Annotated in this window: 47 protein-coding genes and 1 pseudogene (1 of these 48 cut by a window edge); 34 read left to right on the top strand and 14 right to left on the bottom strand. The window is 71.6% G+C overall.

Annotation, left to right across the window (positions count from 1 at the left end):
* Positions 1–1248 precede the first annotated feature (1248 nt).
* On the top strand, positions 1249–2406 hold the full coding sequence (locus AB0383_RS39410; protein WP_366190003.1) for a M50 family metallopeptidase: 1158 nt from the start codon (positions 1249–1251) through the stop codon (positions 2404–2406).
* Positions 2407–2487: 81 nt separating this feature from the next.
* Positions 2488–3318: a tRNA (adenine-N1)-methyltransferase gene (locus AB0383_RS39405; RefSeq protein WP_366190013.1), complete on the top strand. Its 831-nt coding sequence runs from the start codon at positions 2488–2490 to the stop codon at positions 3316–3318.
* Between the two features lie 3 nt (positions 3319–3321).
* Here AB0383_RS39405 and AB0383_RS39400 read toward each other — a convergent pair whose 3' ends face one another.
* Positions 3322–3774, bottom strand: coding sequence for a hypothetical protein (locus AB0383_RS39400; RefSeq protein WP_366190002.1), 453 nt, complete (start codon positions 3772–3774; stop codon positions 3322–3324).
* 10 nt (positions 3775–3784) lie between these two features.
* Positions 3785–4810, bottom strand: a complete 1026-nt coding sequence (locus tag AB0383_RS39395) for a hypothetical protein (RefSeq protein ID WP_366190001.1) — start codon at positions 4808–4810, stop codon at positions 3785–3787.
* A 351-nt stretch (positions 4811–5161) separates the two neighbouring features.
* Here AB0383_RS39395 and arc point away from each other — a divergent pair, with 351 nt between their 5' ends.
* Positions 5162–6964 (top strand): proteasome ATPase, encoded by a 1803-nt coding sequence (gene arc / locus AB0383_RS39390; protein WP_364180039.1) that lies wholly within the window; start codon positions 5162–5164, stop codon positions 6962–6964.
* A gap of 21 nt (positions 6965–6985) precedes the next feature.
* On the opposite strand, the gene AB0383_RS39385 is transcribed toward arc, so the two are convergent.
* Entirely contained in the window at positions 6986–7930 is a 945-nt protein-coding gene (locus tag AB0383_RS39385) for a DMT family transporter (protein ID WP_364180041.1), read from the bottom strand.
* Positions 7931–8046: 116 nt separating this feature from the next.
* Here AB0383_RS39385 and AB0383_RS39380 point away from each other — a divergent pair, with 116 nt between their 5' ends.
* From AB0383_RS39380 to AB0383_RS39370, 3 genes are all read left to right on the top strand, one after another.
* A complete protein-coding gene (locus tag AB0383_RS39380; protein ID WP_364180043.1) occupies positions 8047–8388 on the top strand; it encodes a hypothetical protein in 342 nt (113 codons plus the stop codon).
* 90 nt (positions 8389–8478) lie between these two features.
* Positions 8479–9402 (top strand): aldo/keto reductase, encoded by a 924-nt coding sequence (locus tag AB0383_RS39375; protein WP_366190000.1) that lies wholly within the window; start codon positions 8479–8481, stop codon positions 9400–9402.
* Between the two features lie 76 nt (positions 9403–9478).
* Positions 9479–10105, top strand: coding sequence for a hypothetical protein (locus AB0383_RS39370; protein WP_366189999.1), 627 nt, complete (start codon positions 9479–9481; stop codon positions 10103–10105).
* Here the strand turns inward: AB0383_RS39370 and AB0383_RS39365 are convergent.
* A complete protein-coding gene (locus tag AB0383_RS39365) occupies positions 10096–10608 on the bottom strand; it encodes an NUDIX domain-containing protein (protein ID WP_366189998.1) in 513 nt (170 codons plus the stop codon). The genes AB0383_RS39370 and AB0383_RS39365 overlap by 10 nt on opposite strands.
* 41 nt (positions 10609–10649) lie before the next feature.
* Here AB0383_RS39365 and dop point away from each other — a divergent pair, with 41 nt between their 5' ends.
* The 4 genes from dop to prcA all read left to right on the top strand — a co-directional run bounded on the left by dop (position 10650) and on the right by prcA (position 14369).
* Positions 10650–12152, top strand: a complete 1503-nt coding sequence (gene dop / locus AB0383_RS39360; protein WP_364180051.1) for a depupylase/deamidase Dop — start codon at positions 10650–10652, stop codon at positions 12150–12152.
* A gap of 99 nt (positions 12153–12251) precedes the next feature.
* Positions 12252–12446: a ubiquitin-like protein Pup gene (locus AB0383_RS39355; RefSeq protein WP_220240779.1), complete on the top strand. Its 195-nt coding sequence runs from the start codon at positions 12252–12254 to the stop codon at positions 12444–12446.
* A gap of 208 nt (positions 12447–12654) precedes the next feature.
* Positions 12655–13521: a proteasome subunit beta gene (prcB, locus tag AB0383_RS39350; RefSeq protein WP_364048730.1), complete on the top strand. Its 867-nt coding sequence runs from the start codon at positions 12655–12657 to the stop codon at positions 13519–13521.
* Between the two features lie 68 nt (positions 13522–13589).
* On the top strand, positions 13590–14369 hold the full coding sequence (gene prcA, locus AB0383_RS39345) for a proteasome subunit alpha (protein ID WP_364180053.1): 780 nt from the start codon (positions 13590–13592) through the stop codon (positions 14367–14369).
* Between the two features lie 76 nt (positions 14370–14445).
* On the opposite strand, the gene AB0383_RS39340 is transcribed toward prcA, so the two are convergent.
* The gene (locus tag AB0383_RS39340; protein ID WP_366189997.1) at positions 14446–15621 is read right to left on the bottom strand and encodes an alpha/beta hydrolase-fold protein; all 1176 of its coding nucleotides are present in this window, start codon (positions 15619–15621) and stop codon (positions 14446–14448) included.
* A 154-nt stretch (positions 15622–15775) separates the two neighbouring features.
* Positions 15776–17275, bottom strand: coding sequence for a phosphatase PAP2 family protein (locus AB0383_RS39335; protein ID WP_366189996.1), 1500 nt, complete (start codon positions 17273–17275; stop codon positions 15776–15778).
* 146 nt (positions 17276–17421) lie between these two features.
* Between AB0383_RS39335 and pafA the strand changes: the two genes are divergently transcribed.
* Both pafA and AB0383_RS39325 read left to right on the top strand, forming a co-directional pair.
* Entirely contained in the window at positions 17422–18780 is a 1359-nt protein-coding gene (pafA, locus tag AB0383_RS39330) for a Pup--protein ligase (protein WP_220240774.1), read from the top strand.
* A 161-nt stretch (positions 18781–18941) separates the two neighbouring features.
* Positions 18942–19976, top strand: coding sequence for an oxidoreductase (locus AB0383_RS39325; RefSeq protein WP_366190012.1), 1035 nt, complete (start codon positions 18942–18944; stop codon positions 19974–19976).
* Here AB0383_RS39325 and AB0383_RS39320 read toward each other — a convergent pair.
* Positions 19973–20671: an SDR family oxidoreductase gene (locus AB0383_RS39320; protein ID WP_366189995.1), complete on the bottom strand. Its 699-nt coding sequence runs from the start codon at positions 20669–20671 to the stop codon at positions 19973–19975. The genes AB0383_RS39325 and AB0383_RS39320 overlap by 4 nt on opposite strands.
* Before the next feature lie 75 nt (positions 20672–20746).
* Here AB0383_RS39320 and AB0383_RS39315 point away from each other — a divergent pair, with 75 nt between their 5' ends.
* The 11 genes from AB0383_RS39315 (at position 20747) to AB0383_RS39265 (ending at position 32138) form a co-directional block, all read left to right on the top strand.
* Positions 20747–21739, top strand: a complete 993-nt coding sequence (locus tag AB0383_RS39315; protein WP_366189994.1) for a WYL domain-containing protein — start codon at positions 20747–20749, stop codon at positions 21737–21739.
* The gene (locus tag AB0383_RS39310; protein ID WP_220240771.1) at positions 21736–22716 is read left to right on the top strand and encodes a WYL domain-containing protein; all 981 of its coding nucleotides are present in this window, start codon (positions 21736–21738) and stop codon (positions 22714–22716) included. The genes AB0383_RS39315 and AB0383_RS39310 overlap by 4 nt, the downstream gene beginning before the upstream one ends.
* A gap of 10 nt (positions 22717–22726) precedes the next feature.
* On the top strand, positions 22727–22954 hold the full coding sequence (locus AB0383_RS39305) for a bacteriophage holin (protein WP_285966923.1): 228 nt from the start codon (positions 22727–22729) through the stop codon (positions 22952–22954).
* A 21-nt stretch (positions 22955–22975) separates the two neighbouring features.
* Positions 22976–23272, top strand: a complete 297-nt coding sequence (gene tatA, locus AB0383_RS39300; RefSeq protein ID WP_364180066.1) for a Sec-independent protein translocase subunit TatA — start codon at positions 22976–22978, stop codon at positions 23270–23272.
* Positions 23273–23361: 89 nt separating this feature from the next.
* Positions 23362–24327, top strand: a complete 966-nt coding sequence (tatC, locus tag AB0383_RS39295; RefSeq protein WP_364180068.1) for a twin-arginine translocase subunit TatC — start codon at positions 23362–23364, stop codon at positions 24325–24327.
* Between the two features lie 10 nt (positions 24328–24337).
* Complete coding sequence (locus AB0383_RS39290; protein WP_366189993.1) at positions 24338–25273, top strand: YegS/Rv2252/BmrU family lipid kinase; 936 nt, start codon at positions 24338–24340, stop codon at positions 25271–25273.
* A gap of 67 nt (positions 25274–25340) precedes the next feature.
* Entirely contained in the window at positions 25341–28106 is a 2766-nt protein-coding gene (locus AB0383_RS39285) for a DEAD/DEAH box helicase (protein WP_364180072.1), read from the top strand.
* 187 nt (positions 28107–28293) lie between these two features.
* Positions 28294–29145 (top strand): DUF4333 domain-containing protein, encoded by an 852-nt coding sequence (locus AB0383_RS39280; protein WP_366189992.1) that lies wholly within the window; start codon positions 28294–28296, stop codon positions 29143–29145.
* 80 nt (positions 29146–29225) lie between these two features.
* Positions 29226–30428, top strand: a complete 1203-nt coding sequence (locus AB0383_RS39275; RefSeq protein ID WP_366189991.1) for a GNAT family N-acetyltransferase — start codon at positions 29226–29228, stop codon at positions 30426–30428.
* Positions 30429–30473: 45 nt separating this feature from the next.
* On the top strand, positions 30474–30866 hold the full coding sequence (locus AB0383_RS39270; protein ID WP_366189990.1) for a DUF4333 domain-containing protein: 393 nt from the start codon (positions 30474–30476) through the stop codon (positions 30864–30866).
* 54 nt (positions 30867–30920) lie between these two features.
* Positions 30921–32138 (top strand): GNAT family N-acetyltransferase, encoded by a 1218-nt coding sequence (locus AB0383_RS39265; protein ID WP_366189989.1) that lies wholly within the window; start codon positions 30921–30923, stop codon positions 32136–32138.
* Between the two features lie 7 nt (positions 32139–32145).
* Here the strand turns inward: AB0383_RS39265 and AB0383_RS39260 are convergent, their stop codons facing one another.
* On the bottom strand, positions 32146–33096 hold the full coding sequence (locus AB0383_RS39260; RefSeq protein WP_364180082.1) for a 5'-3' exonuclease: 951 nt from the start codon (positions 33094–33096) through the stop codon (positions 32146–32148).
* A 111-nt stretch (positions 33097–33207) separates the two neighbouring features.
* On the opposite strand from AB0383_RS39260, the gene AB0383_RS39255 reads away from it, so the two are divergent.
* The 4 genes from AB0383_RS39255 to AB0383_RS39240 are packed head-to-tail and all read left to right on the top strand — an operon-like array spanning position 33208 to position 36334.
* Complete coding sequence (locus AB0383_RS39255; protein ID WP_364180084.1) at positions 33208–34095, top strand: NAD(P)H-binding protein; 888 nt, start codon at positions 33208–33210, stop codon at positions 34093–34095.
* Positions 34095–34706: a CPBP family intramembrane glutamic endopeptidase gene (locus tag AB0383_RS39250; RefSeq protein WP_366189988.1), complete on the top strand. Its 612-nt coding sequence runs from the start codon at positions 34095–34097 to the stop codon at positions 34704–34706. Before AB0383_RS39255 ends, AB0383_RS39250 begins: the two co-directional genes overlap by 1 nt.
* Before the next feature lie 36 nt (positions 34707–34742).
* Positions 34743–35885, top strand: coding sequence for a Xaa-Pro peptidase family protein (locus AB0383_RS39245; protein ID WP_366189987.1), 1143 nt, complete (start codon positions 34743–34745; stop codon positions 35883–35885).
* Positions 35882–36334 carry an Lrp/AsnC family transcriptional regulator gene (locus AB0383_RS39240; protein ID WP_009078207.1) on the top strand — a complete coding sequence of 151 codons (453 nt, stop codon included), beginning with the start codon at positions 35882–35884 and terminating at the stop codon, positions 36332–36334. Before AB0383_RS39245 ends, AB0383_RS39240 begins: the two co-directional genes overlap by 4 nt.
* 45 nt (positions 36335–36379) lie before the next feature.
* Here AB0383_RS39240 and AB0383_RS39235 read toward each other — a convergent pair whose 3' ends face one another.
* Together AB0383_RS39235 and AB0383_RS39230 are read right to left on the bottom strand one after the other, a co-directional pair.
* Entirely contained in the window at positions 36380–37117 is a 738-nt protein-coding gene (locus AB0383_RS39235) for a hypothetical protein (protein ID WP_366189986.1), read from the bottom strand.
* Between the two features lie 30 nt (positions 37118–37147).
* Complete coding sequence (locus AB0383_RS39230) at positions 37148–37660, bottom strand: hypothetical protein (protein WP_366189985.1); 513 nt, start codon at positions 37658–37660, stop codon at positions 37148–37150.
* Positions 37661–38150: 490 nt separating this feature from the next.
* Here AB0383_RS39230 and AB0383_RS39225 point away from each other — a divergent pair, with 490 nt between their 5' ends.
* From AB0383_RS39225 to AB0383_RS39215, 3 genes are read left to right on the top strand one after another with little or no spacing between them, the layout of a single operon-like run.
* Positions 38151–39221, top strand: a complete 1071-nt coding sequence (locus AB0383_RS39225; RefSeq protein WP_366189984.1) for a class I SAM-dependent methyltransferase — start codon at positions 38151–38153, stop codon at positions 39219–39221.
* A 5-nt stretch (positions 39222–39226) separates the two neighbouring features.
* Positions 39227–39454 (top strand): hypothetical protein, encoded by a 228-nt coding sequence (locus AB0383_RS39220; RefSeq protein WP_360601484.1) that lies wholly within the window; start codon positions 39227–39229, stop codon positions 39452–39454.
* Entirely contained in the window at positions 39441–39740 is a 300-nt protein-coding gene (locus AB0383_RS39215) for a hypothetical protein (protein ID WP_360601482.1), read from the top strand. Before AB0383_RS39220 ends, AB0383_RS39215 begins: the two co-directional genes overlap by 14 nt.
* Positions 39741–39749: 9 nt before the next feature.
* Here the strand turns inward: AB0383_RS39215 and AB0383_RS39210 are convergent, their stop codons facing one another.
* From AB0383_RS39210 to AB0383_RS39195, 4 genes and pseudogenes are all read right to left on the bottom strand, one after another.
* On the bottom strand, positions 39750–40829 hold the full coding sequence (locus tag AB0383_RS39210; RefSeq protein ID WP_366189983.1) for a GDSL-type esterase/lipase family protein: 1080 nt from the start codon (positions 40827–40829) through the stop codon (positions 39750–39752).
* An 852-nt stretch (positions 40830–41681) separates the two neighbouring features.
* A complete protein-coding gene (locus AB0383_RS39205) occupies positions 41682–42899 on the bottom strand; it encodes a sigma-70 family RNA polymerase sigma factor (protein ID WP_366189982.1) in 1218 nt (405 codons plus the stop codon).
* Positions 42900–42901: 2 nt separating this feature from the next.
* Positions 42902–43249 carry a YciI family protein gene (locus AB0383_RS39200; protein ID WP_366189981.1) on the bottom strand — a complete coding sequence of 116 codons (348 nt, stop codon included), beginning with the start codon at positions 43247–43249 and terminating at the stop codon, positions 42902–42904.
* Positions 43250–43389: 140 nt separating this feature from the next.
* Positions 43390–45475: pseudogene (locus AB0383_RS39195) on the bottom strand (hypothetical protein).
* A gap of 243 nt (positions 45476–45718) precedes the next feature.
* Between AB0383_RS39195 and AB0383_RS39190 the strand changes: the two are divergent.
* From AB0383_RS39190 to AB0383_RS39175, 4 genes are all read left to right on the top strand, one after another.
* Positions 45719–46948, top strand: a complete 1230-nt coding sequence (locus AB0383_RS39190) for a S8 family serine peptidase (protein ID WP_364180103.1) — start codon at positions 45719–45721, stop codon at positions 46946–46948.
* A 107-nt stretch (positions 46949–47055) separates the two neighbouring features.
* Positions 47056–47676: a hypothetical protein gene (locus tag AB0383_RS39185; RefSeq protein ID WP_366189980.1), complete on the top strand. Its 621-nt coding sequence runs from the start codon at positions 47056–47058 to the stop codon at positions 47674–47676.
* A gap of 181 nt (positions 47677–47857) precedes the next feature.
* A complete protein-coding gene (locus tag AB0383_RS39180) occupies positions 47858–49015 on the top strand; it encodes a serine hydrolase domain-containing protein (protein ID WP_366189979.1) in 1158 nt (385 codons plus the stop codon).
* Positions 49016–49100: 85 nt separating this feature from the next.
* A protein-coding gene (locus AB0383_RS39175) for a DUF4041 domain-containing protein (RefSeq protein ID WP_366189978.1) crosses the window boundary here: on the top strand, positions 49101–49526 show its beginning. It continues 474 nt past the right edge of the window; the window shows 426 of its 900 coding nt (coding positions 1–426); its start codon is at positions 49101–49103; the stop codon falls past the right edge of the window.

Here is a 49526-nt window from a genome sequence, read left to right as displayed (position 1 = left end):
GACCTCGCAGCCGTGTCCCCTCTGTTGGGGTGACCGTGGGAGGGCGGGTGCGGTGGGTGGTGGGTCGGGCGTGTCGGGGTGGCGGCCGATCGCACCGTTCCCGTCGAAACACCGACGCGACCTCGCAGCCGTGTCCCCTCTGTTGGGGTGACCGTGGGAGGGCGGGTGCGGTGGGTGGTGGGTCGGGCGTGTCGGGGTGGTGGCTGATCGCACCGTTCCCGTCGAAACACCGACGCGACCTCGCAGCCGTGTCCCCTCTGTTGGGGTGACCGTGGGAGGGCGGGTGCGGTGGGTGGTGGGTCGGGCGTGTCGGGGTGGTGGCTGATCGCACTGCCCCGTCGAAACACCGACGCTATCTCGCGGCCGGGTTGCCTTTGCGGGGTGACCGTGGGAGGGCGGGTGCGGTCGCGAGGTGGTCATCGCGGTGGGAGTGGGGTCGGTGGTCGGGTCGGCTGTGCGCAGTGGCCCAAGGCAGCTCGGCCTTCGTGGCGCATGGCGCCTTCACCTCTTCGACGAACCCCGACACGCCCGAGCCCGACATGCTCGGTTTCGCACCCAAGCCCGCGCCAGACACCTGCCCTCGCGACGAAGCCCGACCTGCCCGGTCTCACAGCCAACCTTGACTCGCCTGGCCTCGCGCCCGGGTCCGAGTGCGAGTCCGCCCGGCCTCGCACCCAAGCTCGCCTCGCCGCCTCTCGCGACCAAGCCCCAGCCCGATGGCTGGTCTCGCGCCCGAGCCTCGCGCTCTCGGCTTCGCGACCATGCCCGACTGACCTGGGCTCGCGATCAAGCCCTTGCCCGACACGTTCGGGGTCCCGACCAAGCCCTCGCCCGGCTCACCTGCTCTCGCGACGAAGCCCGGCGTGCGCGGCCTGCGGCCAACATTGACTCGCCTGCCCTCGCGCCCGAGCCCGACACACCAGGTTCGAGATCAAGCCCAGCTCGCCTGCGCTCGCGGCCAACCCCCGACACGCCCGACCCCACAGCCAATCTCACATTCCCACCCAATTCACTCTCCCGGGGGTGACCCACCCGCGAGATCGCGCCGGCTTCCGGATTGGGGCGGTGCGATCGGCCCCCGGCCGATCCGACCGCCCCAATCCGGAAGCCGGCTCAAAGGCGATCTCGCACGCCCCTGCGAAGCCGGGGCAGAAAACACAGCGATCTCGCCCGGCCCGGCGGAGCCAGGGCCAAGGACACGGACACAGGTCACTCCCTTCCCACACCTTGACCCCTACTCTTGCCCGCATGGCCGCGACCCGACAGCACGGTGCCGGGCCGTCCCGGCGCGCCACGCCCGGCGACGGCGGGCTGCTGCTGTTCCGGGTGGCCGGGGTGCCGGTGCTGCTGGCGCCGTCGTGGTGGATCGGGTCGCTGATCATCGTGGTGCTGTACGCGCCGCTGGTGGGGCGGCTGCTGCCCGACGCGTCGACGCCCACGTCGTGGCTGCTGGCGGCCGCGTTCGCGGTGCTGCTGGGGCTGTCGGTGCTCGCGCACGAGCTGGGGCACTGCCTCGTGGCGCTGCGGTTGGGGATTCCTGTGCGGCGGCTGCGGCTGTTTCTGCTCGGCGGGCTGTCCGAGGTGGCGCGAACGCCGCGCCGGCCCGGGCAGGAAGGGCTGGTGGCCGCGGCCGGGCCGGCGGTCTCGCTGGTGCTGGGCGGGTTCTGTGCCCTGCTGATGCTCGCCGTGCCGCCTGACGGTGCGGTGTGGCTGCTGGTCGCGGAGTGCGCCGTGGCGAACTTCGCGGTGGGCGTGTTCAACCTGCTTCCCGGGCTGCCGCTCGACGGCGGCCGCCTCGTGCGGGCCGGCGTCTGGGCCGCGACGGGGCTGCGCGCCAAGGGCACGCGCGCCGCCGTGGCCGGGGGCGCGGTGGTCGCGACTGGCTTGATCGTGTGGGCGCTGTGGGGCCTGGCCACCCAGAGCGAGGATCGCTGGCTGCGGCTCGGCGTCTGCGTGGTCACGGCGTGGTTCGTGATCCTCGGCGCCCGTGCGGAGCTCGCGGCCGAAGCCCGGCGCAGCTGGCCCGACGGCCTCGAGCTGACCGAGCTGGTCCGCCCCGTTCTGCAGCTGCCCGCGGAAAGCCCGGTGTCCGACGCGCTGGCCGCCTCGGCCGGCCGCGGGGTCGTCCTGGTGCGCGCCGACGGGGTCGCCGCGGGGCTGCTCGACGAGCAGGCCGCCGAACAGCTGGCCGGGACCCACCCGCACGCCCCGGCGGAACTCGCGGCCGAGCCGATCCGTGCCGAGACGGTGCTGCTGGCCTCCGACCCGGGGGAGGAGATCGCCGAACGCGTGCGCGAAACCCCCGCGTGGCAGTTCCTCGTGGTCGACGACGAGGGCCGCCCCGCCGGCGTGCTGCGCCGCGAAGACCTCCGGGCCGCGTTCGTGCGCGGCCGCCACGCTCACTGAGAGTGCACCCGACCAGCGACCCGCGCAGACGACCTGCGAGGATCTGACGCCAGCGTTTCGCGTGTGAGGTGGAGGAAGAAGTTGTCGGTCAGCGGACCGTTTCGCGCAGGAGACCGGGTTCAGTTGACGGACTCGAAGGGCCGGCACTACACCCTCACGCTCGCCGAGGGCGGGGAGTACCACACCCACCGCGGTGCGCTCGCGCACGACGAGCTGATCGGGCTCCCCGAGGGCTCCGTGGTGACCTCGGCCGGCGGCAGCAACTACCTCGCGCTGCGGCCCCTGCTGCCGGACTACGTGCTCTCCATGCCGCGCGGCGCCCAGGTGATCTACCCCAAGGACGCGTCGCAGATCGTGATGTGGGGCGACATCTTCCCGGGCGCGCGCGTCCTCGAAGCCGGTGCCGGCTCGGGCGCGCTGACGCTCTCGCTGTTGCGCGCCGTCGGCCCGGCCGGGCACGTGTCCTCCTACGAGATCCGCGACGACCACGCGGAGCACGCCGAGCGCAACGTCGTGAAGTTCTTCGGCGAGAAGCCGGATAACTGGTCGCTCACCGTCGCCGACCTGGCCACGCACACCGGCGAGGTCGACCGGGTCGTGCTCGACATGCTCGCGCCGTGGGACCAGCTGCCGAACGTCGCCGCGCACCTCGTGCCGGGCGGCGTCCTCACGGTGTATGTGGCGACCGTCACACAGCTTTCCCGTGTGACGGAGTCGTTGCGGGAACAGCAGTGCTGGACCGAACCGGAGTCGTGGGAGACGCTGATGCGCCCGTGGCACGTCGTCGGCCTCGCGGTGCGGCCGGACCACCGGATGGTGGCGCACACGGCGTTCCTGCTCACCGCGCGCCGGCTGGCAGACGGCACGGTGTCCCCGCGCGTGTCGCGCCGGCCCGCGAAGGGCAAGGGCTGAGGCCTAGCCCGGCACACACCACCGGCCGCGTTCCCGGTGCATCGGGAACGGCGTGTCCTTGCGCCCGCCCGGGCCTGCCACGTGCACGGTGACGCCGGCCGAGTCCCCGGCCACGTTCGGCGGCCCCGCCAGGGTCACGGTGAGCGGTCCCGCCGCGTCCCAGTTCGACTGCAGTTCGGCCAGTGCCTGGGAAGTCTGCGGTTCGCACGTGAGCCGGCCGAACTCCGTGGCGTCGCCGCGCTTGATGGCGTCGACGATGGCGTTGGCGAGCACGTTCGTCGCGGCGACGTCCGCGTCGCTCGCGGGTGAGGAAGACAAGGGGACGCTCGCCGGCTGGGAAGTCGCGGCAGGCGGTGGCGGTGAGGGCCCGGCCGGTGCGACCAGCACCAGGCCGAGCACCGCGCCGGCCACGAGAGCGCCGAGCACGACGAGCCCGGCGGTGAGTCTGCCACTCACCGCCGGGGTCTCACTGCTTGTCCGCCTGGGCGTCGACCAGGCACCAGACGCCGGCCTCGCGCTTCGAGGTCATCGTCCCGTTCGCCGTTCTCGCGCCCTGCGTGGCCTTGTACCGCACGGACGCAGTGTCGCCGTTCTCCTGTGCGGCGCCCGTGAGCTGGATCTGGGTGGTCGGGATGTCCACGGCGCCACCGTTGTAGAGGCTGCGGCAGGCCAGTCCGGCGAGGGCGGCACCGTCGCCGCTGGTGAAGTCGTCCGCGGCGGCCTGGAACAGCTCCTGCGCGCTTTGCTTCCCGCCGGGTGCCGGCGAGTTGCTGCCGGAGGCCGAACCCGTCGACGGGGTCGAACTGGTGCTCGTGCTGGGCCGGGTCGGCGCGCCGGTGTTCGGCAGCCCCGCGCCCGGGCTGCTCACGGCCGGGGGCGCCGGCAGGGCTGCGGTGTCGGTTTTGTCCTTGTCGTCACCCGAAAGCCCGATGACGAGACCGATCGCGGCACCCACCACGACCACGACGCCGACGGCGATCCCGACGATCAGGCCGGTCTTCTTTTTCTTCGGAGGCTGCTCGTTGTAGCCGCCGAAGGACTGATAACCACCCGGTTGGCCGTACTGATCGCCGAAACCGCCCTGCTGCTGGCCCTCCGGCTGCCCGAACTGCTGCGTTCCGCCCTGCTGGTACGGATCTTGCTGCCCGTACTGCTGGGGCCCGCCGTGGGGCTGGTAGGGATCTTGCTGGCCGTACTGCGGTGGCTGAGAGTACGGATCTTGCTGCCCGAAGGGCGGGGGCTGCTGAGCCGGGTAGCCCGGCTGCTGCTGCGGACCGGACTGCGGGTACCCGCCCTGTGGGGGCCAGGTGCCCGGCTGCGGCTGCCCGCCGTAGGGCTGCCCGCCGGGGTAGCCGGGCTGCTGCTGAGGGCCGGACGGGGGCTGACCTGGGCCCTGCTGGGACTGTCCGTAGGGATTCGGCTGCTGCCCGTAACCTCCGTAGCCACCGCCCTGCTGGCCGTGACCACCGGGCTGCTGCGGCGGGTAGGTCATGTGTGGTGCCCCCTAGTGTTCCTTCGCGTGCCGACCTGGCCACCGGGTGAGGTGAACCCCGGGCGATGCTAGCCAGGCCACCCGGGATCCGTGCGCTCAGGCCGGAATCCGGCGAAACCGGGGTTGGCGGCGGCGGCCGAGGGGTACCTGCACCGTGCTCGCTTTCGCGTGGTGGAACACGGCGTGACGGCCTCCGGTGTCCGGGCACCGAATCGGCCGCTTGCGCATCCGTGACGACCGTGCTGAGCGGGTGCGGAAATCGCGACGCGCCGATCTTGTGATGCGGAAAGGCCTTTTATTGTCGGTGATCGCCGGTACCGTGGAATGAAAAGCACTCCGAGGAGGTGCCCGATGCATCATGACCTTCCCGGAGGTCGGCGCGAGGAGGCCGACCCTTCAGCAACAGGCGGAGCTGGGCAGACGGCGGAACAACAAGCCCGGCAGATCCGTTTTCTCGAGGAGGAAGTGGCGCTCTTGCGTCGCAAACTCACCGATTCGCCGCGGCAGAACCGAGTTCTCGAACAACGCCTCGCGGAGGCGTCCGAACGGGTGAGCCAGCTCACCGAGCGCAACACGAAACTGGTCGAGACCCTGCGCGAGGCGCGTGGTCAGCTGCTCGCCCTCCGCGAAGAGGTCGACAGGCTGGCTCAGCCGCCGAGCGGCTACGGGGTCTTCGTCACCTCGTACGAGGACAACACGGTGGACGTCTTCACCGCGGGCCGCAAGATGCGGGTCTCGGTGTCGCCGGCCGTGGAGATTTCGTCGCTGCGCCGTGGTCAGGCGCTGCGTCTCAACGAGGCACTCACCGTCGTCGAAGGCGGCGATTTCGAGCGCACCGGTGAGGTGTGCGCACTGCGTGAGGTGCTCGCACCCGAGGACGAGGGCGGCGTGCCCCGTGCCCTCGTGGTGGGGCACGCGGACGAGGAGCGGGTCGTCCTGCTCTCCGAACCGCTGGCCGAGCAGCCGCTCAAGCCGGGCGACTCGCTGCTCGTCGACACGAAGGTCGGGTACGCGTACGAACGCGTGCCGAAGGCCGAGGTCGAGGACCTGGTGCTGGAGGAGGTGCCCGACGTCCGCTACGAGGACATCGGTGGCCTGAGCAGGCAGATCGAGCAGATCCGCGACGCGGTGGAGCTGCCGTTCCTGCACGCCGATCTCTACCAGGAATACCAGCTGCGGCCGCCGAAGGGTGTGCTGCTCTACGGGCCTCCGGGCTGCGGGAAGACGCTCATCGCCAAGGCGGTGGCCAACTCCCTGGCCAAGAAGGTCGCGCAGGCACGGGGCGACAAGGCGGACGGGAAGTCCTACTTCCTGAACATCAAAGGTCCCGAGCTGCTCAACAAGTTCGTCGGCGAGACCGAGCGGTCCATCCGCCTGATCTTCCAGCGGGCACGGGAGAAGGCCTCCGAGGGCACTCCTGTCATCGTGTTCTTCGACGAGATGGACTCCATCTTCCGCACCCGTGGTTCGGGCGTGTCCTCCGACGTGGAGACCACGATCGTGCCGCAGCTGCTGTCGGAGATCGACGGTGTGGAAGGGCTGGAGAACGTCATCGTCATCGGCGCCTCCAACCGTGAGGACATGATCGACCCGGCGATCCTGCGGCCGGGCCGGCTCGATGTGAAGATCAAGATCGAGCGTCCGGACGCCGAAGGCGCGAAGGACATCTTCTCCAAGTACCTGGCCGAAGGCCTGCCGATCCACGCCGACGACCTGGCGGAGTTCGGCGGGGACCAGAAGGCCACGTTCGACGCGATGATCCAGCACACGGTCGAGCGCATGTACGAGGAGAGCGACGAAAACCGGTTCCTCGAGGTGACCTACGCCAACGGGGACAAGGAAGTCCTGTACTTCCGCGACTTCAACTCGGGCGCGATGATCCAGAACATCGTGGACCGGGCGAAGAAATCGGCCATCAAGTCCGTGCTGGAGACGCAGCAGCCCGGCTTGCGTGTGCAGCACCTGCTGGACGCGATCGTCGACGAGTTCGCGGAGAACGAGGACCTGCCGAACACCACGAACCCGGACGACTGGGCCCGGATCTCGGGCAAGAAGGGCGAGCGGATCGTCTACATCCGCACGCTCGTCACCGGCAAGAACCAGGACTCGGGGCGGGCGATCGACACCGCCACGAACACGGGTCAGTACCTGTAGAAGTCGTTTCGAGACGTGGGGCTACCGGTTCGCCGGTGGCCCCACGCTTTCGTTCGCGCCTTGCACCTGCACCACACGGCGGCGCGGCGTGAGCTTGCCGTGCGATGCCAGGATTCCGAGGACCACCAGGACGGCGCCGGCGGGTTCGTTCCAGTGCACGGGCTCGTGCAGCACGAGGACGCCGAGCACCACCCCGACCACCGGTGTGAGGTAAGTCACCGACGAGGCGTGCGCCGCGCCCCAGGCCGCTACTACGCGTGTGTTCCACACGTACGCGATGCCCGTCCCGAGTACACCGAGGGCGAGCATGCTCACCACCACGGCCACGCTCAGGTGCATCGGCTGCGCCGCGATGAGCGGCGACAGCAGGGCCAGCAGCACGGTCGCCGACCCGACCTGTCCGAACGCGACCACCACCGGATCCGCGCCCCGCGGCGACACGAACCGGCGCAGGTACACAAAAGCCGCGCCGTAGCACGTCGTGGCGCCCAGACACGCCAGCTGGGCCGTGAGCTCGTGCGACAGGTCCACGCCCTGCCACACGCCGACGAGCGTCAGCACACCCGCGAACCCCAGCAGCAGCCCCGAGACGCGCGCGGCGGTGAGGCGCTCGGCCGGCAGGGCCGCCGCGGCGAACAGCATCGTCAGCAACGGCGTGGTCGCGTTGAAGATGCTGGCCAGCCCGGACGAGATGTACTGCTCGGCCCACGAGAACAGCAGGAACGGCGCGACGCACAACAGCACCGACACCACGGCGAGGTGACCCCACAGCGCGCGGTCGCGGGGGAGGGGCCGGCGGCGCACCACGAGGACCACCGCCAGGGCGAGCGCGCCGAACCCGACCCGCGCGAACGCCACCTGGGCAGGGGAGAGGCCCTCCAGCCCGACCTTGATGAAGAGAAAACTCGCGCCCCACACCACCGCCAGCGCGACAAACCGCGCACTGACGCCGAACCGCCCGCTCATGACCCTCCTGATCGCCGCCTGCTCGTGGTCAGTCAAGGGGTTCGCCACGCCGGGAGGCCAGCGCTTTTCGGCCATCTCGCTCAAGTCTGGTGTATAACGCCCTATACTTCCTGGCTGTGAGCACCGACGACACTCCGCGCCCGCGCGCCCCGATCACCGAAGCCGACGTCCTCACCTGGCTGGAGACGACCGCGGCCGCCGTCCAAGCGGGGGAGCTGAACGCCAACGACCTCATCGACCTGCTGGGGGAGCTGCGCCGCGCGTCCGCCGCCTGCGCCGACGCGTCAGACTGGGCTCTGCTCGCCGCCCGCGAGGAAGGCGCCAGCCTCCGCCAGATCGCCCCGGTCTTCGGCAAAGGCTACGTCCGAGCGCCCGCCGCCCGGCTGGAAAAACTCCACCGCCAAGCCCAGAACTCCGGACAATGGCTCGCCATCCTCCGGCACAAACAATCCGTATAACGACCTATACATCTGGCTGTTGGAGAAAAAATCCGTACCCGGCAATGCATTCGCGTCACCACACAAAACCCGCACAGACAAGGACACCGAATGGAGCGCATCGCGGTCGGGCTCGCCGCTCTCGGCCGGCCCGCGTACATCAACCTGGGCCGGGAGCTGCCGGGGACGCGGGACGTGCCGGCGATGCGTGCCGCGACCCACGAGGTGCTCGACGCGGCCTACGCGGCGGGCGTGCGCTGGGTCGACGTCGCGCGTTCCTACGGGCTGGCCGAGGACTTCCTCGCGAGCTGGCTCGCGGAGACCGGCCACACCGACGTGACGGTGTCGAGCAAGTGGGGCTACCGCTACGTCGGCGAGTGGCGGCTCGACGCGCCGGTGCACGAGGTCAAGGAGCACTCGGCGGCGCGGTTCGCCGAGCAGTGGGCCGAGACGCGGGCCCTGCTGGCCGACCAAGTGAGCCTGTACCAGGTGCATTCGCTCACTGTGGACAGCCCCTTGTTCTCCGACGCGGCGCTGATCGAAGCGCTGGCGGGATTGTCCGATCAGGGCGTCGAGGTCGGGTTCTCCACGTCCGGGCCGGCGCAGGCGGACGCTGTGCTGCGCGCGTTCGAGCTGGAAGCGGCGGGGCGGCCGGTGTTCTCGTCGGTGCAGTCCACTTGGAACGTCCTGGAGCCGTCGGTCGGCGGGTCGCTCGCCCAGGCGCGGGCGGCGGGGAAACGGGTGCTGGTCAAGGAGACGCTGGCCAACGGGCGGCTGGCCGTGGAGGCGCCCGCGCCGCTCGCGCGCATCGCCGCCGCGCACGGGGTGGGTCCGGACGCGGTCGCGGTGGCTGCGGTACTGGCGAACGACTGGGTTTCGGCGGCGCTGGTGGGTCCGTCGAGCACTGCGCAGCTGGCCGCGAACCTGGCGGCCACCCGGGTTTCGCTGACTGCGGACGAGGTGGCCGAGTTGGCGGCTCTGGCGGAGTCGCCGGAGGAGTACTGGCGGCACCGGTCCCACCTCGGGTGGGACTGAGCGGCTGCACTACCCTCGCTGCAGCGCGGGCCCGGCGGGTGGGCCGCGGTTCTCGGATCTTCCGGAGGGGCGGCAGGTGCGTCATCGGCAGGTGCTCGCGGTGGCGGCGGTCGCGCTCGTAGGGCTCACGTCCGCGTGCGGCAACCGGCCCAACGATCTCGAGACGTACTACGACGATCCGACGCCGGTGAACGGCGCGACGTCGTCCGCGCCGGTGATTCCGCCGCCTGCCGCGCCGCCGAGTTCTCCCACGTCCGCCGCGCCCGATCCTCGGATTCTGGCCGCTGGGGCGGCTTCGGCCGGGTTGCTGTCCGATGAGGACGTTGCGGAGGAGGGCGTGGCGCCCGGGCCGGGGAAGGCGTCGGGGTGCTTGTCGGGGTTGGCTCAGGGGGAGCGGCGGTCGGCGAGCTGGGTGTACCCGAGTGGCTCGGGGATCACGCACGAGGTCACGGCGTACGCGGGTGGGTCGGGTGCGGATGTGGTGTCCGCTGCGGATTGTGCCGGTCAGGTGCTGACGATCGCGCCGCAGCCGGGTGTTTCGCAGCAGCGGGCGTGGTGCGACGGGGCGACCTGCACGGTGCTGGTGGCGAAGGGTGAGCTGGTGTCGGCGTTGAGCGTCGCGGCGAGCACGCCGGCACGGGCGGCGGACGCGGCGAAGCGGTTGCTGCCGAAGGTCGTGGCGAAGCTGGTTGCTCAGCAGTAGCGGCGGAACCACTCCTGGACGCCTTCGCGGCCGTCGGGGATGAAGGGGCTTTCGGGGTCGTCGACCCAGGCGCGCAGTTCGGTCAGGGGGAGCCAGCGGCCTTCGACGATTTCTTCGGCCTGGTGGTGGATGGGGCCGTCCCAGCGGACTTCGTAGGCGAAGTTGTGGCAGTGGACGGTGCCGTTGTCGTAGATCTTGGTGAACAGGGGTTCCGGTTCCACTCCGTGGACGCCGAGTTCTTCGGCGAGCTCGCGGCGGGCGCAGTCGGCGGGGGTTTCGCCTGCGGCGACGACTCCGCCGGCCCAGCAGTCCCAGGTGGACGGGAAGATGTCCTTGTCCGCGGTGCGGAGGTGGACGTACACGGATTCGCCGTCGCCCGAACGGACGAGCACCACGCCGGCGGCGTGCCACAGTCCTTCGGCGCGGACGCGGGAGCGGGGGGCCTGGCCCACGACGTGGCCGGCGCGGTCATAGAGGGCAACGAGTTCGTCACTGCCTGGCATGGGGGCATCGTCGCACGGCCTTACCCCGTAGGGTGGTGGGTATGCGTCGGATCATGGGAACCGAAGTCGAGTACGGCATCGCCGTGCCCGGGGACGCCACGGCGAACCCGGTGCTCACCTCGACTCAGGTGGTGCTCGCCTACGCGGCGGCTGCTGACATTCCGCGGGCTCGCCGGGCCCGGTGGGACTACGAGGTGGAGTCGCCGTTGCGCGACGCGCGCGGGTTCGACTTGACGGGTCCGGGTGGGCCGGGGCACGACCCGGACGTGGAGGATCTGGGCGCCGCGAACGTCATTTTGACGAACGGTGCGCGCCTGTATGTGGACCACGCGCACCCGGAGTATTCGGCGCCTGAGGTCACGAACGCGCGGGACGCGGTGATCTGGGACAAGGCCGGCGAGCGGGTGATGGAGGAGGCGGCGCTGAAGGCGGCGTCCGTGCCGGGTCAGCCGCCGTTGCAGCTGTACAAGAACAACGTGGACGGCAAGGGTGCGAGCTACGGCACGCACGAGAACTATCTGTGTTCGCGGTCGACGCCGTTCACCGCGATCATCGCCGGGTTGACGCCGTTCTTCGTGTCGCGGCAGGTGGTGACGGGCTCGGGGCGGGTCGGGATCGGCCAGCAGAGCGAAGAGGCCGGTTTCCAGCTGTCGCAGCGGTCGGACTACATCGAGGTCGAGGTCGGCCTGGAGACGACGCTGAAGCGCGGGATCATCAACACGCGCGACGAGCCGCACGCGGACGCGGACAAGTACCGGCGGCTGCACGTCATCGTCGGTGACGCGAACCTGTCGGAGTATTCGACCTACCTGAAGGTGGGTACGACGGCGCTGATCCTGGATCTCATCGAGTCGGGGATCCGGTTCGACGAGTTGAAGCTGGACGAGCCGGTGCGGGCCGTGCACAAGATCAGTCACGACCCGACGTTGAAGACGAAGGTCGAGCTGGCGAACGGGAAGAAGTTCTCGGGGCTGGACATGCAGTTCGCCTACCACGAGATCGCGTCGGCGAACCTCGAGCGCACGGGTGCGGACGAGGCGTCGAAGGAGGTTCTGCGGGTCTGGGGCGAGGTGCTGGACGCGTTGGCTCGGGATCCGCAGGAGTGCGCGGACCGGCTGGACTGGCCGGCGAAGCTGCGGCTGCTGGAGGGGTATCGGGAGCGGGACCAGCTGGCGTGGGGTGCGCCGCGGTTGCGGCTGGTGGACTTGCAGTACTCGGACGTGCGGCTGGCGAAGGGCCTGTACAACCGGCTGGTCACGCGTGGGTCGATGAAGCGGCTGGTCACGGAGGAGGAGGTCCAGGCGGCGATCACGACTCCGCCGTCGGACACCCGGGCGTACTTCCGGGGGCGGGCTCTGGAGAAGTACGCGACGTCGATCGCGGCCGCGTCGTGGGATTCGGTCATCTTCGACGTGGGCAAGGAGTCGCTGGTGCGGATCCCGACGCTGGAGCCGCTGCGGGGCACGAAGGCGCACGTCGGGAAGCTGCTGGACGCGGCGGCGACGGCCGAGGAGCTGGTCGAGGCGATCACCGGTTCGGACTAGTCCGAACCGGCACGGGGCCGCGGATCGGGATCGCGGCGTTGCCCCGAATGTCGGGGCCGCTGGGTAGGCTAGGAATCATCGGCCACACCGGGAGGCGATATGGCGCAGGAGAAGATCGAGAAGCACGGCGGTGGAGACTCCGACGAGGAGTTCGAAGCCACCGGAGCGGCGGGCCAGGAGCGGCGCGAGAAGCTCGGCGAGGACGTCGACACGATCCTCGACGAGATCGACGACGTGCTAGAGGAGAACGCCGAGGACTTCGTTCGCGCCTACGTGCAGAAGGGCGGCGAGTAGTCGTTCGCGGCCGGTAGCCGCCCTCGGGTTTCCGGGGGCGGTTGTCGGTTGGCGTGCCGCTGTGCGACTTCGGCGGTGCGGGCGACATACTGCGCGGCGACGGATGGCGCGGCAGAGTTCGCCTCGGCACGGTTTCGGGTTGCACAGCTTCGGCACGCGGCTTCAGCGTTGTTTCTTCAGCCGATACAGATGGGAACCAAGAGCACGTATGGACAACACCTTCCCTCGGGCGGGTTTTTCGGGACCCGGCCTGCCTGCTTCGTACTTCTCGCCGGCTTCGTCGTCGTTCGCGGACTTCGTGCGGGCGCAGGCGCCTGAGCTGTTGCCGGCGCGGCGGGTGCCGTCGTCCGGGGCGGGTGAGCTGGCGGTGCCGCACGGGACCACGATCGTGGCGCTGACGTTCGCCGGGGGTGTGCTGATCGCGGGTGACCGGCGGGCGACGTCGGGGAACCTGATCGCGAGCCGGGACATCGAGAAGGTGCACGTCACGGACGAGTACTCGGCGGTGGGGATCGCGGGTACCGCGGGCCTGGCCGTGGAGATGGTCCGGCTGTACGCGGTGGAGCTGGCGCACTACGAGAAGATCGAGGGTGTGTCGCTGTCGCTGGACGGCAAGACGAACAAGCTGGCCGGGATGGTGAAGGCCAACCTGGACATGGCGATGGCGGGCTTGGCCGTGGTGCCGCTGTTCGTGGGCTATGACTTGGAGGCCGAGGACGCGAAGCGCGCCGGCCGGATCATCTCGTACGACGCCGCCGGTGGGCGCTACGAGGAGAACGCCGGGTACGCGGGTGTCGGTTCGGGTTCGCTGTTCGCGAAGTCGGCGTTGAAGAAGCTGTACGACCCCGACGCGGATGTCGACGCCGCGGTGCGGGCGGCCGTGGAGGCGTTGTACGACGCCGCGGACGACGACACGGCGAGTGGTGGGCCGGACCTGGTGCGGCGCATCTTCCCGAGCGTTGTCACGATCACCGCCGAGACCGGTGCGGTGCAGCTGCCGTCGGAGCAGACGGCGGCGGTGGCGGAGGCCGTGGTGGCCGGCCGCGCCGAGCGCACGCACCACCGGCCGAGCTGATCGCCGGTGACTTTCCCGAACGCTGAACCTTCGACCGCCGGTACACCGGAGAACGTGGAGCCGACACCGTGACGATGCCGTTGTATGCCTCTCCCGAGCAGCTGATGCGGGAGCGTTCCGAGCTGGCGCGCAAGGGCATCGCGCGCGGCCGGAGCGTGGTGGTGCTGAAGTATTCCGGCGGGGTGCTGTTCGTGGCGGAGAACCCGTCGGCGACCTTGCACAAGGTGTCGGAGATCTATGACCGGATCGGGTTCGCCGCGGTGGGCCGGTACTCGGAGTTCGAGAACCTGCGGGTGGCGGGGATCCGGCATGCGGACCTGAAGGGCTATCAGTACGACCGGCGTGACGTGAGCGCGCGGGCGCTGGCGAACGCGTATGCGGCGACGCTGGGCAGCATCTTCACCGAGCAGCTGAAGCCGTTCGAGGTGGAGGTGTGTGTCGCCGAGGTCGGGGCGAACCAGTCGGAGGATCAGCTGTACCGGCTGACTTACGACGGGTCGATCTTCGACGAGTCGCCGTTCGTGGTGATGGGTGGCCAGACCGAGCCGATCAGCACGAAGCTGAAGGACACCGTCGACCCGGAGCACGATCTGGCGACGGCGCTGGCGACGGCGATCGAGGGCCTGCGGGCGTCCGCGTCGTCGTCGAACGGCAACAACGGTGCGGCCGCTGCCGAACCGGACCAGATCAAGCTCGAGGTGGCCGTGCTGGACCGGGCGCGGCCGCGGCGGGCGTTCCGTCGGCTCACGGGGGCGGCGCTGGATGCGTTGCTGCCCGCGGCGCCGGCGAAGGACGACGCCGAGAAGCCGGCCGAGGGTGACTCGGACGGTGACTCCGCCAAGGAGTGACGGCCACGGAGTGAAGTGGTCGTGCGAGTGGGCCGTCCGGGTTTCCGGGCGGCCCACTCGGCGTTTCAGGACTGGTTCAGGACGCCGGCGTGCTGCGAAAGTTCTGGTCGGCGAAGGCCAGGAGGTAGGGCAGGGTCGCGCGGGCGGTGTGCCAGGTGTGGTTGAAGCCGTGTTCGGTGTGGACGACGGCGTCCTGGCCGCGGCGGTGCAGCGCGTCGGCGATGCGGTGGGCCGTGGCGACGTCGGTGGGGGCGCCGGTGCCGGCCGCGAGGAGCACGGAGATCGGTGCGGTGAACGTCATCGTCGGCAGGTAGTGGCGTGGCGTGTTCGCGGCGATGGCGGAGGGATGGCCGTCGAGGACGCCGATGGAGTCGTTGAGGTCGTCGTAGGGCAGGGCGATCACGAGGGTGGCGAATTCGTCGAGGTGGTGCAGGCCGGTGTTGAGGGCGGCGAACCCGCCGCCGGACATGCCGCCGAGTGCGCGGTGGCGGCGGTCGGCGAGGGTCCGGTAGTGGTGGTCGACGCCGGTGACGACGGTTTTGGCGAGGTAGGTCTCGAGCTGTGGCCCGCCGGGGACGTCGAGGCCTTCCCAGTCCTTGCTGGGCACGCCGGCGGTGAGGTCGACGCTGACCACGATCATCGGGGCGATCACGTGGTCGGCTTCGAGGTTGTGCAGCGCGTCGGGCGCGGCGCCGGAGGTGAGCCAGTCGCGCGGGCCGCCGTAGGGGTAGCCGTGGATCAGGTAGACGACGGGGTAGCGGTGGCCGGCGTTGGCCGGGTCGTCGTAGCCGGGCGGCAGGATCACGTAGTTCTCGCCCGAGGGTACGGCGTCGGCGGGGTCGGGCAGGCTGAGCACGTCGATGCGTTGCCCGCTGCTCACCACCGCGGGGTGGCGCTGCGCGGTGGCGGCCGGCGCGTCGGGTTCGTCGGCGCCGTCGTCGAGCAGCATCCCCACGGCGTCGGCCGCGCCGGAGCCGCGTTCGAAGAGCCGGCCGAGGTCGCCAGGGGTGCGGACGTAGCCGACGTAGCTGTTCACGGCGGTCACGGCCGCGAGGAGGAAGAGCACCACCGCGCCGCCGGTTCCCCAGCGGCGGGCGCGCCGGTGGTGCCCGAGCACGATGGTCACGGCGAGTACGGCGACGGCCGCGCCCGCGGCGGTCAGCCAGATCGCCGGTGACTCGAGCGGGCCGAGGTCACGCGCCTGTGCCGTGATGTCGGGCGGCAGTACCGGGTCGACCGCGGCTTGCGGCATCACGATCGCACCGCCGGGCGCGTGGCATCGCATGAGGAAAAACGCACGAGGGGGTTCCCTGCCGTGAACGGAAGCGGGCAGGGTCGCCCGCACCTGACGTGATCACGCTAGGGACGAGGTGCTGTGGATTCGCTGTGAGCGGGTAAAACGCTGGTCAAGCCCGGTTGTCGGGGTTGCGGTAGATCGTGAGGGCGCTGGGGCGGGCGCGGAAGGTGAACTCGTTGCCGAGCGGCCCGACCTCGCCGTCGGTGGCGACGCGGCGGTTGCCGCCGAGCAGCTTCACGCGCAGCTCCGGCACGTCCAGCTGCTGGTAGACGTGGCTGGCGTTGAGGCTGTTGGTCACCATCGCGAGCAGGAACCGGGCGCGGGAGTACGGCACGTCGGCGCGCAGGTAGCGCACGTCGAGCAGGCCGGTGTCCAGCGCCGGGCGCCGCGACGGTGCGAAGCCCTTGGGGGAGTAGGTGCCGTTGCCGACGAAGATCAGCCAGACGTCGGCGGGTTCGTCGTTGAGCAGGATCGGCAGCGGTTTCGCACCGCGCAGCACGCGGGCCAGCGCCAGCGCGGCCGCGGGCCATTTCGGGTGCTTCTGCTGCAGCTTCTCGCGCAGCCGGACCATCTCGGGGTAGCCGCCGAGGCTCGCGGTGTTCACGAACCAGCGGTGCTCCGCTTCGCCCGCGCCGTGGACCTCGACCTCGCCCAGGTCGATGCCGACCGCGTTGCCGGCTTCGGTGGCCGCGTCGGCGTCGGGCATCGACCGCACGCCGACGTCACGGGCGAAGTGGTTGAGCGTGCCCGCGGGAATGAGCGCGAGCGGCAGGCCGCGTTCGGCGGCCACGGACGCGACCGCGGCGACCGTGCCGTCACCACCCGCCACGCCCAGCGCACGCACGGAGCCGCCGCGGGCGTCGATCTCGGCCGCGAGCTGGTCGCGCAGGTCCTGGTGCGGGTCGGGGTAGAGCAGCGTGGCCTTGGGCCAGGCGTAGCGGACGTCCTCGGTCGGGTCCTGGCCGTCGACGCCGGAGTGCGGGTTGACCAGGGCCAGCATGTCCTCGCCGTCGCGCATCTCCGGCGCTTCGGCCGTGTGCGCGGTGCGGGCGGGCACGTCGGGGTGCAGCGGCCACCAGTGCCTCGTCAGGGCGGCGACCCCGACGCCGATCACCAGGCCGGCGCCGACGTCACTGGGCCAGTGGACGCCGGTGTGCACCCGCGAGTACGCGACCGCGCCCGCCAGCGGTGCGACGACGAGCCCGGCCTTGGGCGACTCCATCGCGACGGCCGTGGCGAACGCGGCCGCCGATGCCGCGTGGCCGGACGGGAACGACGAGGACGTGGGCCGCTTGCGCAGCCGCCGGTGCTCGGGCACCTCGTCCTCGGCCGGGCGCCGGCGGGGGAACATCGGCTTGCCGAGCAGGTTCGCGGCCGCGCTCGCCCCGGCGATGGCGACCATCCCGCGCAGCGCTCCCCGGCGCGTCGCACCCTTGCGCGCGGCCAGTGCGGCGGCCACGACCCACCACAGGCGCGATTTGTTCGCGGATTTCGAAAGCCGGCCCAAAACATCGTCGGCGCGGGTCTTCGGCAGGGCCGCGCTACGGCGGATCAGGGCCCGATCGGTGCGCCCCACCTTCCGGAACGGGCGGCTGAGCTGGTACAACACCGTCGCTGACCTCTTCTCCGTCCGGCCTGGGCCACGCTGCTCCGTCGCCGGATTCGCGCGATTTCTCACCCCACGCAACGTACCGACCGCGTGTCGCCGCCCGATCGGCGCACCGCTCAAGGGGGTGCAGCGCCTACTCTGGTGGGATGCAGCGGCGGATCTTTGGCATCGAGACCGAGTTCGGGGTCACGTGCACCTTCCACGGTCAGCGCAGGCTCTCGCCCGACGAGGTCGCGCGGTATCTCTTCCGGCGGGTCGTGTCCTGGGGACGCTCGTCGAACGTCTTCCTCTCCAACGGCTCCCGGCTCTACCTCGACGTGGGCTCGCACCCCGAGTACGCGACGGCCGAGTGCGACGACCTCACGCAGCTGGTCACGCACGACAAGGCCGGTGAGCGGATCCTCGAGGACCTGCTGGTCGACGCCGAGCGCCGGCTGGCCGACGAGGGCATCGGCGGCGACATCTTCCTGTTCAAGAACAACACCGACTCCGCGGGCAACTCGTATGGCTGCCACGAGAACTACCTCGTGACGCGCGCCGGCGAGTTCTCCCGCATCGCCGACGTGCTGCTGCCGTTCCTCGTGACCCGCCAGCTCATCTGCGGCGCGGGCAAGGTCCTGCAGACCCCCCGCGGCGCCGTGTACTGCCTCTCGCAGCGCGCGGAGCACATCTGGGAGGGCGTCTCCAGCGCCACCACACGCTCGCGCCCCATCATCAACACCCGCGACGAGCCCCACGCCGACGCCGAGCGTTACCGGCGCCTGCACGTGATCGTGGGCGACTCGAACATGGCCGAGCCCACCACGATGCTCAAGATCGGGTCGGCGAACCTGGTGCTCGAGATGATCGAGGCCGGCGTGCAGTTCCGCGACTTCACCCTCGACAACCCGATCCGGGCGATCCGCGAGATCAGCCACGACCTGACCGGCCGTCGCCAGGTCCGCCTCGCCGGCGGCCGCGAGGCCTCGGCGCTCGACATCCAGCGCGAGTACCACGCGCGCGCCGTGCAGCACCTCAAGGAGAATGGCTCCACCCCCGCCAACGAGCGGGTGGTCGAGCTGTGGGGCCGCGCCCTGGAGGCCGTCGAACAGCAGGACTTCGCGAAGATCGACACCGAGATCGACTGGGCCATCAAGCACCGCCTGGTCGAGCGCTACCGCGCGAAGCACGACCTGGACCTCTCCAGCCCCCGCATCGCCCAGCTCGACCTCGCCTACCACGACATCCGCCGCGGCCGGGGCATCTTCGACCTGCTGCAGCGCAAGGGCCTGGTCAAGCGCGTCACCGACGACGGCGAGATCGAAGCCGCCAAGGACACCCCGCCCCAGACCACCCGTGCCAAGCTCCGCGGAGACTTCATCGCCGCCGCCCAGGCCGCCGGCCGCGACTTCACCGTCGACTGGGTCCACCTCAAGCTCAACGACCAGGCCCAGCGCACCGTGCTGTGCAAGGACCCGTTCCGCTCGGTGGACGAGCGAGTGGAACGCCTGATCAGCTCGCTGTAACCCGCCAGGACCGCAGCCGCCGAGGGTCGCCCCGCCACCACGCGAGGCGGCCCTCGGGCATTTCCGGCGCAATCGGCTCGGGCCCGACGGGCGGTTGGCAGATCCGGCGTTCCCGACGAAAGTCGCCGTCCGGGTGCGGCAAGATCGGCCGCATGCGGCTCGTGCGTACGTTGGTGGTTCTGCTGGGTGCGGTGCTGCCGCTGGTCGCCGGTGGGGTGGCGGGCGCGGCTCAGCGGCTCCCGTCGTGGCGGCTGACGCCGACCGGGCTCCCGGCGCAGTTCCGGGGGCTTTCGGCCGTCAGCGGGCGCGTGGCGTGGGTCAGCGGCACGCAGGGGACCGTCTTACGCACCACGGACGGCGGCCGCACCTGGAGCCCCGTCGGGCCGCCCGGCACGGAGACGCTGGAGTTCCGCGACATCGAGGCCTTCGACGCCGACCACGCCGTGGTGCTCTCCATCGGCCCCGGGGAGGACTCGCGCGTCTACCGCACCGACGACGCCGGCCGGCACTGGCGCCAGACGTTCGCCAACCCCGACCCGAAAGCGTTCTACGACTGCTTCGCCTTCTTCGACCCCTGGCGCGGTCTCGCGATGAGCGACCCCGTCGACGGGAAGTTCCGCGTGCAGGCCACCGCGGACGGCGGCCGTACCTGGCGGCAGATCCCCGACAGCGCGTTCCCGCCCGCCCTGCCCGGCGAAGCGGGCTTCGCGGCGAGCGGCCAGTGCGTGGCCACCTCCGGGCCGTTCGACGCGTGGCTCGCGATGGGCGGCGGGGACCGCGCCCGGGTGCTGCACACCGGCGACGCCGGGCACCACTGGACCGTCGCCGACACCCCGCTGCCCAGCAGCGCGTCCGCCGGCGTGTTCGCGCTCGCGTTCCGCACGCCGTGGCAAGGCGTCGCGATCGGCGGGGACTTCGCGAACCCCACGGCGCCCGGCCCGGCCGTCGCGCTCAGCGCCGACCGCGGCCGTACCTGGCGCACCCCGGCGCAATACCCCGCGGGCTACCGCTCCGGGCTCGCGTGGCTCGGCGGCTCCGTCATCGCCGTCGGCCCCGGCGGCAGCGACCTCAGCCCCGACGGCGGCCGCCACTGGACGCGGTTCGACACCGGCAGCTTCGACACCGTCGACTGCGCGCCCGCGGGCAGCTGCTGGGCCGGCGGCACCGGCGGCCGCGTCGCCCGGCTGGAGCGCTAAAGGACCTGCCCGGTCGGGCGGACCATGATCTCGTTGACGTCCACCGACGGCGGCTGCTCCAGCGCGTAGAGCACCGCGCGGGCGACGTCGTCGGCCTCGAGCTTCGGCTTGCGCCGCTGCTCATCCGTCAGGATGTCGGTGTCGGTGATACCGGGCTGCACCAGCGTGACCCGCACGCCCGTGCCCACCGCCTCCTCCCGGATTCCCGCCGCCAGCCCGCTCACCGCCCACTTCGTCGCCGAATACAGGCTCCCCTTGCGCGGGTAACGGCCGGCGACCGAACCCGTCAGCACGAGATGACCGCTCGTGTCCGCCAACGCCGGCAGCACGGCACGGGCCGTGAGCGCGGGACCGTAAACGTTGGTCAGCACCAGTTCCCGCCACTGTTCGGGCTCCGCGCCGCCGTTGCCGAAGAACGACACGCCCATGCCGATCCCGGCATTCGCGAAAGCCGCGTCCAGCCGCCCGAACCGCGCCAGCGTCGCCTCGACCGCGCCCGACACACCCCGCCAGTCGGTGACGTCGGCGGCCAGCGCCAGCGCGTTTTCCTCGCCGAACTCGGCCACGAGCGGGGCCACGACCTCGGATTTCCGGGCCACGAGCGCCACCCGGAACCCCGCCGACACGGCGCGCCTGGCCGTGGCCGCCCCGATCCCTCGCGACGCTCCGGTCACCAGCAGTACACGTTCAGCCATGGTTCTAGGCTAGGGTCGCGACGCGTTCGGGGAACCTCACGATCGGGGACGACGAGGAGAGCTAGGGTTGTACGGGTGTCCACCGCACGCGCCGAACGGCTGGTCAACCTCGTGCTCGCCCTGCTGTCCACCCGGCAGTACCTCACCGCCGAGCGGATTCGCGGAATCGTGCCCGGGTACGCCGACGCGGCCAGCGACGAGGCCTTCTTCCGCACGTTCGAACGCGACAAAACGGAGCTGCGGGAGCTCGGCATCCCCCTGGAGACCGGCCGCAACTCCGCGTTCGACCCCGTCGAGGGCTACCGCATCGCCCGCCGCGACTACGAGCTCGGTGAGATCGACCTGGCCCCCGACGAAGCGGCCGCCGTCGGCCTCGCCGTGCGCCTGTGGGACTCGCCCGAGCTGACCGGGCAGGCCCAGGGCGCGCTCGTGAAGCTGCGCGCTGCCGGCGTCGAGGTCGACGACCAGGCGCCCACCGTGATCGAACCCCGCGTGCGCGCCGAGCCGGCGTTCGGGCCGCTGCTCGCCGCCGTGCAGAGCGGCCAGGCCGTGCGCTTCGAGTACCGCCGCGTCGGCTCCCCGGAACGCCGCATGCGTGAGCTCGAACCGTGGGGAGTCGTGTCCTGGCGCGCTCGCTGGTACGTCGTCGGGCACGACCGCGACCGCGGTGCGACCCGCTGCTTCCGGCTCTCCCGCGTCACCGGCAAAGTGACCCCTATCGGCGAGCCCGGCGCGGTGACGCGGCCCGAGGGTGTGAACCTGCTGCAGCTCGTGTCCGTCACCGGCGGCAGCGAGGAATCCAGCCCCGTCACCACCGCCCGCCTCTGGGTCGCGGACGGGCGCGCCGCCGGCGTGCGCCGCCGCGGCGAGGTCGTCGGCCGCGACACGATCGACGGCGAGGAGGGCGACCTCATCGAGATCGGCCTGTTCTTCCCCGAGTCGGCCGCCGACTGGATCGCCGCCCAGGGACCCGACGTGCTCGTGCTCGAACCCGACGTGCTCGCCAAATCCGTGCAGCACCGCCTCGAAGCCGTCCTCGCCCGCGCCGAGCAGGGGAGCGGCCGATGAGCGGCTCCACCGAACGCATGCCGCGCCTGCTCGCGCTCGTGCCCTACCTGCTCGCGCGCCCCGGCGTGCGCGTCGACGAGGCCGCCCACGACTTCGACGTCACGCCGCGCCAGCTGCGCAAGGACCTCGAACTGCTGTGGATGTGCGGCCTGCCCGGCTACGGCCCGGGCGACCTGATCGACCTCTCCTTCGAAGGCGACACCATCGTCGTCACCCACGACGCCGGCATGAGCCGCCCCCTGCGCCTCACCGGCGGCGAGGCCACCGCGCTGCTCGTGGCCCTGCGCGCGCTCGCCGACACCCCCGGCGTGGTCGACGGCGACGCCGTGCGCCGCTCGATCGCCAAGATCGAGGACGCCGCGGGCCAGGCCCAGCCGGCCGGTGTCGTGGTCGGCGGCGGCGTGCGCGAGGGCAAACGCGCCGCGAAGACCCGCGAGGAGGTCGCGGCCGCGCTGCAGGCCGGGCGCGCCCTGCGGATGCGGTACTACACCGCGTCCAAGGACCAGATCACCGAACGCACCGTGGACCCGATGCGGCTGCTCATCGTGCAGGCCGTCGGCTACCTCGAAGCCTGGTGCCGCCGCGTCGAGGACGTCCGGCTGTTCCGCCTCGACCGCATCGACGAGCTGACCGTGCTCGACGAACCCGCCGCGCCCCCGGCCCACGCGCGGCCCACCGACCTGTCCGACGGCGTGTTCTCCGCGCGGCCCGACCAGTGCGAGGCCGAGCTCGTGCTCGACCCCGACGCGCGCTGGGTCGCGGAGTACTACCCGTGTGAAGAACTCGCCGAACTCGACGGTGGGCGGCTGCGCATCCGGATGCGCTATGCGGACGAGTCCTGGATGGTCCGTTTGGTCCTCGGACTCGCCGGAGACGCGCAGGTGGAGAGCCCCGTCACACTCGCTGACGCGGTTCGACGACGAGCGGCCGACGCGGTGGCCCGATCCCGTCACCTACCGTCAACCTACGGCCGTTAAGGTAACCCACGTGTCGTACTTGCCCACTTACGTAGTGCTCGCGGCGGGCCTGCTCGTCCTGATTCTCCTGGCAGTACGGACGATCAGAGTCTTGCGCCAGTTCCGCCGCACCCTGAGCATGGTGGCTACGAACACCCAGGACCGGACCGGACTCCTCCGCGCCCGGTCCGCAGCACTTCGCGTGGCCGTGGCGCAGCGCCGCGACGCACCGGAAACCAGTAACATCGGCAACGACTAAAGAAACAAGGAGGCCACCGCCATGAACGCGCTGCAGCCGTGGCACATCATCATCCTGGTGCTCGTCGTGGTTCTGCTGTTCGGGGCCAAGAGGCTTCCGGACGCCGCCCGCTCCATCGGCAAGTCCATGAAGATCTTCAAGGCCGAGACCAAGGACCTCACCGGCGAGCACAAGGACGAGGCCGAGCAGGTCGAGACCCGCCAGCTCCCGCAGGCCACCGCCCCGGCCCAGGACCAGCAGGTCGCCGACCTCCAGCGCCAGCTCGACGAGCTGAAGAAGCAGCAGGCGGCCGAGCAGCCGCAGAAGAACGCCAGCTGAGGCCCGACCACCCCACCCGGTCCCCGGTCCGCGGAGCGCGCTGAACACCCAGCGCGCTCCGGCGGGCTATGACGAGAACGGAACGACCAGTGGCGGAAGCCGCCAACGGCGCAGGCGCGCGCCCCAGCAACCGGCGCCGGCGCAGCCGCCGGAGAAACCCCGACGGCACGATGACACTCATCGAGCACGTCTACGAGTTCCGGCGCCGGCTCGGGTTCGCCCTGCTGTTCATCGTCATCGGCGGCATCTTCGGCTGGATCTGGTTCGAACAGCACCTCGGCCCGATCCCGTCGCTCGGCGACATCATGACCCACCCGTACTGCGCCATCCCCGCCGAACAGCGCTTCGGTGGCAACCAGGCCGGGTGCCGGCTGCTGCAGACGCAGCCGTTCGAGGTCTTCATGGTCCGCCTGAAGATCGGCGTCGCGGCCGGCGCGGTCCTGCTCTCGCCGTTCTGGCTGTACCAGTTCTGGGCGTTCATCGCTCCCGGGCTCTACACGAAGGAACGCAAGTACGCGCTCGTCTTCGTCGGCTTCGCCTCGGTGCTCTTCGCCGCCGGTGCCGTGCTGGCGTACTTCCTCGTGCCGCACGCGCTGGCGCTGCTGGCGGGCTTCGGCCAGGACCAGTTCGTGACCGCGTTGACCGCGGACAAGTACATCTCGTTCATCCTGTCGCTGCTGCTCATCTTCGGCGTCAGTTTCGAGCTCCCCTTGATCGTGGTGATGCTCAACCTCGTCGGGGTCGTCCGCTACCAGCAGCTCAAGCGGTGGCGTCGCGGCATCCTGTTCGCGCTGTTCGTGTTCGCCGCGTTCGCGACGCCGGGCTCCGACCCGTTCTCCATGCTCGGTCTCGCCGCCGCACTCACCGTGCTGTTCGAGATCGCCATCCAGATCACGCGTTTCCACGACCGCAAGCGCGACAAGATCCGCGAAGACGAGGGCTGGGACAAGCTCGACGACGACGAAGCCGCACCGTTCAACTACACGCCGAGCACCGTCGAGGAAGACGAGCCCGTGACCTCGCCGCGCAGCCAGTCGACCGACGACATCACGTAACCACCACCGCATGGGGCTCACCGCGGCGCTCGCCGTCCACCCGGCCTCCGGCCACGGAGCCGCGGCCCGGATCGCGGACGCCGTGGCCGCCCGGCTGCGCCTCGCCGTCGAAAGGCTCGACGTCCTCACCGCCACCAGCGTCGAGGAATCCCGAGCCCTCATGCGATCCGCGCACGCCGAGGGTCTCGACGTGCTCATCGTCCTCGGCGGCGACGGCGCCGCGCATCAAGGCGTGCAATTCTGCGCCGACCACGACGTCGCCCTCGGCCTCGTGCCCTCAGGAACCGGCAACGACTTCGCCCGCGCCCTCGGCACCCCACCCGACGCCCTCACAGCCGCAGACAAGCTCGCCGAAGCCCTGCGCGCCGGCACCCGCCGCACCCTCGACCTCGGCCGCCTCGGCGGCGCGGAAGGCAGCGGCGCGGGAGAGCAGGGCGCTTGGTTCGCCACGGTCCTGTGCTCCGGATTCGACGCCGCCGTCAACGCCCGCGCCAACAGCCTCCGCTGGCCCTCCGGCCCCCGCCGCTACGACGTCGCCATCCTCGCCGAGCTCGCTGCCTTCCGCCCCCGCCCCGTCACCCTCCACACCGACGAAGGCACCCTCGAGCTCGACGCCACGCTGATCGCCGTCGGCAACACCCCCTACTACGGCGGCGGCGTCCCCATCTGCCCCCAGGCCACGCCGGACGACGGGCTTTTCGACGTCACCGTGATCGGCGCCGCCGGCCGCCTGCAGCTGCTGCGCCTGCTGCCCGGCCTGCGAACCGGCGCGCACCTCGACCACCCCGCCGTCCGCACCCTGCGCACCCGGACACTGAGTATCGAAACCGGCATCGAAACCGGAACCGGCCCCGGATGGCCCGCCTACGCCGACGGCGAATCCCAGGGCACCACCCCCGTCACCGCCACCTGCGTGCCCGACGCGCTCACCGTCGTCGCCCCGTAACCGCACGGCCACACACCGGTCGGCACGCCGCGTGCGGACTGTCGGTGCCGTGTGGAACCCTGACGGGGTGGCCACTAGCCCTTCACCTTCCCCGGCCGAGGCCTACGCGGTCTCACGCCGCCGCGCCAAATACCCGCAGCTGACGCGTTTCGCCGGCGAGGTGTCGTTCGAGTTCGACGACTTCCAGGTCCGCGGCTGCGAGGCTCTCGAAGACGGCCACGGCGTGCTCGTGTGCGCACCCACCGGCGCCGGCAAGACCGTGGTCGGCGAGTTCGCCGTGCACCTGGCACTCGCCGAGGGCCGTAAATGCTTCTACACGACGCCCATCAAGGCGCTGTCCAACCAGAAGTACGCCGACCTCGTAGCCCACTACGGCAGCGACGCCGTCGGCCTGCTCACCGGCGACACCTCCATCAACGGCAACGCGCAGGTGGTCGTGATGACCACCGAGGTGCTGCGCAACATGCTCTACGCCGGCAGCTCCGCCATCCCCGAGCTCGGCTACGTCGTGATGGACGAGGTCCACTACCTCGCCGACCGCTTCCGCGGCGCCGTGTGGGAGGAAGTGATCCTCCACCTGCCCGAACACGTCCGCGTCGTCGGGCTCTCGGCCACCGTGAGCAACGCCGAGGAGTTCGGCGAATGGCTCGTCGAGGTCCGCGGCGACACCACCGTCGTCGTCGACGAGCACCGGCCCGTGCCGCTGTGGCAGCACATGCTCATCGGCAACCGCCTGATGGACCTGTTCGCCGGCCAGGACGAAGGCGACCCGAACGCCGAGCTGAGCATCAACCCCGGCCTGCTGCGCCGCGCCGAAGAGCTCGGCCGCTTCGCCCCCGCCTCGATGCGCGGCAACCGCGGAGGCCGCCGCGGCGCACCCCGCCCGCAACGGTTCCGCCCGCCCTCACGCGTCGACGTCGTGGAGCGCCTCGACACGGCCGGGCTGCTGCCCGCGATCGTGTTCATCTTCTCCCGCGCCGGCTGCGACGCCGCCGTCGCGCAGTGCGTGCGCTCCGGCCTGCGGCTCAACGGGCCCGAGCAGGTCGAGGAGATCCGCCGCATCGTCGCCGAGCGCACCGCCGACCTGCCCGAGGGCGACCTGAGCGTCCTCGGTTTCTGGGAATGGCGCGAAGCGCTGGAACGCGGCTTCGCCGGCCACCACGCGGGCCTGCTGCCCGCGTTCAAGGAGACCGTCGAGGAACTGTTCCTGCGCGGCCTGGTCAAGGCCGTGTTCGCCACCGAGACCCTCGCGCTGGGTATCAACATGCCCGCGCGCACTGTGGTGCTGGAACGGCTGGTCAAGTACAACGGCGAAGCCCACGTCGACCTCACCCCGGGCGAGTACACGCAGCTGACCGGCCGCGCCGGGCGCCGCGGTATCGACGTCGAGGGCCACGCCGTCGTCGCGTGGCAGCCCGGCGTCGACCCGAAGCAGGTCGCCGGCCTCGCCTCCACGCGTACGTATCCGCTGCGCTCGTCGTTCCGGCCCGGCTACAACATGGCCGTCAACCTCGTCGCCCAGGTCGGCGCAGACTCCGCGCGCGAGCTGCTGGAACAGTCGTTCGCCCAGTTCCAGGCCGACCGGTCCGTGGTCGGCACCTCGCGGCGCATCGACCGCAACAAGGAAGCCCTCGTCGGCTACGCCCGCGCGGTGACCGGAGAGTTCGACGAGATGCTCGAATACGTCGAGCTGCGCGCCAAGATCTCCGCCCGCGAGAAGACGCTCTCCCGGCAGAACACCGCCACCCGCCGCGCCGGCACCGCGGAATCGCTGGAGAAGCTGCGCAAGGGCGACGTCATCGCCGTGCCCGCCGGGCGCCGCGCCGGGCTGGCCGTGGTCGTCGACCCGGGCCTGGATCCGATCCGCGAGCCGCGGCCCGTGGTCGTCACCGAGGACCGCTGGTCCGGGCCGCTTTCGGTCGCCGACTTCCCGGCCCCGGTCGAGCCCCTCGGCCGCATCCGCCTGCCCAAGCACGTCGAACTGCGCTCACCCAAGACCCGCCGCGACATCGCGTCGGCCCTGCGCGACTCCGGCATCTCCCTGCCCGGGCGCCAGCGGCGCCGCACGAGCCAGGGCGATGATGCGGAGCTCAACGCCCTGCAGCGCGCCCTGCGCGCCCACCCCTGCCACGGTCTGGCCGAACGCGAGGCCAACCTGCGCTGGGTCGAGCGTTACCAGCGCCTGCAGGCCGAGACCGAGCAGCTCGAACGCAAGGTCGCCGCGACCACCCACTCGCTGGCCCGCGCGTTCGACCGGATCCTCGCGCTGCTCGGCGAACGCGGCTACCTCGGCCCCGGCACCGGCGAGGACCGCGTCACCGAACACGGCCACCGCCTCGCGCGTCTCTACAGCGAGTCCGACCTGCTGGCCGCCGAGTGCATCCGCCATGGCGTGTGGGAAGGCCTCGGCGCGGCCGAGCTCGCCGCCGTCGTGTCCACGCTCGTGTTCGAGGCCCGCCGCGATATGGCGGGGGAGCCGCGCCTGCCCGGCGGCTCCGTGCCCAAGGCCTGGGAAGAGACCACCAAGCTGTGGGTCGACCTCACCGAGGACGAACGCCGCCACCACCTCGACCGCACCCGCGAACCCGACGCCGGTTTCGCGTGGCCGGTCTACCGGTGGGCCCGCGGCGAATCGCTCGAGAAGGTCCTCACCGCCGCCGAGACCAACGGCCAGGAACTGTCCGCCGGCGACTTCGTCCGCTGGTCACGCCAGGTGATCGACCTGCTCGACCAGATCCGCGACGTCCTCGGCAAAGCCGACCCGGTCGGCGCCGCCGCCGCGGAAGCCGTGCGCGCACTGCGCCGCGGCGTCGTCGCGGCCGGCGGGGCATGACTGTTTTGCCGGAAGCGCGCGCCTCGGCCGCAGGGCGTTCGCGGGCAGGTCGAGGTCACCGCTCGGACAGGGTGCGCGTGGACGCGTGTGCTCGGCCCCGACCTGTGGTTGGATCGCGCTCGACACCGTGGGCAGCGACTCCTCCCGAGGAGGTCACTGCCACAGGCAATCAAGGCGGAGGCGAACGATGAGCACGCCGTATGGCGGCAACGACCCGCAGCAGCAGCCCCAGTACGGGCAGCAGCCGCAATACGGGCAACAGCCGGGCGGCGCCTACCCGCCGAGCGGGCCGCAGGAGCAGCAACAGCAGCCCTACAACCCGCAGCAGTACGGCCAGCAGCCCCAGCAGCCCTTCGACTCGCAGCCGACGCAGTGGGTCCAGCCGCAGCAGCAGCCCCAGTACGGCCAGCAGCCCGGCGGCTACCCCCAGCAGCAGCCACCGCAGTCGCCGCAGCAACCGCAGTGGGGCCAGCAGCCGCCCCCGCAGCAGTACGGCCAGCCCTACGACCCGAACCGGCAGCAGCCGCCCCAGCAGTACGGGCAGCAGCCCGGCGGCGGGTACCCGCAGAGCGGCCCGCAGCAGCAGCCGCTGTACGGCCAGCCGCAGACCGGCCCGCAGGCTCAACAGCCCTACGGCCAGCCCGCCGGCAACCAGTACGACTACGGCCAGGCGACCGCCCTCGCGCAGACCGTCGGCGACACCGGTGACGAACCGAAGTCGAAGCGCGGCCTGTTCATCGGCATCGGCGCGCTCATCGTGGTGGTGGCCGTGGTCGCGATCCTCGGGTTCGTCGCCCCCGGCTTCTTCAAGACCGAGGTCTTCAACAACACCCAGATGCAGACCGACGTCGCGAAGCTGCTCACCGACACCTACAAGATCGAAGGCGTCACCGGCGTCACCTGCCCGGCCGAGCAGAAGGTCGAGGACGGTGCAAAGTTCGAGTGCACCGCGACCATCAACGGCAAGCCGCAGCAGGTGCCGATCACCGTCAAGGGCAGCGACGGCAACTACGAGGTCTCGCCGCCTGCCGCCCCATGATCACCGCGGTGATCCACTCTGAAAAGTGAAGCCGGGTAAATCGGTGGCCCGCACCCCGCTGGCCACAGGATGATCGCGGCATGAGCGACCACACCGTACGACTCCTGTCCTCCGCCGACGAGCAGCGCGCGGCCTGGAACCTGTTCCGGTCCGCGCTGCACGTCAAGGCCGGCAGCGACGAGGAGTGGGAGCGGATCGGCGAGGCTCTGCAGGAGTCGCGCGTGTTCGCCGCGTTCGACCCGGAGCTGATCGGCACCGTGCGCGCCGCCGACCACGAGGTCGTCCTCCCCGGCGGCGCGCGCGTGCCGCTCGCGGCCGTGACCGGCGTCGGCGTGCGCGCCGGCCGCACCCGCCGCGGCGTGCTCAGCGCCCTACAGGCCGCGCAGCTGCAGGACTTCGCCGAACGCGACGTGGTGCTGGCGTCCCTGCACGCCACCGAAGGCGCGATCTACGGCCGGTACGGCTACGGCGTCGCGACCCTCAGCCGCAACCTCGTCGTCGACCGCCGCCACGCGCGGCTGCGCCCGGAAGCACCGTCCGGCGGCGAGGTCAGCGTGTTCGGCCTCGAGCAGGCCCTGCTGCACTGGCCCGACCTCTACGCCGCCACCGGCACCGCCCGGCCCGGCATGATCACGCGGCCCGCGCACTACTGGCCCATGAACGAGAACCAGGCCCGCCGCTCGGACAGCCCCGTCGAGACCGCGGTGCACCGCGGCCCGGACGGCGTCGACGGCTACCTCGTCTACCACGTCGAACGCGGCGAGGGCGACCGGCAGAAACTCACGGTCTTCGAGTTCCACTACACCAACCCCGCCGCGTTTGCTGGCCTGTGGCGGTTCCTGCTGTCGGTGGACCTCGTCGACGACATCTCCGTGATCGCCCGCCCCGTGGACGAACCCGTCGAACTGCTCTTCACCGACGCGCGCGCGGTGAAGGTCAAGGCCGTCGAGGACGAAACGTGGCTGCGCGTGATCGACGCGCCCGCCGCACTCGCCGCCCGCACCTACGGCGAGGCCGAACCGGTCGTCCTCGAAGTGACCGACCCGCTGTTGCCCGCCAACGACGGTCGCTACCGCATCAGCCCCGACGGCGCCGAACGCACCGACGCCGACGCGGACCTGCGCCTCGACGTCACCTCGCTCGCGATGCTCTACTTCGGAGCGTGGCACGCCTCGGCCCTGGCCGACACCGGCCGTGTCGAAGTCCTGGACGACGCCGCGGTGTCGCACGTGGACACCTTGTTCGGCACGCGCCGCGCGTCATGGTGCGGTACTTTCTTCTGACCTTGACCAAGGGCCCGTAACGGGCATCGGGGGACAGGAGCGGGAATGCGCGCCGTGCTGGTGCTGGGTCTGTGCGGCCTGGGAATGCTGCTCGCCACCGGCTGTTCGACCAAAGCCGACCCGGTGACGTCCGTCAAGACCGTCACGGTCACGCCCTCCGCCACCACGCCTGCAGAGACGTCGGCGGGCGCGACGCCGGCGTCGGCCACCGGGCCCGGGCGGGTGTTCGACGCGAAAGCCATGGACGCCGCCGTCGCCAAGATCCTCGCCGACACCTACAAGCTCGACGGCGTCGGCGAGGTCAGGTGCCCCGACCGCCAGGCCGTGACCGACGGCTCCACGTTCCAGTGCGTGGTCGACCTCGCGGGCGAGGAGAAACACGTGCCCATCACGGTCACCGGCACCGCGGGCGACTACCGCGTCGACGCCCCGAAGTAGCGCGCCGGGGGAAAACGCGTGGCACCCGCGCCGCGGGCTTGGTTGGATCGCGGCATGACCGACTTCGTGGTACGCCCGATCACCGACGACGAGCGCCGGCCCACCTTGGACCTGCTCGGGCAAGCACTGCACAGCCCCCTGCTCTCGGACGAGGCGTGGGCGCAGATCGGCGATTCCTGGGCCGCGCCCGGCAAGTTCGCCGCGTTCGCCGACGACCGTCCGATCGGGATCACCAGCGGTTTCGACACCACGATCGCCGTCCCCGGCGGCGCGCTCCTGCCCGCGACGGCGGTCGACGGTGTCGGCGTGCGCGCCGACTGGACCCGCCGCGGCGTCGTCACCGCGTTGATGAGCGCGCAGCTCAACGACCTCGCCGAACGCGGCACCACGCTCGCGTGCCTGCACGCCAGCGAAGCTGTGATCTACGGCCGCTTCGGCTACGGCATCGCCACGTCCGGCGCCACCGTCCGCGTCGACCACCCCGCGCGGCTGCGCGAAGGCGCCGAGGCCGGTGGCGCCGTCCGGTTGCTCGACACCGAGGAGGCCCGCGCGCAGCTTCCCGCGCTGTACCAACGGATCGGGCTGCACCGGCCGGGCATGATCGCCCGCCCCGACGTCTGGTGGCCCATCGCCCTCAACCGCCGCCTCAGCCGCGAAGACGGGTACCGCGTGGCTGTCCACACCGGACCGAACGGTGAGGACGACGCGTTCGCGATGTTCAAGAGCGTGGACCAGTCCACCGCCGCCGAACCCGAACGCGGCCCGCTGCTGGAGGTCCGCGACCTGCACGGCACGAACCCGGAGGCGATCGCCGCGCTGTGGCGGTTCCTGCTCTCGATCGACCTCGTCGCCACCGTGAGCTCCCGCTTCCGCCCGCTCGACGAACCCCTCTCCGTGCTGCTCGCCGACCCGCGCCGTGCCCGCACCACCGAGGTGGAAGACGACCTGTGGCTGCGGCTGGTCGACGTCGCCGGCGCGCTCGCCGCTCGCACCTACGGCTCGGGCGAACCCGTCGTGTTCGAAGTGGACGATCGGCTGCTGCCGGCCAACCGCGGCCGCTACCGCGTCGGCCCCGACGGCGCCGAACGCACCGACGCCGACGCGGACCTGCGCCTCGACGCCGACAGCCTCGCCATGCTCTACCTCGGCGAGTGGCGCGCCTCGACGCTCGCGCAAGCCGGCCGGATCACCGCGGTCGACCCGGCGGCGCTCGGCCGTGCCGACACCCTGTTCGCCACCGACACGCGGCCGTGGTGCGGCACGTACTTCTGAGCCGCGCTCACGCCTTCGGCAGCGCCGCCAGGAGCCGTTCGACCGAGCGGCCCAGGTTCCACTGCTCGGCCAGCTCCGCGACCCGGTCCGGGTCCGCGGGGCTCGTCGGCACGGCGTCCGGCCCGGACTGCACCACCGGCGCGTCGACGGCGACCCGCACCACAGTGGGGGCCACGGCGAGGTAGTCGGCCGCGTCCTTGAGCCGCAGCCGGGTCTTCAGCGGCAACCGCGAGTCGCCCGACTGCGAGGCCGAGATCAGCTCCTCCAGCGACCCGAACTGCGTGATGAGCTTCGCCGCGGTCTTCTCGCCGATACCGGCCACGCCGGGCAGCCCGTCGGACGGGTCACCCCGCAACGCGGACATGTCGGCGTAGGCCGGACCCGCGTGGCCGGCCGGCACGCCGTAGCGCTCGGCGATCTCGGCCTGCCCCAGCACCTCGGCCTTCGCCCAGCCCTTGCCCACGTACACGACCGAGGTCGGCGTCGGCGTCGCGCGTACGAGCTGGAACAGGTCGCGATCGCCGGTGATGACCTCGACCGGCGCGTCCTGCTCGTGGGTGGCCAGCGCGCCGATCACGTCGTCGGCCTCGTAGCCCGCCGCCTCGGCCGTGGCGAACCCGAACGCGGCCAGCACGTCGAGGATCACCGGCACCTGCGGCGTGAGCGTGTCGGGCACCTCCTCCACGTCGGCCTCGCCCTCGCCGTGCCCCGGCACCGCGACCCTGTGTGCCTTGTAACTGGGCAGCAGGTCGGTGCGGAACTTCGGCCGCCAGTCCGCGTCCAGGCACGCCACCAGCCGCGACGGGCGTCGGTCGGTGAGGATGCGCGCCAGCGTGTCGGTGAACCCGCGCACGGCGTTGACCGGCGTCCCGTCGGGCGCGGTCATCGAGTCGGGCAGCGCGTAGTACGAGCGGAAGTACAGGCTCGCGGAGTCGAGGAGGGCGAGTGGTCCGGTCACGCGCCCAGCCTGCCACGTCTGCCCGCGCAGTACCGCGCCTGACGCGCCGCCCGGTTTCCACCGCCCCGTCCCGGGTACCCCTGATCGACACCGTGGGAAAGGGGAGTGGGAGTGCGCGTACTGGTCACCGGGGCGTCCGGTTTCGTCGGGAGCCGCGTCGCCGAGGCACTGGCCGCCGACGGGCACGACGTGCGCGCGATGACCCGCAACCCGGCCGCCTACACGGGCGCGGGCACCGCGGTGCACGGCGACGTCGAGGACTCCCGCTCGCTCGAGATGGCGTTGCGGGGCACCGACGCCGCCTACTACCTCGTGCACGCCCTCGACGCTCGTGACTTCGAACGCCGCGACTCCGCGGCGGCCCGCGCGTTCGCCCTCGCCGCGCGCACCGCCGGGACCGGCCGCATCGTCTACCTCGGCGGCCTCGGCGACGACTCCGACGACCTGTCCGCCCACCTGCGCAGCCGCCGCCAAGTCGAGTACCTGCTCGCCGGCACCGGTGTGCCCGTGACCGTGCTGCGCGCCGGCATCGTGATCGGCCACGGCGGCATCTCGTGGGAGATCACCCGCCAGCTTGTGGAGCACCTGCCCGCGATGGTCACCCCGCGCTGGGCCGCCACCCGCGCCCAGCCGATCGCGATCGCCGACGTCGTGCGCTACCTCGTAGGCGTGCTCGACTCGCAGGCCGCGGAAGGCCGGACGTTCGAGATCGGCGGCAGCGAACAGCTGGCCTACCTGGACATGCTGAGGCGGCTGGCGCGGATCGAGGGCCGCAGGCCGCTGATCGTGCCCGTGCCGCTGCTCTCGCCGCGGCTCTCGTCGTACTGGCTCGCGCTGGTGACCGACGTCGACGTGGCCACCGGCCGCACGCTCATCGACTCCATGGCCAACGAGGTGGTCGTGCGCGACCCCGCGATCCGCGACGTCGTACCGTTCGAACCCATGGACTACGACTCCGCGGCCCTGGCGGCGCTGGCCGAACGCGCGCGGGCGGCGTGATGCGGCGCTCGCTGCTCGGGCTGGTCACCGCGGCCGGTACCGGATTGCTCGGCCGGTCGCTCTCCACGCCTCCCGGTTCAGCCCGCTTCCACGGGCGCACGGGAGCCGTCGCCGCCACCTGGGCCGCGGGCGGGCTCGCCGCGGGACCACCGCCGCGCGGCACCTCGCGCCACCCCGTCGCGGGGCCCGTGGCGGTCGCCGTCGGCGCGTTCGGCGTGTTCTACGGCTGTGCGCTGGTGGCCCGCCGCATCCCGCCGTTGTCACGGGCGATCGCGGGGGTGCTCGCCTACGCCGATCGCGGTTCGGGTCCGGCCGTCTACGCGACGACGCTGATCACCGGCGCCGCCGAGGAAGTCTTCTTCCGCGGCGCCCTGCAAGGCTCGGTGACGCGCGCGCCGGTGGCGACCTCGACGGCGGTCTACGCACTGTCCACCGTGGCCACTCGCAACCCGGCCCTCGTGCTGGCGTCGATCGTGATGGGGACGCTGTTCGGGCTGCAACGGCGTGCCACGGGCGGCATTCAGGCGCCGCTGCTGACCCATGTGGTCTGGTCCTCGTTGATGCTCACGGCGTTGCCGCCGCTGTTCGAAACTCCGGCCCCGCCCGGGTGACGGGCCCCTCGGCGCGCCGGTACTAGGCTCAGCCGCATGTCGCGCCGATCCCTCCACACGCCCGCCCCGGACGCCGCCGCGCTCCGCGCCCGCCTCGACCGCGCAGCGAAGGCGGCCGCCGCCGCGGACACCGACGCCCTGCTCATCGCCCCCGGCTCCGACCTGCGCTACCTGCTCGGCCAGGCGGGCGGCTCCTTCGAGCGCCTCACCACGCTCGTGGTGCCCGCCGACGGCGTGCCCGCGCTCGTCGTGCCCAAGCTGGAGGCCCCCGGCTACGCCGACGTGCCCACCGCCGAGCTCGGCGTCGAGGTCCTCACCTGGGTCGACGGCGACGACGCCTACCGGCTGGTGGCCGACCGGCTCGGCAAGGCCCGCCGCGTCGCCGTCAGCGACTTCACCCCGGCCCTGCACGTGCTCGCCCTGCGCACCGCCCTTGGTGACGCCGAGCAGACCCTGGCCGGTCCCGTCGTGCGCGAGCTGCGGATGCGCAAGGACGCCGCCGAGATCGCCGCGCTGCGCGCCGCGGGTGCCGCCATCGACCGCGTGCACGCCCGCGTGGGCGAGTGGCTGCGCGCCGGGCGCACCGAGGCCGAGGTGGGCGCCGACATCGCCGCCGCCATCGTCGAGGAGGGCCACACGGTGGCCGACTTCGTGATCGTCGGCTCCGGCCCCAACGGTGCCAGCCCCCACCACGACGTCTCCGATCGCGTGATCGAACGCGGCGACGTGGTCGTCGTCGACATCGGCGGCCCGGTGCCCGAGGGCTACAACTCCGACTCCACCCGCACCTACGCCGTCGGCGAACCGCGCGACGCCGACGTCGCCCCGACCTACGCCGTGCTGCAGCAGGCCCAGCAGGCCGCGGTCGACGCCGTGCGCCCCGGCGCCACGGCCGAGTCCATCGACGCCGCCGCGCGCGACGTGATCGACGCCGCGGGCTTCGGCGAGTTCTTCATCCACCGCACCGGCCACGGCATCGGCCTCGACGTGCACGAGGAGCCCTACATCATCGCGGGCAACACGCTGCCGCTGGAGCCGGGCATGGCGTTCAGCGTCGAGCCGGGCATCTACCAGCCGGGCCGCTGGGGCGCCCGCATCGAGGACATCGTCGTGGTCACCGAGACCGGCGTCGAGGCCGTGAACACGCGGCCGCACGACCTCGTCGTGCTCGAAGCATGAGCGGCCCCCTCGAGCCGCTCGACCAGGCCATCGTGCAGGAGCTCGCCGCCGACGGTCGGCGCAGCTTCACCGACCTCGCCGAACGCGTGGGCCTGTCGGTGTCGGCCGTGCACCAGCGCGTGCGGAGGCTGGAGCAGCGCGGCGTGATCCTCGGCTACACCGCCCGTCTCGACGGCGAGCAGATCGGCCTCCCGCTCACCGCGCTGATCTCGCTGACCCCCAACGACCCGGCCGCCCCCGACGACTACCCGCAACGCATCCAGCACATCACGGAGATCGAGTCCTGCTACTCGGTCGCGGGGGACGAGTCGTACATCCTGCTGGTGCGCGTCGCTTCGCCGCTGGGGCTGGAGGATCTGCTGCGGCGGATCCGGGAGGCGGCGAAGGTGTCGACTCGGACGACGGTGGTGCTGTCGACGCCGTTCGAAGGGCGTTCGCCGACGTTGTGACTTCCGGCGGGTGGTGGCTTCCCGTGGGGAGAGCACCACCCGCCGCTACACCACGGTCGAGCGCACCGTCGCCGGCAACCGTTCGGGGTGCGTGTCGCCGAGCCGGTCGAGGATCCGGCCGGCCTCGGCATCGGGATCACCCTGGGGATCGCAGCCGAACTGGAGGTATTGCCGGCCCCCGGGGCCGACGACGGAGATCTCCACTTCGCCGTCGGCCCCGATCGTCCAGCCCCGCCCGCCGAGCAACCCGAACCCCCACTGCCCGAGCACCCCGGGCCGGTCGTCCAGCACCGACACCACGTGCCGCGCCACCCGCCTCGGCACGTCCTCCCACCACCGGTCGACGTCCGCGCGGATCAGCTCCTCGAAGTACTGCCCGGGATCGAACCGCACCACCTCCGGCGGCGGCAGCCCCTCCCACCGCCGGACCTGCCAGTCCGCCCACACCACCGCGTCGTGCGGCGGGCCCCAGCCCGCGTTCTCCCGCTCGACCAGCACGGAGATCGCCACCGGATCCTCGGCCCGCGAGCCTCGCCACAGCGGCGCCCGCGGCCGCTCGTCGAACAGCTCCAGGCCCACGTCGGGTGGACGCAGCGGGCTGCGCCGCCCGAGCAGCACATCCGGATCCATTCCCCGGCCGTAGTCACCGCGCACCGCGTGCGCGACCAGGTCGAGCCCGAGGATCCGCCCGTCCACCAGCGGTACGACCTGCGGCGTCCGGACCCCGTCGACCTCGTCGACCCGTACCTCCAGCCGCAGCCGCGCGTATCCCGTGTCCGTCATCCGCGCCAGCATGGCAGGCCGCGAACCCGCTCACCGGCCGGCGAGTACCGCCACACCGGATCGGGCGACTTCCGGAGCCGGCCCGGGCCGCACCGCGGCACCCGGCGCCCAGTAGGCGCAGTCGTGCCAGTTGTCCTGGGCCGGCTCGGTGTAGATCGTGGCGATGTCGCCGGTGGCCTCGTTGTAGACCACGTGGGCGCGCTGCTCCGTGCCTCGGAACTGCAGGATGTTCTGCTTGTTGCCCGGACCCGACGCGGGCCTCGGAAATCCGTAGCTCACCGTGCGGTCGGCGCACCGCATGAACCCTTCCGGATCCGAGTAGGGATCGTGCTGCTCCCCGCCCGGGCGCGGGTCCTCGAGCATGTGCTTGAGCGAGCTGCACCGGCACTGCCGCTTCTCGCCGGAGCTGACGTTGATCCCGCCCATGAGCAGGAAGCCGTCGTCCACCTGCCGGCTGGTGCACTGGTCCATCCGCTGCGTCAGCTTCACCGGATCGAAGTCGAACCCCGGGATGGGGTCCGCGAGCGCCGCCGGTACGGCCACTGCCGCCGAAGCGATGGTCAGAACGAAAACCGCCGCGGAAATCCGGGCGGAGCGAATCCTTGCCGTTCGCGTTTCCATGGTCTCGAACCCTGTGTGATCGCGAAAACCCTCCGCGGCCGAGCCTAAGATCATTTTCGGAGCCGCAGGAACAGCCCGGCGTGAACCACCGCTGTGGGTGGCCTGGGCCGCGGGCTGAGGAGTCGTGCGTCGCTCGTGTTGCGGTGGGTTCACCACCGCTGTCCCGGACGGCCGAAATCCGGTGGCGGTCACTCGTGCACAGGTGCCATGCTGCGGCCCCGCGTATCGGCTCTCCGAAAGGCTTCTCGTGACACTCGGCATGGTGCTCGGCGATCACTCCTCGCGCACTTCGGCGCCGAGGCGATAGCCGGACCTTTCCCACGTCTCGAGCCCCGGCCTGGTCCAGGGGTTCCTCGCTCGCGCCCCGAAGTGCTCGCCGTGTACCCGCACGTCCGATCACGAGGAGCCCGAGATGCCCCCGTTCCCGCCCCCGTCGCGACTCGTCCCCGTCGACGACCGCTGCAACGCCGCCACCGCCTGCGACCTGGCCCGTTCCGGCGTGGCCCTGCTGTGGCGTGGTGACTTCCCCCAGGCTCGCCGGCTGCTGGCGGCCATGGGCCGCCGGCTGGACCGGCGAACCCCGCACCCCGTCGCCGACCCGGCCGAGGCTTTCCGCGAGCATCGCCGGGCGCGCCGGAACCGCGCCCGCGTACTGGGGCAGGTGCTCGTCGCCGTGGACGCCGAATACCGCCTCGACGTGCGGCGCGCTCCGGACGTCCGGAAGGCGTGCCGCCAGGCGTACGGGGCCGCGACCGGCCCTGGTGTGCTCGCCCTGCGTGAGCTGCTCGGCGTGCGAGGCGTGCACCAGTGGCGCGAGCGCGGCGTCTTCGTCCCGGCTCTCGGCGGCCGCGTCCATCCCCACTACGGGGTGTTCTCGCCGACCCGAAGCGAGTACGTCGACCTCGTGGCCCAGGCACCCCTGCCCGCACTGACGCGCACCGCGTTCGACCTCGGCACGGGCACCGGGGTCCTCGCCGCCGTGCTGGCGCGCCGCGGCATCGCCCGCGTCACGGCCACCGACAGCAATCCGCGTGCCCTCGCGTGCGCCCGCGACAACGCCACCCGGCTGGGCCTCACCGCCCGGATCCAGGTGCCCGAACCCTGCCTGTACCCGGAGGGGCGAGCCGATCTCGTGGTCTGCAACCCGCCGTGGCTGCCCGCGCATCCGGTGTCCGACCTGGAGAAAGGCGTCTACGATCCCGACAGCCGCATGCTGCGGGGTTTCCTCACCGGCCTGACCGCCCATCTCGAACCCGGCGGGGAAGGCTGGCTCGTCCTCTCGGACCTGGCCGAGCGCGTCGGACTCCGAACCCGCGCCGAACTCGTGGACCTCGTCGGCGCCGCCGGCCTACGCGTAGCCGGCCGCATCGACACGACACCGCGGCACCCGAAGGCGGCGGCCACCGAAGACCCCCTTCACGCCGCCCGTGCCGGGGAGGTGACGTCGCTGTGGCGCCTCCAAGCCCGACCGCTGGTACGATAAAAGGTATGGCAACACGTAAGGTCACCCTTTCTCTCGACAGTGGTGCGCTCGAGTTCGCCGAACGAGCTGCGAAAGCGCACGGGATCTCGGTCTCGTCCTGGTTGTCCAAGGCGGCCCGGCGGGAGGCGGTGCGCACGGGCTACACCCCGCAGCAGGCGCCGACCGCGCCGGCGGCCGAGGCGGACGAGGTGGAACGGACGGCGGCGGAAAAGGACATGCGTGCGCAGGGGTGAAGTCTGGACGTACCATCCCCCGACCGAACCGGCCCGGGAACGCACCGTGGTGCTCCTGTCGTCGGACGGGGTGAACGAGTCCGAGCGGCCCTGGCTGCTCGGCACCGAACTGCTCGACCGCGACCCGCAGGACATCCTGGGCGTCGCGATCGACGCGCGGTACTGGGTGTCCACGCTCAACCTGACCCGGCTGTACCGGCCGTGGTTCGACGAGCGCATCGCCGAGATCGACCAGGAAGTGCAGGAACAGATCGACGTCGCACTGCGGGCCGCGCTCGACCTCTAGGGCCGCCGCTCAGCGGTTGGCGACCTCGGGCACGGCGTGGAGCTTGCCGTCAGGCCCGGACAGGCACGTGGCGTTGCCCTCGCGCCCGGCGAGGAATTCCGAGAGGCAGTCGGCGATCGCGGCGTGCCCCGCGGCGTTGGGGTGGAACGACTCCTGCAGCGCGTGCTGCGCCCGGTCCGCCTGGCCCAGATCACTCAGGTGCAGCGTCAGGCGCGTGAACCACTCCGAAGCCGGGTTCGCGCCGCCACTGCACGCCTCGTGGTGCTCACCCGCGCGCGCCAGGTCGAGGAACCGCGCGCCGGACTGCACGGCGGCCTGCTTCAGGCCCGCCGAGAGCGTGGTGATGCCCGTGGTCGAGATCCACTGCAGGTCGTCGGTGCGAAACGGGCAGCCGTCGAGGTTCTGCAACCCCGGCGGAACGTCTATGGCGACCGGCGCGGCGTAGGACTGCAGCACGAGCTGGTAGTCGGCCGGCACGTAACCCGCCTGGGCCAGGACCTTCTTCACATCGCCGACTGCGTTGACCACCTTCGGCACCATCGCGTCCACTTTGGACTGCCACGTCTTCTGCAGCGCCAGGTTGCACGACGGCGCGCTCACCGAGAACCAGGCCTTGAAGCACTCGGACACCTGCGTGGAGAACTTCGGGTCGTCGTTGGCGCCGATCGCGATCACCACGGCGGACACCCGGTGGTTCTTCACCACCGCGGCCAGCTGCTGCGCCTGCGACCGCTCGCCCCACTGCTTCACCCCGCCCAGCGACACCTGCTCCGCCGGCGCGCCCGAACACGCCAGGTTCACCCGCGCCGTGACGTCCGGAATGCGAACCTTCTGCACGAAGGCGTTGGCCGAGCGATGGCACCAATCGCCGTTGCGGCCGTCGGTGTCGGGGGTGTAGTCGCCGGCGCCCTCGCCGGACACGGTGCTGTCGCCGATCGCCACCACCGTCAGCGGGCCCGTGCCGGGCGGACCTTTGCGCGGCAGCGGCTGGCCGGGCTTGAGCCCGGGGCCGGAGAACACGAAGAAGCTCGCGAGCACAGCCACGCAGGCGAGGACCAGGGCTCCCCACCACCACCGGAATCGACGCATCGCCGCCCGAGTCTAGCGAGCGCGCCCGGGTCTGGGGTTTTCCCCGGTCCCGCGCTGGGACATCGGTCACCACCCGGAAGGGAGCGGATGCCGTGAACGGGCACGAGAAGGACGGACAGCGGCCGCACGAGGCCTTGACCCGCGACGCGGACAAGCGCGCCCCGGTACGCGGCCGACACCTGCTTCCAGGAGTCGCTCGAACCCCTGCGCGCCCTCACCGGCGACGTCGGGCGCTTCGCGAGCGCCCACGGGCTGCTGCTGCTCAAACCCGACGCGATCGCCGCCCGCCGAATCACGTCCACAATGGACTGGCTGGCCGAGAAAGGCTTCCGCGTCGTCGGCGCCCGCCGAGTGCCGCTCACCCGGTGACCCTGCGGGCGCTGTGGTACTTCCAATGGAACACGGCCACCCCCCCAGCTGCGTCGCATCGCCGACCACTGCGCCGACTCGCTGCTGCTGGTCGTCGCCCCCGCCGGGGACCAGGGCCCGCTCGCGGACCTGCCCGTGCCGGTCCGCCTCACCGAGCTCGTCGGCCCCGGCGACCCCCGCCGCGCGCGAACCGGGGCGGCTACGCACCGAACTCGGCCGCTACGCGCTGCTCAACCTCGTCCACTCCGCCGGCGACACCGCCGACATGCTGCGCGACCTCGGCATCTCCTGCACCCCGCGGCCGACCTGTACCCGATGACGGTCCGGGCGCCCGCCCGCTCGTGGCCCCGATGACGGCGGCGGCCTGGCGACGAGCCGCCCTGCACGCGGTCCGCCACGCGTAGCGCTCGGTGCGCCGGGGCTCGTGGCCGCTCCGAAGCCAGTTCTTCGCCTCGTACTCGCCGGCGATCGGCCGCGGTCCGCCTAGGTGTCGGAGAGAGCGGCTCGCTTGCGTTCCAGCAGGGCCCGTTCGGCGGCGTTCTCCGCGAGCTCCACCGCCCGGTCGTACGCGGCCACCGCTTCGCCGCGTCGGCCGGCGCGCGCCAGCAGGTCGGCCCGCACGGCGTGTAGCAGGTGGTAACCGTCCAGATCCAAGGAGTCCACCAGCGCCAGCGCCGCCCCCGGCCCGTCGACCTCCGCAACGGCCACCGCGCGGTGCAGCGCGACCACCGGTGTCGGCGTGAGAAGCAACAGGTGGTCGTACAGCTGCACGATCTGGCGCCAGTCGGTCTGCCCGGCGGTGGCAGCGTCGGCGTGGACGGCGTTGATCGCGGCCTGCAGCTGATACGGCCCGGGCCGGTCGCGGCGCAGGCAGCGGCGCACGAGGTCCTGCCCTTCGGAAACCAGGGCAGCGTCCCAGAGACCGCGGTCCTGGTCGGACAGCAGCACCACCGCACCGCCGGGACCTGTGCGCGCAGGACGGCGTGACTCGACCAGCAGCATCAGCGCCAGCAACCCCAGCACCTCGGGCTCGTCGGGCATCAGCGAAGCCAGCACCCGCCCCAGCCGGATCGCCTCCGCCGCGAGGTCGGGGCGGCCCAGTGAGGCTCCGGACGTGGCCGTGTGGCCCTCGGTGAAGATCAGGTACACCACGGCCAGCACGGCGACGAGACGGCCGGGCAGGTCGGCGTCGGCGGGGACGCAGTAGGGGATGCCGGCGTCGCGGATCTTGGCCTTGGCGCGGGAGACGCGCTGCGCCATCGTGGGCTCCGGCACGAGGAACGCGTGGGCGATCTCGCCCGTCGTCAGGCCGCCCAGCAGCCGCAGGGTGAGCGCGACCCGGGCGTGCGGGGCGAGCGCCGGGTGGCAGCAGGTGAAGATGAGGCGAAGCCGTTCGTCACGCACCGGGCCCTCCTCGACCGGTTCTGTACCGGCGTGCAGAAGAGCGGCCTGCGCGTGCCGGTCGGAGCGCGAGGACTCGCGGCGCAGACGATCCAGAGCCCGGCGACGAGCCGTGGTCACGAGCCAGCCGGCGGGGCTCGGCGGCAGTCCCTCGGCCGGCCAGCGGCTCGCCGCTATCGCGAAGGCCTCCTGCACCGCTTCCTCGGCGACGTCGACGTCCCCGAACACCCTCACCAGCACCGCCACGGTCCGCCCGTACTCGGCGCGGAACACCCGATCCAGAGCGTCCACAGTGGACACGCTCAGGCCTCGCCCTGGAACGGCCGGACCTCCACCGGCAGCGTGGTGATCTCGGCGATCCGCCCGGCCCAGCCGAGCGCGGCGTCGAGGTCCGGCGCGCGCACGATCGTGAACCCGCCCAGGTGCTCCTTGCCCTCGGTGAACGGGCCGTCGGTCGTGAGCAGATCACCGCCCTCGGCGCGCACGACCGTCGCCGAACCGGGCGCGTGCAGGCCACCGGAAAACACCCACGCGCCGGCGTCCTTCATCTCGGCGTTGAGCGCGTCCAGCCGGTCCACGATCATGTCGAGCTGTTCGGCCGGCGGCGTGGGTCCGTCGGGCTGGTAGACGCTGAGCAGGTACTGCTTCATGGCTCGATCCTTCCTCTCGTCGCCCGTTACACGAACGGCCGGAGGGCACTTCGACACCCGCCGGCATTTCCACGAAAGACGAGAGGGCTCTTCGCCGGAGCGACGCCGGCGAAGAGCCCTCTCGTACCCGTCGCGCGCCGCTAGGGGTAGCTGACCACGTTCACCGGTGCCGTGCCAGACGGTGTCGCCGCGCCGGTGTCGTTGACGACGTGCGTGATGCTGCCGCGGGTGTTCAGCGACACCGTGAGCAGGCTGTGCAGCCGCACGCCGGGCGTGTTCGGCACTTCGAACGCGTGGTAGCTCGACACGGCGGGGTTGGTGTCGAAGAAGCAGTAGCTGCCCAGGCCCCACGCCTCGTGGGAGGTCACGTTCGCCCCGACCTTGTAGGCCGCGTACCCCGCCACGCCCGAGGGCGCGTTCCACGACGCCTGGTCCGGCACGTCGTAGGGCATCTCGTTCTGGAAGAAGATCGTCCGCCCGCGCTGGCCGTTCCAGATCACCTGGTACTTCTGGTAGTGCTCCACGAACAGGCCGGTCGCGAGTACGTCGTCGCCGTTGACCAGTACCCCGGTGTCGGCGGTGTTGGTGGTCCAGCCGACTGTGCCGGGGTTGCCGTGGTCGGCACGCCACGCCCAGGTGTGGTCGATGATCGTGTCGTCGCTGTTCACGACCAGGCTCGCGGTGGCCTTGCCCGCGAGCTCACCGCCGACACGGAAGAACACGTCCTGCAGCGTCGTCGGGTTCGCCGCGTGGCCGACGTGCGACCCGACCGTGCCGACGGTCAGCAGCGACTGCGAGTTCGTGGTGCCGGCGTCGAAGAGCAGGCCCTTCACCCGGACGCCGTCGACGTCCGCGACGTGCATGGCGTCGACGCCGTTGCCGGGCACCAGGGTCGGGTAGCCGATGCCGAGCACGACGGTGTCGGCGCGCGTGACGTTCAACGTCTGGTCGAGGTGGTACACGCCGGGGGTGAAGAACAGGTTGCAGCCTGCGGCCAGCGAGCTGTTGATCGACGCTGCGGTGTCACCGGGCTTGACCACGCGGAACTGGCTCATCGGCAGCGACGTCCCCGGGGTGGATCCGCCGGCCCAGCTCGGGCCCGACGCGTTGGCGCGCAGGGCGGGCAGGAACACGCGGTAGTCGGCGCCGTCGAGGTAGAGATAGGGCACGTCGCGCGAGACGGGCGTGGTGGCCAGCGTGGTCTCGGGCGGGTTCGGGAACGTGTTCGCCGGCGCACCGGTGGTGCCGGAAAAGACCATGTTCCATACGCCGCCGTCCCAGCTGCCGAACGCCGAGTCGCGCGTGTACCACTGCTGCTGCGAGATCGAGGCCGTCTGCCCGGACACACGGGTGTCGGCGACGTAGCCGCCGCTGGCGAAGCCGAAGCTGGCGGGGTAGAGCTGCAGCCCGCCGCGGATGTCCATCCGGCGGAACGGCGCGGCCTGCGCCACGGCCCGCCGGTCGTTGCCGCTGGAAGGGTTCACCGCCATGTTCTCGGCCGAGCGCCAGAAGTTCTGCAGCGCCACGCCCTGGTCCGAGGCGTTGAACGCGTCGACGGTGATGTCACCGTTGATCGTCACGTCGTCGGGGTTGCGCCCGAGGCCCGCGACGGAGGTGTAGAAGCCGACGTCGTCGTGCACGGCGTAGGTGCCCGGCTTGAACAGGTGCGCCACGCGCCGGTCGGCGAACTGCGCGGTCTGCGTGTCCTTCTGTGCGTTGAAGTCGGCGTCGAGCTGCGCCTGGATCGTGGCGGTGGGCATGCTCGGGTCGAAGATCCGCACGTTCGGACCGAAGTCCGGCACATCGGGCTGTGCCGGGCAGCCGGCCTGCGTGCCGCCGCCCTGGGTGAACGTGAAGTGCGGGGTGTCGAACTGCGGCGCGTTCTTCTCGTAGGTGAACCAGTAGTCGAGCACGCTGCCGCTGCCAAGCCCACCGACGGTTGTGCGCCAGGTGCCGGCACCCTCGGTCATGCGCACGTTCTGCTGCCCGACGCCGGGCACGCCCGTGTAGTGCACGTCGACGTAGCGCGCCGGGGCGGCGGGGGTGAAGGTGAGCTGTACCTGCTGCGCACCGGCCGCTGCGGCGGCCTGGGTGTAGTCGCCGGCGGCCGAGGCCGGGGGGAGCGGCGACCAGCCCGGCCCCCGGCAGGAGTGCGGCCGTCGCGAGCGCCCTCCGCCATCGCGCGCCGTCGGATCGAGAGCTGCGGGATGGGAACCTGTGGTCCAAGGTCCGGTTCACGCCGTGACACCTCCGTCGGTGATTCACAGACACATATTTGTTGTAAGTCACAACAAAGTAGCCGCCGGTCGGCGCCCTGGACGTCACGCATTGGTAACAGGTGTCTGGACCAATGTCGTGGACGAGGGCCAGCCGGAAACGGAGGTGTGGAACTTTCCCTCATTCGGACGGGTGACCCGGAACGAGTTACATGCGACCATTCGCTGTCTCAGCGTGATCAAGGAGGCCGCAGTGTCGCGACTCAAGAACCTGGCCCGTGTGCTCGTGGCGGTGACACTTGCCGTTCCCCTGGCGGCTTCCACCACGACCGCGGCGAACGCCGCGCCGCTGCTGGGCGGCGATCTCGTCGACTTCGGGTGCGCGCAGGCCCGCCTGCACTGCCTGGGCAAGGCGATCAAGTCGCCGGACGGGCCGGGACCATTGGTCGCGGCGACTCCGGTCGGCTACGGACCGGCCGAGATCCAGGCCGCGTACGGCCTCGGCGGCCGGCACGCGAACGGCCGCACCGTGGCGATCGTCGACGCCATGGATGCCCCGACCGCCGAGAGCGACCTCGCGACCTACCGCGCCGCGCGGGGGCTGGCGCCGTGCACCTCGGCCGACGGCTGCTTCCGCAAGGTCAACCAGCACGGCGCGGCGAGCCCGCTGCCGGCGCCGGACTACGGCTGGGCGGAGGAGATCAGCCTCGACCTCGACGCCGTGTCCGCGACCTGCCCCGACTGCCGCATCCTGTTGGTGGAAGCCGATTCCCCGGACACCGACCCGCTGATGACGGCAGTCGACACGGCCGCCACGACCCCGGGCGTCGTGGCGATCTCCAACAGCTACGGCGGCGACGAGGACCCGACGATCACCGCCGCCGACGCCCACCTCGACCACCCCGGCATCGCCATCACCGCCTCGTCCGGCGATGCCGGCTACGGCGTGAGCTGGCCCGCGTCGTCGCCCTACGTGACGGCGGTCGGCGGCACGACACTGAAGAAAGCCGCCGGCACCTCGCGCGGCTGGGCCGAGACGACGTGGTCGGGCAGCGGCAGCGGCTGCTCCGCGCTCGAGCCCAAACCCGCGTGGCAGCACGACACCGCGTGCGCGAAGCGGACTGTCGCCGACGTCGCCGCGGTGGCCGACCCGAAGACCGGGCTCGGCGTGTACGACACGTACAACAGTTGCGGCGGCGGGGCCTTGTGCGACCTGCTGCTGACGCTCGGGCTCGCGCAGGGTGCCGACGGCTGGGTGCAGGTCGGTGGCACGAGCCTGTCGTCTCCGGTCGTGGCGTCGGTGTACGCGCTGGCCGGGAATTCCGTCACGGCCGCCGCGCAGCCGTACGCACACCCGGATGGCCTGTTCGACGTGACCTCCGGCAGCAATGGCTCCTGTGGTGGTTCGTACCTGTGCACCGCAGGAGCGGGCTACGACGGCCCGACCGGTCTCGGCACGCCGAACGGCACCGCCGCGTTCTGACCCGCGCGCCGTGAAATTCGGGGCGTTGTGACCCGCCGCGCCCGGGGGGAGGGTGAGGGGACCGGTGGCGTCACCGGGGCGCCGCCACGACCGGCGGGAGGTGGATCGTGTTCGCTCGCAGCACGACGATCCAGCTGAAGCCGGCGTCGCTGGACGACGCGGTCGCGCACGTGCGTGACACCGTCATGCCCGCGGCGCTGGCCACCGAGGGGAACGTGGGACTGTCGATGCTCCTCGGCCGGCAGGACAGCCGCACGATCGTGACCACGGCGTGGCGCTCGGCCGAGACCATGCGCGAGAGCGCGCAGGCCATGACCGTGCTGCGGGAGCAGGTCGCCGAGATGTTCGGCGGACCGCCGAAGGTGGAGGAGTGGGAGATCGCGCTGCTGCACCGTGATCACCATTCCGGTGCCGGCGCGGCGGTGCGGGGAACGTGGCTGAAGGTGGCGCCCGAACGGGTGGACGCGGTCGTCGACGTGTTCAAGATGACCACGCTGCCGGGGCTCGCCGACTTCGACGGGTTCTGCAGCGCGAGCCTGATGGTCGATCGCGAGAGCGGCCGGTGCGTGGCCTCGATCGGCTACGACAGCGCCGAGGCGCTGGGCCGCACCGCCGAGAAGGCCAACTCGCTGCGCGCGGCCACCCTGCGGGAAGCCGGCGCCGAACGGCTCGACGTCCGCGAGTTCGACCTCGCCATCGCGCACCTGAACGTGCCCGAGATGGCGTGAGCGGTGTCCGGGCCGCCGGTGCGCGGGGAAGTGCACCGCCGGCCCGGCCCGTAATTCACCGCCCCGGGCGCGGACGCGCGGAATGCGCACCGGGGGAAGAGGAAACGATTCTCCGTCGTGACGATTTCCGGGCGACGAAGAAACGTTAGGGCTGCGCATTTCCCGCGGTTACCGTGGTGCGATGGTGATGTCCCGGCGCGCGATTCTCGCCCAAGCCACCCTCGCCGCCGCGGGCGGTCTCGTGTGGACGGCCGCCCCGGCCCCGGCCACCGGGCGTCCGCGCGTGGAGGACTCGCTGCGCGCGGCGATCCGGCGGCTGCACGAGAGCCCTCACGGCCCACCGGCGGTCGTCGTCGCGATCGGCCGCGGGTCGGGAACTTCGCTCTACACGGCGGGAGTTACCCGGCTCGGTGCCCGCCGCTCCCCGCGCGCGAGCGACCGCGTGCGGGTGGCGAGCGTGGCCGAGGCGTTGAGCGGCGCGACGGCGCTCTCCCTCGTGAGCAACGGCCGGCTGTCGCTCGACACCACGGTGGGCCGGACGGTGCGCGGGATGCCCCGCGAGTGGTCGGCCGTGACGTTGCGCCAGCTGCTCGGCCACACGAGCGGCATCCCCGATTTCAGCGGCACCAACGATTTCCGCGACGCACTGGTCGCGAACCTGCACGATCCGCCGCCGCCGCGGGAATTGCTGTCGTACGCCCCCGATCCCGATCTGCTGTTCCGCCCCGGCAGCCGCTACGCCTATTCGAACTCCGACAACATCCTCGTCGCGCTGATGTGCGAGTCGGTCACCGGCCGGCGGTACGAGGACGTGCTCCGCCAGCGCGTGCTGCAGCCACTGGGGCTGGGCGACACAAGCCTCCCGCGTGGTCCGGACCTGCCGGAACCGGCGCTGCACGGCTACGACACCACCGTCGCGGGCCCGCCCGAAGACGTGACGACCACCGTCGCCCCCGGCTGGAGCTGGGCCTCCGGCGGCGTGGTGTCCACACCGGCCGACCTGGTGCGCTTCATCCGCGGCTACGTCGGCGGCGCCCTGATCGACCGCCAGACCCGCGACGCCCAGCTCCGGTTCCGGCCGGGCGGCTCCGAACCCCCCGGCCCCGGCACCAACGCGGCCGGCCTGGCCCTCTTCCGCTACGACACCCGCTACGGCCACGTTTACGGCCACACCGGCAACACCCTCGGCTACACCCAGTTCACCGCCGCCACACCCGACGGCCGCGGCGGCGTCGCGGTGTCCATCACGGCGCAGATCACCCCGACGAGCGGGCCGCCACTGTTCGGGCAGCTGCGGGAGGTTTTCGAGCTCGCGGTCGGGGTGCTGCTCTCCGAATAACGACCGGCGGAGCGCCACGCAGCGCGCAAACGGGGGGGCACGCGAGCGGCTGAAGCTCGACCGGAGCCGTAACGAACCGGAGCCCATGGACGACTCCGCCTGGCGCAGGGTGATCTCCGGGGAGGCGTCGGTGTTCGGTGGGCGGAAGCGGCAGGAAGAGCTCGAAGCGGCACAACGCGAGAACCTGTATTTGCGTGGCGAGCTCCAGCGGCTGGGTGCGCTCGGTTCGGTCGCCATCCAGCGGGAAATCGCCGCTCAGACGCAGCGGCTTCACGCGGACCAAGCCCGCTACCAGCAGCAGACTTCGGCCATGAACGCCGAGGTCGCCCAGCTGCAAGCGCAGCTCACGACCCTTCGGGCCGAGGTGGTCGAGACCGACGACGCCCGGCTGATGCAGGAGGTGGGCGTCTACCAGTACCGGCACGTGCTCTCCGATGCCGAGGCCTACAAGGCCGAGCTCGAACGGCTAAAGGCCGCCATGAAAGACATGACCCGGACGAAGTCCGCCGTC

This window comes from Amycolatopsis sp. NPDC051373, assembly GCF_040689465.1.
GTDB lineage: Bacteria > Actinomycetota > Actinomycetes > Mycobacteriales > Pseudonocardiaceae > Amycolatopsis.
Note: the sequence above shows the minus strand (reverse complement) of the source record. Positions and strands in the feature narration are given on the sequence as shown.

What these genes read in the sequence shown, in the direction of transcription:
- AB0383_RS39410 (WP_366190003.1), top strand. Translation starts at nt 1,249, where the DNA reads ATGGCCGCGACCCGACAGCACGGTGCCGGGCCGTCCCGGCGCGCCACG.
- AB0383_RS39395 (WP_366190001.1), bottom strand. Translation starts at nt 4,810, where the DNA reads ATGACCTACCCGCCGCAGCAGCCCGGTGGTCACGGCCAGCAGGGCGGT.
- arc (WP_364180039.1), top strand. Translation starts at nt 5,162, where the DNA reads ATGCATCATGACCTTCCCGGAGGTCGGCGCGAGGAGGCCGACCCTTCA.
- AB0383_RS39385 (WP_364180041.1), bottom strand. Translation starts at nt 7,930, where the DNA reads ATGAGCGGGCGGTTCGGCGTCAGTGCGCGGTTTGTCGCGCTGGCGGTG.
- AB0383_RS39375 (WP_366190000.1), top strand. Translation starts at nt 8,479, where the DNA reads ATGGAGCGCATCGCGGTCGGGCTCGCCGCTCTCGGCCGGCCCGCGTAC.
- AB0383_RS39365 (WP_366189998.1), bottom strand. Translation starts at nt 10,608, where the DNA reads ATGCCAGGCAGTGACGAACTCGTTGCCCTCTATGACCGCGCCGGCCAC.
- dop (WP_364180051.1), top strand. Translation starts at nt 10,650, where the DNA reads ATGCGTCGGATCATGGGAACCGAAGTCGAGTACGGCATCGCCGTGCCC.
- AB0383_RS39355 (WP_220240779.1), top strand. Translation starts at nt 12,252, where the DNA reads ATGGCGCAGGAGAAGATCGAGAAGCACGGCGGTGGAGACTCCGACGAG.
- prcB (WP_364048730.1), top strand. Translation starts at nt 12,655, where the DNA reads ATGGACAACACCTTCCCTCGGGCGGGTTTTTCGGGACCCGGCCTGCCT.
- AB0383_RS39340 (WP_366189997.1), bottom strand. Translation starts at nt 15,621, where the DNA reads ATGCCGCAAGCCGCGGTCGACCCGGTACTGCCGCCCGACATCACGGCA.
- pafA (WP_220240774.1), top strand. Translation starts at nt 17,422, where the DNA reads ATGCAGCGGCGGATCTTTGGCATCGAGACCGAGTTCGGGGTCACGTGC.
- AB0383_RS39320 (WP_366189995.1), bottom strand. Translation starts at nt 20,671, where the DNA reads ATGGCTGAACGTGTACTGCTGGTGACCGGAGCGTCGCGAGGGATCGGG.
- AB0383_RS39310 (WP_220240771.1), top strand. Translation starts at nt 21,736, where the DNA reads ATGAGCGGCTCCACCGAACGCATGCCGCGCCTGCTCGCGCTCGTGCCC.
- tatA (WP_364180066.1), top strand. Translation starts at nt 22,976, where the DNA reads ATGAACGCGCTGCAGCCGTGGCACATCATCATCCTGGTGCTCGTCGTG.
- AB0383_RS39290 (WP_366189993.1), top strand. Translation starts at nt 24,338, where the DNA reads ATGGGGCTCACCGCGGCGCTCGCCGTCCACCCGGCCTCCGGCCACGGA.
- AB0383_RS39280 (WP_366189992.1), top strand. Translation starts at nt 28,294, where the DNA reads ATGAGCACGCCGTATGGCGGCAACGACCCGCAGCAGCAGCCCCAGTAC.
- AB0383_RS39275 (WP_366189991.1), top strand. Translation starts at nt 29,226, where the DNA reads ATGAGCGACCACACCGTACGACTCCTGTCCTCCGCCGACGAGCAGCGC.
- AB0383_RS39270 (WP_366189990.1), top strand. Translation starts at nt 30,474, where the DNA reads ATGCGCGCCGTGCTGGTGCTGGGTCTGTGCGGCCTGGGAATGCTGCTC.
- AB0383_RS39265 (WP_366189989.1), top strand. Translation starts at nt 30,921, where the DNA reads ATGACCGACTTCGTGGTACGCCCGATCACCGACGACGAGCGCCGGCCC.
- AB0383_RS39250 (WP_366189988.1), top strand. Translation starts at nt 34,095, where the DNA reads ATGCGGCGCTCGCTGCTCGGGCTGGTCACCGCGGCCGGTACCGGATTG.
- AB0383_RS39245 (WP_366189987.1), top strand. Translation starts at nt 34,743, where the DNA reads ATGTCGCGCCGATCCCTCCACACGCCCGCCCCGGACGCCGCCGCGCTC.
- AB0383_RS39240 (WP_009078207.1), top strand. Translation starts at nt 35,882, where the DNA reads ATGAGCGGCCCCCTCGAGCCGCTCGACCAGGCCATCGTGCAGGAGCTC.
- AB0383_RS39235 (WP_366189986.1), bottom strand. Translation starts at nt 37,117, where the DNA reads ATGACGGACACGGGATACGCGCGGCTGCGGCTGGAGGTACGGGTCGAC.
- AB0383_RS39225 (WP_366189984.1), top strand. Translation starts at nt 38,151, where the DNA reads ATGCCCCCGTTCCCGCCCCCGTCGCGACTCGTCCCCGTCGACGACCGC.
- AB0383_RS39220 (WP_360601484.1), top strand. Translation starts at nt 39,227, where the DNA reads ATGGCAACACGTAAGGTCACCCTTTCTCTCGACAGTGGTGCGCTCGAG.
- AB0383_RS39210 (WP_366189983.1), bottom strand. Translation starts at nt 40,829, where the DNA reads ATGCGTCGATTCCGGTGGTGGTGGGGAGCCCTGGTCCTCGCCTGCGTG.
- AB0383_RS39200 (WP_366189981.1), bottom strand. Translation starts at nt 43,249, where the DNA reads ATGAAGCAGTACCTGCTCAGCGTCTACCAGCCCGACGGACCCACGCCG.
- AB0383_RS39180 (WP_366189979.1), top strand. Translation starts at nt 47,858, where the DNA reads ATGGTGATGTCCCGGCGCGCGATTCTCGCCCAAGCCACCCTCGCCGCC.